This window comes from Streptomyces sp. CB01580 (assembly GCF_001905795.1).
In the GTDB taxonomy this organism is placed as follows: domain Bacteria; phylum Actinomycetota; class Actinomycetes; order Streptomycetales; family Streptomycetaceae; genus Streptomyces.
The window spans coordinates 464,910-520,907 of sequence record NZ_LIXJ01000003.1; the positions used below are offsets into that span (position 1 = coordinate 464,910).

The following is a 55,998-nucleotide window of genomic DNA, read 5'->3' on the forward strand; positions in this document are numbered from 1 at the left end:
ATCGTGCTGTCCCCGGCCACCCGCATCGGCTATGCCATCTTCCCCGTCGTCCTCTTCGCCTGGCCCCGGTTCGCGGCCCGGCTGTCGGCGGGGCAGGCCACGGAGCCCGGGAACGAGGCGGGGGAGGCCGGGACCTCGCAGGCCCGGACCGCTGTGCCGCGGCAGCAGGAAACCGGACGGAGCCTGACCGGCACCGCCGACCTGTAGACGTCGGCGCCCTCGGGACCGCCCGCTTCTGCGGACGCGCGGCCTCGAAGCCGCTCCCCGACAGCGGCACACCGACATCGAAACCGACACCGCCCCGCCGGTCGCACGCAGTGCGCGACCGGCGGGGCGGTGTCGTGGCGGGGGCGGTCCCGGCCAGGTCATGGGACCAGGGCGGTCACGGCACCCGGGCGGTCCATTCGTCGGTGGTGAACTTGGTGCGTACGAGCTCCTCGGCCCTGGCCATCTCCTCCGGGGTGACCTCGCCCGGGGTGAGGCCGTGGCGCCTGCGGAAGGACTCGATCATGTTGTCGATGACGGTCTCGCGCGGGAGACCGGTCTGCCGACGGAGGGGGTCGACGCGCTTCTTGGCGCTCTTCGTTCCCTTGTCGGACATCTTCTCCTTGCCGATGCGCAGGACGTCGAGCATCTTGTCCGCGTCGATGTCGTAGGACATGGTCACGTGGTGCAGCACGGCACCGGGACCGCCGCCGGCGCCCACGATGCGCTTCTGGGCCGCACCGGCGATCTTCCCGACCTCGGTCGCGATGTCGTTCAGCGGCTGGTACCAGGCCTTGATGCCCATGTCGCCGAGCGCCCCGAGCACCCAGTCGTCGAGATAGGCGTAACTGTCGGCGAACGACAGGCCGGAGACCAGGGATTCCGGGACGGACAGCGAGTACGTGATGGTGTTGCCGGGCTCCACGAACATGGCGCCGCCACCGGACACCCGCCGGACCACCGTGACACCGTGCCGTTCGGCACCGGCCGGATCGACCTCGTTGCGCAGGGACTGGAAGCTCCCGATGATCACGGCGGGGGAGGACCACTCCCAGACCCGCAGCGTCGGAGGGCGACGACCCGCGGCCACCTCGGCGGTGATGACCTCGTCGAGCGCCATGTGGAGGGCGGGGGACTGCGGGCCCTCGTGGATGAGCCGCCAGTCGTAGTCGCTCCACTCGGTGGCCTGCGCGAGGGCCCGGCGCACGGCGACGGCGACTCCCTCGGTGGTGAGGCCCAGCATCACCGTCGAGTCCGGGAGGACCGCGTCGATCCGAGCGGCGAGCCCGGCGGTGTCCGTGTTCGCCGGAGCGCCCTCCAGCGCCGCGTCGATCGCCAGGATCGCCTCGTCGGGTTCCAGGAAGAAGTCCCCGGCCACCCGTACGTTCCGCAGCGCCCCGCCCTCGACATCCAGATCGACGACGACGAGCTTGCCGCCGGGGATCTTGTACTCACCGTGCACAGCCATGCCTCCAGACCCGACGGCCTCTCGTGTACTCGGGCGCCGACCCGTGCGTGACGACGCCGCTGCCGTGGAGTCTAATCCGTGCGATTTGCGCACCGGACGGCCCCGCCGAGCCGAGAACGAGCGGGTCCCGACACGGTTCCCAGCGGTCCTGACGGCCCTGACAGAGCTGACGGTCCCCCGGGGCCGCTGAGTTCCGGCGGGGTGCTACGCGGGCAGTGGAGCGCGGGTCTGCTCGACGAGCAGGGCGGTGACATCGCTGATCCTGCCTTCGCGGGCGTGAGCGGCCCGCTGACGATGTGCCCCGCTGCCGCAGCGGAGCAGCCGGTCGACGAGGCCGGTGACGACGGTGGTGTCGCCGCAGGCGTCCAGACCGGGCAGCGCGGCCTTCATCATGCGGTCGAGCAGGGCGCGGGCGGGTGCCAGGGCGCCGGTCGTGGTGTCCACGCCGTTCCCCTCCAGGCCGTCGTGCGCGGCCCGCCACAGGGCGAGACGGAGAACCCGGTCGGGTACCTCGGCGGCGGGGCGGTCGTCCGCGACGGCCTGGAGCGCGGCGGTGGCCAGTCCCCGGACGAGGAGTGCGAGCAGCAGTGCCTCCTCGGCGGTGGCGGCCACGTCGGCGACGCGTATCTCCAGGGTGGGCAGGCGCGGGGCGGGCCGGATGAACCAGTACACCATCCCCGGGTCGAGGGCGGCGCCGCCGTCGAGCAACGCGTCGACGGCGTGGTGGTAGTCGTCGGGGGTGCGGTACAGCGGCGGGGGACCGGACGAGGGGAGGCGGGACCAGAGGATGTTGCGCCAGCTGGCGTGACCGGTGTCCCGCCCCTGGTAGAAGGGCGAGTTGGCGCTCAGCGCGAGCAGGGTGGGCAGATGGGGCCGCAGATGGTTGGAGACGGCGAGGGCGGTGGGCAGATCGGGCATGCCGATGTGGACGTGGCAGCCGCACACGGTGTGGGACTCCACCAGATCGCCGAACCGGTTGCTGATGTGCCGATAGCGGGGCTTGTCGGCCAGCGGGAGCGGTACGGGGGTGCCGTACGGGGCACAGCCGGCGGCGACGAGACCGAGGCCGTGCCGCTGAGCCGCCTCGGCCAGCGCGCGCCGGGCCGCCGCGAGATGGTGGTGGGCCTGGTCGGCGAAGCGACAGACCGGAGTGGCGGCCTCCAACTGGAACCGCGTGATCTCCTCGGTCAGCGTGCCGGCCGCGGGGGCGGCGGGAGCGGCGGTACGCAGGACGAGGGGCGCCTGTGCCGCCGGACGGCTCGTCTCCGGGTGCAGCAGGAGGAACTCCTCCTCGATGCCGAAGGTGAGCGGGGCGTCGTCGTGGTGCGCGTTCAGCGGGTTGGTGCGACCGTGTGCCATGTGCGACTCCGTTCCTGCGGGGCGGAGGTGCTTCCCCGCATCAGAAAGCTGGTGTCGACGTGACCGGTCGGGCAGAGGAACCGCCCCGCGGCCCGGGTCACGTTGGTGAGGGCACGTGCTGACGGTGCGTCGGGCAACGTGGGGCCGGGTCAGGGTTGCATGTTCGGGCCGGGCTGACCAGGCCGCCCCCCGAACGGGTATCGACCTCGCCCACGATTGGCGGTGGGAGAAGGAGCGGTGTCCGGGGCCTTCGAATCCGAGGCGGAGGAGGGAGTCGACGCGGAGCGTCGGCAACCGACGACAACGCCGGAGGCGGAGGCCCCGGACGCTGCGACGCCGCTGACCATCGTGGGCGGGGTCGTAAGCGCCCCGGTGCGCCACCGTGCAGAAAGCGGTCCGGGGCCGTGTGGTGGGAAGTCACCACACGGCCCCGGACCGGGACAACGGCAGGGGAGCCCGCGCTGTCAGCCCTTGCGGGCCTTGATCTCGTCGGTGAGCTGGGGCACGACCTGGAACAGGTCACCGACCACGCCGTAGTCGACGAGATCGAAGATCGGCGCCTCGGCGTCCTTGTTGATCGCGACGATCGTCTTCGAGGTCTGCATACCCNGCGAGTTCGGCGTCGACGGCGGTGAGGGAGGCGCCGATCTCCTCGCCGACCGTACCGGCGAGGCTCGTCGCCACCTGCTCCTGCTGACCCATTGCACACCCTCCACCATCAGACGGTTTCCGCTTCACGGAATCAACAATCCGGATAGCGAAGCTATAAGGCCGTCGATTCGGCGTCAATGGTGATCGGAAAAGGTCCGGGGCCGTGTGGTGGGAAGTCACCACACGGCCCCGGACCGGGACAACGGCAGGGGAGCCCGCGCTGTCAGCCCTTGCGGGCCTTGATCTCGTCGGTGAGCTGGGGCACGACCTGGAACAGGTCACCGACCACGCCGTAGTCGACGAGATCGAAGATCGGCGCCTCGGCGTCCTTGTTGATCGCGACGATCGTCTTCGAGGTCTGCATACCCGCCCGGTGCTGGATCGCCCCGGAGATCCCCGACGCGATGTACAACTGCGGCGAGACCGACTTGCCCGTCTGCCCCACCTGCGCGGAATGCGGATACCAGCCCGCGTCCACCGCCGCACGCGACGCACCCACCGCCGCACCCAGACTGTCCGCGAGCGCCTCGATCAACGCGAAGTTCTCCGCACCGTTCACACCCCGCCCGCCCGACACCACGATCGCGGCCTCGGTCAGCTCCGGACGCCCCGTCGACTCACGCGCCTCACGCCCCGTCACCCGCGTCCCCGACGCCCCCTGCGAGAACGACACCTCCAACGCCACGACCTCACCCGCCGCCGCGACCGGCTCCACCGACGCACTGTTCGGCTTGACCGTCACCACCGCACCACCCCGCACCACCCGGGACCGCGTGGTGAACGACGCCGCGAACACCGACTGCGTCACCACCACACCCCCCTCCCCGGCCTCCACATCCACCACATCGGTCAGCAGACCCGAACCCGTCCGCAACGCCAGACGCGCCGCAACCTCCTTGCCCTCCGCCGACGACACCACCAGCACCGCCACCGGCGACACCGCCTCACAAGCCGCCCGCAGCGCATCCACCTTCGGCACGACCAGGAACTCCCCGTACTCCGGAGCCTCGTCCACCAGCACCCGCACCGCACCGTGCTCACCCAGCACACCCGCCGTCGCGCCGGCCCCCGCACCCAACGCCACCGCAACCGGCTCACCCACACGACGCGCCAGCGTCAACAACTCCAGCGTGGGCTTGCGAACCACACCATCCACATGATCGACAAAGACAAGCACTTCAGCCATGGAAAACAACTCCCGCCACGATGAATTGAGGAACAGCCACGCACAGCACGCGCCGTCAGATGAACTTCCGGCCCGCGAGGAACTCGGCAACCTGCCGGCCACCCTCACCCTCGTCCGTCACGACCGTACCCACCGTCCGCGCCGGACGCTCCGCCACGGAAACGACCCGGGTGAACGCACCACCCAGACCCACCTCCCCGGCCTCCACACCCAGATCATCCAGATCCCACGACACCACCGGCTTCTTCTTCGCCGCCATGATCCCCTTGAACGACGGATACCGCGCCTCACCCGACTGGTCCGTCACCGACACCACCGCCGGCAACGACGCCTCCAGCCACTCCGAGGCCACATCGCCATCACGCCGCCCCCGCACCACACCACCCTCCACCGACACCTCCGACAACAACGTCACCTGCGCCACCCCCAACCGCTCCGCCAGCAACGCCGGAACCACACCCCCACCACCATCCGTCGACGCCATACCAGCAACCACCAGATCGAACCCGGCCTTCTCCACCGCCCTCGCCACCACCAACGACGTACCCATCACATCCGAACCATGCACAGACTCGTCCTCGACATGAACCGCCCTGTCCGCACCCATCGACAACGCCTTGCGCAACGCATCCCGCGCATCCTCCGGACCCACCGTCAACACCGTCACCTCGGCATCACCGGCACCCTCCGCGATCCGCAACGCCTGCTCCACCGCGTACTCGTCCAACTCCGACAACAGACCATCCACATCCTCACGGTCCACCGTCAGATCATCCGAGAAACGCCGGTCACCCGTCGCATCCGGCACATACTTCACACAGACAACGATCCTCAAGCTCACGCCGGCTCTCCTACTGCATCGTCTTTTCCGGGCTGCCCTGTTGCACGCAGCATAGGCGCCTGATGGTGCGGTTTCCGGTCGGGGCACCCCGCGCTCCGAAGGAAATATTACTAACCAGTACAGCCAGTGGGTGGCGTATGAGCAAGCGCTTGGAATGTGATCTGGCCGACGTACGACGGGTCGGCAGGGCACGGGGCGCCGCCCGGCGCCTCCCCGGATCCCGTCCGGGGCGCCGCCGGGGGGGCGCGTCCGCGTGCCGCCCGGACGCCTCAGTCCCGCAGCGCGTTGAACCGGCCCTGGTGGTAGAGGAGCGGACGCCCGCCACCGGCCGGATCTCCCACCACGGCCTCGGCGATCACGATCCGGTGGTCACCCGCCGGGATCCGGGCCACCACGCGGCACACCAGCCACGCCAGCACGCCGTCCAGGACCGGCACCCCCTGCGGCCCGCTGCGCCAGCCGGTGGACGGGCCGAACCGGTCGGCGCCGCTGCGGGCGAACGTGGCGGCCAGCTCCTCCTGGTGCTCCCCGAGTATGTGGACGCCGATGTGCTCCGCCTCGGAGACGACCGGCCAACTGGACGACGAGGTCCCCACGCCGAAGGAGACCAGCGGAGGTTCGGCGGCGACGGAGTTGAGGGAGGTGGCGGTGAAGCCGACGGGCCGGCCGGCCGCGGCCGTGATCACCGCCACCCCCGCGGCGTGTCGTCGGAAGACCGAGCGGAGAAGGTCGGGAGAGGCCGGGCGGGCGGTGCCGAGCCCGGGTGAAGCCGTCATGGACTCGGGTGAAGCCGTCATGGAGAAGTCCTTCTGCGAAGAGGCGTACGGGGCCGTGGGTGCTCAGGCACCCGGACAGCGCACACTGACATCGCGGGCGAGGTCCACGTGGACCCGATCGTGGAGAAGGAGTTGCGGAGGCATGGCGTCAGACTGACGATTCGCATCAGGCCTGGTCAAGTACGTTCCGCGAGGTGGGAGATGCGTCACGGTCCGTCACATCGCCTCGCCCAGTGCCGCGACGACGTCGACGGTGCGCGGCTGTCCGACGGCCCTGCGGACGATCCGCCCGCCCGCGTCGAGCACCAGCACGGTCGGTGTCCTGGTGATCCCCAGCTCACGCACGAGAGCCAGGCGCGCCTCCGCGTCGACCTCGACATGGGCGACGCCGTCGACCATGCGCGCCACCTCGGCGAGGACTCGACGCGTGGCCCGGCAGGGCTGACAGAACGCGGTGGAGAACTGCACCAGGGTCGCCCTCTCCCCCAGTTCCGCGCCGAGTCGGGCCGCGTCCAGCGCGCTCCCGTGCGTCCGCCCGTCCACCGTCGCCCTCCCGTCGTCGCCCCTCCCAAGAGGGCAGCGCCGCGTGGTACGGGAACATTCCCGACCGGCCGCACGTGACGAGAATCTCGCCTCCCGCGCCCGCGAGGACTGGCCACCGCGTCGCGCATGGGGCACGATCGGCCCGATGCCGCAAACCTACGGCTGCGTAACTTCCGCCGGGAGAACCCTCCTCAGGCGCTGAAGAAGGGTCTCCCCAGAGATGGCAGAACTCGTCTATCGACCGGTCATCGGCGCCGCTCGCACTTTGTTCAAGGCGCTGGACCTGAAGATCGACGCTCGGGGTTCGGAGCACATCCCGAAGACCGGTGGCGCCGTGCTGGTCTGCAATCACATCAGCTACCTGGACTTCATCTTCACCGGTCTCGCCGCACTGCCGCAGAAGCGTCTCGTCCGCTTCATGGCGAAGGAGTCGGTCTTCCGGCACCGCATCTCCGGACCGCTGATGCGCGGGATGAAGCACATTCCCGTGGACCGCAAGCAGGGCGAGGAAGCCTATGCCCACGCGCTCGCGTCGCTGCGCTCCGGCGAGATCGTCGGTGTCTTCCCCGAGGCCACCATCTCGGAGTCGTTCACGCTGAAGAGCTTCAAGTCGGGGGCCGCCCGGCTGGCCCAGGAGGCCGGTGTGCCCCTGATCCCGACGGCGGTGTGGGGCACGCAGCGGCTGTGGACCAAGGGACGGCCGCGCAACTTCAAGCGCGACCACCTGCCCGTGACGATCCGGGTGGGCGAGGCGGTGGAGGCGCCCGCCGACCAGTACGCGGGGGCCATCACCCGGCGGCTGCGGGAGCGGGTGCAGGAGCTTCTCGAAGCGGCCCAGCGCGCCTACCCCGTGCGTCCGAGGGACGCGAGCGACACCTGGTGGGTCCCCGCGCACCTCGGGGGCACCGCGCCGACCCCGGCCGAGGTACGCGCCCGGGGCTGACACGCATCGCCCCCGCTCCCGGCTGAAACGTCACTCCGGGCATCGGCGACGGTCGGGCCCGGAGTTCCGCGAGGAAGCTCAGAGTTCCGTGGGGAGCGTGTGCCAGAGCTGCGCGCGGTCCGCGGCGGACCTCAGGGCGCTCAGCACCGCCGGGTGCGGTGCCGCGTGGAGCGTCGGGTAGTCCGTCTCGTGGAACCCGGGCCGGACGGGCCATGCCAGCCGTTCGCCGTCGAGCGAGAACCGGGCGTCGACCCCCGGCTTGTTGCCCCGGGCGTCCTGGCGGTCCCAGCGGTCGCGGCCGGGCAGCCGGACCGCGACGAGGCCGTGCACGGGGCCGGGGGATCCGTGGGCGTCGGCGAGCCGCTGGTAGCAGAGGGCGGTGGGGATGCCGGCCGCGCGCAGGAGGGCGGCCAGGGCGTGCGCCTTGGCGTGGCAGATGCCGTGGCGCGCGGCGAGGACGTCGGAGGCGCGCCAGGTGACGTCCGCCTTCCCCGCGTCGCCGGAGTGCGCGATGGTGTCACGCACGTGGACGAAGGCGGCGGCCGCGTATGTGTATGCGTCGGAGGTGTCGCCGCAGAGTTCGGCGACCGTTTGTCGCACGAGCGGGTGCTCGTGATCGATGGCCTCGTCGGCGGCGAGATACGCGGAAAGTTTCGGCACGTGCTGAATCAGCTGCATGATCGCCGAGCGTAGGCAGGCGGCCGGCCGGGAGTCAATGACTTTCCGACCGACCGCATACCTATTCAGAACTATGACTCTCTGGACCGTGACGCGTCCTCGGACGGCGTCACCTGGCCATCTCTTCCTTCAGCGCGAGGACGAACGCGTCCACGTCCTCCTCCGTCGTGTCGAAGGCGCACATCCAGCGCACGTCCCCGGCGGCCTCGTCCCAGAAGTAGAAGCGGAAGCGCTTCTGGAGCCGTTCGCTCACCTCGTGCGGCAGCCGCGCGAAGACGGCGTTGGCCTGGACGGGATGGAGGATCTCCACGCCGTCCACCCCGCGCACGCCCTCCGCCAGGCGCTGGGCCATGGCGTTGGCGTGCCGGGCGTTGCGCAGCCAGAGGTCCCCGGCGAGCAGCGCCTCCAACTGCACGGAGACGAAACGCATCTTGGAGGCGAGCTGCATCGACAGCTTGCGCAGATGCTTCATGGCGCGCACGGCGTCCGGGTCGAGCACGACCACGGCCTCGCCGAAGATCGCCCCGTTCTTGGTGCCGCCGAACGAGAGGACGTCGACGCCGACGGTGTTGGTGAACGTGCGCATCGGCACGTCCAGCGACGCCGCGGCATTGGCTATCCGGGCCCCGTCCAGGTGGACCTTCATGCCGTGACCGTGGGCGTGGTCGCAGATGGCGCGGATCTCGTCGGGCGTGTAGACCGTGCCGAGTTCGGTGTTCTGGGTGATCGAGACGACCTGCGGCATGGCGCGGTGCTCGTCGTCCCAGCCGTACGCCTGCCGGTCGATGAGCTCGGGGGTGAGCTTGCCGTCCGGCGTGGGGACGGTGAGCAGCTTGAGGCCGCCCACGCGCTCCGGGGCGCCGCCCTCGTCGACGTTGATGTGGGCGGACTCGGCGCAGATGACGGCGCCCCAGCGGTCGGTCATCGCCTGGAGGGAGACGACGTTGGCGCCGGTTCCGTTGAAGACCGGGAAGGCTTCGGCGGTGGGGCCGAAGTGACTGTGCATGACGCGCTGGAGATGCCCGGTGTACTCGTCCTCGCCATAGGCGATCTGGTGACCGCCGTTGGCGAGGGCGATGGCCGCGAGGATCTCCGGATGCGTGCCCGCGTAGTTGTCACTGGCGAAGCCGCGTACCTGCGGGTCGTGGTGGCGTCGCGCGTCGGTCCTTACGGTTGTGGGGTCAGCCACAGGCGCTTTCCGTTCACTTCCGGGGCGGGCCGGTCCCAGACGCCGACGATGGCATCGGCCAGATCCTTGACGTCGGTGAAGCCCGCGAATTTCGCATTCGGGCGCTCGGCGCGCATCGCGTCGTGCACCAGTGCCTTGACCACCAGGATCGCAGCCGCGGACCTGGGCCCCTCCTCGCCCCCCGCCTTGCGGAACGCGTCCGCGAGGGCGAGCGTCCATGCCTCGGCGGCCGCCTTCGACGCGGAATAGGCCGCGTTTCCCGCAGTGGGCTGGCTCGCCCCGGCCGCGCTGATCAGCACGTAGCGCCCGCGGTCGCTGCGCTGCAGTCCCGCGTGGAAGGCCAGCGAGGTGTGCTGGACGGTGCGGATCAGCAGCTTCTCCAGCAGGTTCCAGTCGGCGAGGTCGGTCTCGGCGAAGCCGGCGCTGCCGCGCCAGCCGCCGACGAGGTGGACCAGACCGTCGATCCTGCCGAACTCCTTCTCCGTCTTGTCCGCCCAGTCGCGGGTGGCGGCGAGGTCCAGCAGATCGACCGTGTCACCGGTGACGGTGGCTCCGCCGTGGGCGTAGCGCGCGGCGTCGACCGCCTCGGCCAGGCGTGCCGCGTCGGCGTCGGAGGCCACGACGGTGGCGCCTGCCTCCGCGAGCCTCAGCAGCGCAGCCCGGCCCGCCGGGCCGGCGGCCCCGGCGACCGCGACCACGGCACCTTCGAGGGCACCGCTCCCGTTGCCCGTGCCGTTCCCGTTCATGGCCACCGCCTCCTCTGCCCCGGCGCTCACGCGGCTGCCCTCTCGGCACCCGCGGCGGTGATCCCCTTGGTCGAGGCGATCACGTTCTTCAGCTTCTTGGAGAGCGCCTCATAGAACATGCTCAGGGGAAACTCGTCCGGAAGCACCTCGTCGACGAGCTTACGCGGCGGCAGCGACAGGTCCAGTGCCTCGGGTCCCTTCGCCCAGCGGGAGCCCGGGTGCGGGGCGAGGTAGGTGGAGACGAGTTCGTACGCGGCGAACCAGTGCACGAGCTTGGGGCGGTCGATGCCGTCGCGGTACAGCTTCTCGATCTCGGCGCACAGCTGGTTGGTGATCCGCGGGGCGCGTTCCCAGTCGATCCGCAGCGTGTTGTCGGTCCAGCGGATCACGTCGTGCTTGTGGAGGTAGGCGAAGAGCAGCTGTCCGCCCAGGCCGTCGTAGTTGCGGACGCGCTCGCCGGTGACGGGGAAGCGGAACATCCGGTCGAACAGCACGGCGTACTGGACGTCGCGGCCCTGCGGGAAGCCGTCGGCCTCCAGCTGCACGGCCTCCTTGAAGGCGGTGAGGTCGCAGCGCAGCTCCTCCAGCCCGTACATCCAGAACGGCTGCCGCTGCTTGATCATGAAGGGGTCGAAGGGCAGGTCGCCGTGGCTGTGCGCACGGTCGTGGATCATGTCCCAGAGCACGAACGCCTGCTCGCAGCGCTGCTGGTCCGCGACCATCTCGCGGATGTCGCCGGGCAGATCGACGCCGAGGATGCCGACGGCGGCCTCGGTGACCCGGCGGAACCGGGCGGCCTCGCGGTCGCAGAAGATTCCGCCCCAGCTGAAGCGTTCGGGGGCCTCGCGCACGGCGACGGTCTCCGGGAAGAGCACCGCGGAGTTGGTGTCGTAGCCCGAGGTGAAGTCCTCGAACGTGATGCCGCAGAAGAGCGGGTTGTCGTAGCGGGTGGCCTCCAGCTCGGCGAGCCACTCGGGCCAGACCATCCGCAGCACGACGGCCTCGAGGTTGCGGTCCGGGTTGCCGTTCTGGGTGTACATCGCGAAGACGACCAGGTGCTGCACCCCGTCGGCACGCCCCTGGGCGGGCTGGAAGGCGAGCAGCGAGTCGAGGAAGTCCGGCACGCCGAAGCCGTCCGCGGCCCAGCGGCGCAGGTCGGCGACGAGGGCCCGGTGGTAGGCGGCGTCGTGCGGGAGCAGCGGGGCGAGCTCCTCGACCGCGGAGATCACGCGGTCCAGCGTCGCCTCGGCGGTCGCGCGGGACGGGGCGCCCTCCGCGTCGAAGTCGATGGAACCGTCCTTCGACTGCCAGGGACGGATCTCCTCCACGGCGTCCTTGAGGAGGGGCCAGGCAGGGTGGTCGACCACCGGCTGCTCCGCAGCAATACCTCCTGCGGCGGCGTCGTGCACAAGAATTTCCGTCATAACACTTCCTCCACAGGAGAACCTCGCGTCAAATCACCGTATCCGTGCGTGGTTACTCCAGACAAGTGGATCTCAGTAAATTATCCTGCGCGCTCGCGATGTCACCGCGATTCTTCCTGCGCAAAACTGTGGAGGGAGCACTTCCGTCGGAAGCGGAGGCTCCGGTGGCCGCAGCTCCGCTCCGTCGCACACGGGTACGCCCGAGCGGTCCCGCACGCGCCGGACGCGCGCCCGCGCACGGGTGGCACAGTCCGCCTCCCCTGTCGGCGTACGGACCGGGCCGGTTCGCCCGGACGCCGGACGGCCGTGATGACCCGGCACCCGGCGGGTAGGAGCCGCATGCGGAGGAACACCGTCTACGGAAGCGAGTCGCCTTGTCTTTTCTCACCATCGGTCATCGCGGAGTGATGGGTGTCGAGCCGGAGAACACCCTGCGGTCGTTCGTCCACGCGGAACGGGCCGGGATGGACGCGATCGAACTGGACCTGCACCTGAGCAAGGACGGCGCGCTGGCCGTCATGCACGACGCCGACGTGGACCGCACGACGGACGGCAGCGGCCCGATCGTCGGGAAGACCCTCGCCGAACTGCGCGAGCTCGACGCCGGACAGGGCGAGCGGGTGCCGGTCTTCGAGGAGGTCCTCGATGCCGTGCGGTCCCCGCTCCAGGCGGAGATCAAAGACGCGGCGGCGGCCCGCGCGCTGGCGGAGGTGATGCTGCGGCGCGGCCTCGTCGAACGGGTCGAGGTCTCGTCGTTCCACGACGGGGCGGTCGCCGAGATCGCCCGGCTGGTGCCGGGGGTGAGGACCGTTCTCATCGCGAGCCGGCGGCAGGACGATGCGGTGGAGCGGGCGAAGGCGGTGGGTGCGGCGACGCTGGCGCTGAACATCCGCCGCCTCACCCTGGAGATGGTCGAGCGGGCGCACGCCGAGGGGCTGAAGGTCATCGGCTGGGTGGTGAACACCCAGGACCATCTGCGACTGGTACGCGCCCTGCGGCTGGACGGCGCCACCACGGACCATCCGGAGATCCGCCGCGCCGTCCGCTTCACCGCCTGATCAACACTCCGGCCGGACCAGGTTCTTGATCAGGAGTTCGAACGCGAGGTCGTCGCGCTGCGGGATGCCGAAGCGCTCGTCGCCGTAGGGGAACGGGCTCGTCCTTCCCGTACGGCGATAGCCGCGGCGCTCGTACCAGGCGATCAGCTCCTCCCGCACCGAGATCACGGTCATGTGCATCTCGGCCGCCCCCCAGTCCTCCCGTACGGCGCGCTCGGCCTCGGCGATGACCACCTTGCCGAGCCCGGCGCCCTGGAGGTCGGGGCGGACCGCGAACATCCCGAAGTAGGCCGCGTCGCCCCGGCGTTCGAGCTGGCAGCAGGCGACGACCGCGCCGTCGCGCTCCACCACGAGCAGTCGGCTGCCAGGGGCCTCGACGACCTGGCGGACGCCGTCGGGGTCGGTGCGCTGCCCGTCGAGGATGTCCGCCTCGGTGGTCCACCCGACCCGGCTGGAGTCGCCCCGGTACGCCGATTCGACCAGCGCCACGAGGACGGGAACATCGGCGTCGACCGCGTCGCGGAACGTCAGCCGTCCCGAATCCTGGGTGGGGGCCATGTCCATGACGGCGATTCTCCGTTCCTCGGCTGCGGACGTGCCGCAGCAGCGTAACCCGGTGTCGCACGGCGGGCGGCGGGGTGGGGCAGGCATAGAGTCCGCCGCATGGTTCATGTGCTGAGCAGCCGGATCCTGCTGCGTCCCACCGATCCCGAACGGTCGCGCGCCTTCTACGGGGAGTCGCTCGGACTGCCCGTGTACCGGGAGTTCGGGACCGGGCCCGAGCGGGGCACGGTCTACTTCCTCGGCGGCGGCTTCCTGGAGGTGTCCGGACGCGCGGACGGGCCGCCGGTGCCGAGTCTCGCGCTGTGGCTGCAGGTCGCGGACGTGCACGCGGCGCACGAGGAGCTGTCGGCCCGCGGGGTCGAGGTGCTGAGACCACCGCTGCGCGAACCGTGGGGGCTCGTCGAGATGTGGATGCGCGACCCGGACGGGCACCGGATCGCCGTGGTGGAGGTCCCGGCGGACCATCCGCTGCGCCACCGCCCCTGAGAGCCTGTCGGGTGACCTCTGATCGGGCGGACGTGGCGTGGCACGCACGCTTCCGGCGTTGCCGAAATGCCCTAGTAGCTCCGCTACGAGGACATCCCGGCGCCTTGGGATCGCACGCACCACGCCACGTCCGCTCTCCGATCGAAGGTCACCCGACAGGCTCTGAGGGACCGGCTCGGCATCCGCCACTCGGCGGCGGCCGCACGGCGACCGGCTCCGGCGGCGCGGGCCTCGGGGCGGCCTCAGCGCGGGGCGCGGCTGCGTCCGGCGCAGTCGACCAGCACGGGCAGGGCCCGCTCCAGGGCGCCGTCGTCGTCCGCGAACGGGAGGCGCAGGTGGTGCCGGAAACCGTCCACGGCGGAGAAGGCGGGACCCGGCACGATCAGGACGCCCGCACGGCGGGCCAGTTGTGCCGTGGCCTCGGCATCGGCGCCGGGCATCTCCACCCAGAGGGCCGACCCCCCGGCAGGCCGTTCCCACCGCCATCCGGTCCCCTGCGCGCGCAGGAGACGTTCGGTCTCCGCCAGGCGTTCGCGCAGCCGGGAGCGGCGCCGGGCGCGGGCCTCGGGCAGTTGCTGGAGCAGACGCACGGCCAGCATCTGCTCGACCACCGGGCAGGACAGGTCGACGGACCTCTTGATGTCGGCCAGTCGGCGGACGACGGTCGTGGAGGAGCGGATCCAGCCCAGCCGCAGACCGCCCCAGAACAGCTTGGACAGGGTGCCGATGGTGGCGGACCCGGCGGGCGGCAGCCGGGAGGCCAGCGAGACGGGCGCCTCGTCGTGGTCCAGGGCCAGTTCCGCGTACGCGTTGTCCTCCACGGCGTACAGGCCCTGCTCGGTGAGAACGGCCGCCCAGGCCCGGCGCGTGTGCTCGTCCATGCTGCGCCCGGTGGGGTTGTGGACGGACGGCTGCAGATAGACGAGGCGTGGGCGCACGTGCCCGGACAGCCGGGCCAGGACGGCGGCGTCGCGGTGGGAGGCGTCGGCCGCCAGCGGGACCAGCCGGGCGCCGCGGGCCCGCAGGGCTTCGAGGGCGCCGCGATAGGTCGGGTCCTCGACGATCACGGTGTCCCCCGGCTCGACCAGTCCCTGGGTGATCAGCCAGACGGCCTGCTGGGACCCGGCGGTGACGAGGATCTGCTCCGGCGTGGTGGGCAGGCCGGCCGCGCGGTGGTAGCCGGCGATCGCCTCGCGCAGCTCGGGCAGCCCGTACGGCAGGTACCCGTCGTAGGCCAGCGCCGCGGTGAGGTCGCGGGCGGTCAGGGATCCGGCCGCCGACGCCACCATCGGCAGGCCGTCCAGCGCGCCGCTGGAGAGGTCGATGCCGTCGTCCCTCGTGCCGAAACTGGCCAGCCGCCCCTCGGTCGCCGGTTCGCCCACGCCTCCCGATCCCCGCAGCCGGGAGCCGCTGCCCTGCCGGCTCTCCAGCCATCCGTCGGCCTCCAGCAGCCCGTACGCGGCCGTCACCGTGGAGCGGCCGACCCCGAGCGCGGTCGCGAGGGCCCGTTGCGAGGGCAGCACGGTGCCGGGAGCGACGTCCCCGCGCTCCGCCAGCTCCCGCAGCGCCTCGGCGAGCAGCTGCGGCAACGCGCCCGCGCCGCCCTTGGACCACCCGGTCAGCAGACGCGACAGGCGGGTGGGAGGAATGCGGTCCATGCGTTCATCATCACCCGGCACAGGCCAATTGCCCTCAAGTGGTCCTGGTCGCCCTCCGGCCGCGGGCACATGATCGGGAGAACGCCGTTGCGAAGGAGCAGAACATGGCGACCGTCGTGCTCGTCGGAACACTGGACACCAAGGGAGCGGAGTACGCGTGGCTGTCGGCGCGGCTGCGCGAGTCGGGATGCGACGTCGTGCTCGTCGACGCGGGCGTGCTGCCGCCGCCGCAGGACGGCCCCGCGAGTGACGTCGACGCCGCCGCCGTGGCGCGGCGTGCCGGGCACGATCTGGACGCGCTGCGCGCCGCCGGAGACCGTGGGGCGGCCGTGACCGCCATGGCCGAGGGCGTCGAACTGGTCGTCGGCGACCTGCACCGGGAGGGGCGGCTGCACGCGGTCCTGGCGGTCGCCGGCAGCGGCGGCTCGTTCATCGCCGCCCGCGCCATGCAGGCGCTGCCCGTCGGCGTGCCGAAACTGCTGGTCTCCACCATGGCGAGCGGGGACGTGTCGCCGTACGTGGGCAGCAGCGACGTCACCATGATGTACAGCGTGGTCGACGTCGCGGGCATCAACTCGGTGTCGTCCCTGATCCTGGGGAACGCGGTGGCGGCGGCTGCCGGGATGGCCGCCCACCACGAGCGGAGCGTGAACCGGTCGCATCCGCAGGGACGGCCGCTGATCGGTGCCAGCATGTTCGGCGTGACCACGCCCGCGGTCGACGCCGCCCGGCGGCGTCTGGACGAGCTGGGTTACGAGGTGCTGGTCTTCCACGCCACGGGCGCGGGGGGACGGGCCCTGGAGAAGCTCGCCGCCGGGGGGTTCCTGGCGGGCGTCCTGGACCTGACGACCACCGAGCTCGCGGACGAACTGGTCGGCGGCGTGCTCAGCGCCGGGCCGGACCGGCTGACGGCGGCGGGCCGGGCGGGGCTGCCCCAGGTCGTGGCCCCCGGCGCCCTGGACATGGTCAACTTCGGCGCCCGCGAGACGGTTCCGGAACGCTTCGCCGAGCGCCGTCTCCTCGTCCACAACCCCACCGTGACCCTGATGCGCACCACCGCCGGCGAGATGACGGAACTCGGCACCCTCATGGGGCGGAAGCTGGCCGCGGCCCAGGGCCCGGCGGCGGTCCTGTGGCCGCTGGGAGGGGTCTCCGCGGTGGACGCGCCCGGCGGACCGTTCCGGGATCCGGAGGCCGACACGGCCGGGCTCTCGGCCCTGCGCACGGCACTGGAGGGCAGTGCCGTCGAGCTGCGCGAGGTGGACGCGCATCTGAACGACCCGGCCTTCGCCGTGGCCGCCGCCGACCGTCTTCACCAGCTGATCTGTGCCCCCGCGGACCCGGAAACGGGCGTCCGCTCCTGACCGGCGTCCGAGCCCGCACGGCGTGCCCGCGCCATGTGACCGCCCATGTCACGCGCGTCTCCTAGGCCCCGCGCGCCCGACAGAACTCGACCGCATCCGACCGATCCCGAACGATCTCACCCGAACAGGAGTCCTTCCGTGAACCGCGACCAAGCCCTGGCCCGCCTGACCGCACAGGTCGGCGCCGGCAAGCCCGTCATCGGCGCAGGCGCGGGCACCGGCCTGTCCGCCAAGTGTGCGGAGGCCGGCGGCGTCGACCTGCTGATCATCTACAACTCCGGTCGCTACCGGATGGCCGGCCGCGGCTCGCTGGCGGGCCTGCTGCCCTACGGCGACGCCAACGCCATCGTCCTGGACATGGCGGGCGAGGTCCTCCCCGTGGTGCGGGACGTGCCCGTGCTCGCCGGGGTGTGCGGCACCGACCCGTTCCGGATCATGGGCAATTTCCTCGACCAGCTGAAGGCCGTCGGCTTCACCGGCGTGCAGAATTTCCCCACGGTCGGCCTGTACGACGGGAAGTTCCGCGAGAACCTGGAGGAGACCGGCATGGGCTTCGGCCTGGAGATCGACATGATCCGCCAGGCCCACGAGCGCGATCTGCTCACCGCGCCCTACGTCTTCGACCCCGAGCAGGCCGCCGAGATGGCGCGGGCCGGCGCGGACGTCCTGGTCCCCCACGTCGGACTCACCACCAAGGGGTCCATCGGCGCCGCCACCGCCCTCACGCTCGATCAGGCCGCCACGGCCGTGCAGGAGATGCACGACGCCGCCAAGCGTGTCAACCCCGACATCATCGTGCTCTGTCACGGCGGGCCCATCGCCGAGCCCGAGGACGCGCGCTACGTCCTGGAGCACACCACGGGCATCGCCGGGTTCTTCGGCGCCTCCTCCATGGAGCGGCTCCCCACCGAACGCGCCATCACGGAACAGGCGCGCGCCTTCAAGTCGCTCACGATCGGCTGATCGAACGGGGAAGCACGGGGCCGGCCCGGACCGGGACGGCGGGGCGCGCGACGGGGAATGCTCCGCCGCGCGCTCCCCGTGTACTCCCGTGCGCCGCGTAGGACGTACCGTGCCCGGGCATCGACCCAGGGGACCGACTCGTGCGTCCAGGGGGGTGCGCTGTGCACGGACCGGCGATGTCCGGCTGGCTGCTGATGGCGTTGTGCGCGATGACGGGCGCATACTGCCTGCTGCGTACGCGCGGCGAGACCGGTGAGGGGCGCAGGGCCGCGCGCGCGGAGGCGCTGATGGGATTCGCCATGGCCGCCATGGCGGTGCCGACGGCCGTCATGACACCGCCCGCGTGGGGGTGGGCGGTGTACGCCGTGCTGTTCGGCACGGCCTCGGTGCGCGCTTTGTGGTTCTCCCGGCGCGGCGGGCACCATCTGCACCATCTGGTCGGGTCGTCGGCGATGGTCTACATGGCGTTGACGATGGCACCGGGCGGCGGGGGCGCGGACGGTCACGGCGGGCACGCGGATCACGCCACGGCCGCCTCGGCCGGGGGCATACCCCTGCTGACCGGGCTGTTGCTGGCCTACTTCGCGGCCTATGTACTGCGTGCGGGGGCCCGGTTGATACCGGTGACCGCGGGCGGCGGACCGGCCGGGAACGGAATCGGCGGACCGACCGGGGTCGGCTGGGCGGCACGGCCGGAGCTCGCTCTCGCCTGCCGGATGACGATGGGGATCGCCATGTTCGCGATGCTGCTCACCGTATGAGGAGCGCGGGGGCAAACCGTGGCGTGCGTCACTTGCCGTGCCCGGGCATACCGCGGGCCCCTCGACGCTCATAGGCTGACGCCATGTTGGTCTCCCTCGCACTGCTGTCGCTCGGTGCACTGGCCGCTGTCGTGACCCCGCGCCTGATGGCGCGGGCCCGGTGGCCGGAGCGGGAGCCGGTGGTCGCGCTGTGGGTGTGGCAGTGCGTGGTGGCCGGGGTGCTGTTGTCCTTCGCGCTGTCCATGACGTTCAGCGCGGCCGCGGCCTGGCAGGCGGTGCGCGGGCACGTGTTCGCGCCCGCGCCGCGGGCCGTGGTGGAGGCGTACGCGCTGGGCGACCACGACCGGTGGCCCGCGGCCATGGCCGTGCTGCTGGCGCTGGGCGGCGTATGGACGGCGGCGATGCTGGCCCGCGAGGTGCGCCGGGCCCGCGTGCGCCGGCGTCGGCGCAGGGCCGAACTGCTGGTGCGCTCCCCGCTGTTGCCCGGGGAGAAGCCCGGCAGCGGGCGGCTCGTCGTGCTGGAGGGCGAGCGTCCCGGTGCCTGGTGGCTTCCGGGCGCGGCGCCGCAGCTCGTCATCACCACGGGGGCGCTCGGCCGCCTGAAGGGGCGTCAGCTTGATGCGGTGCTGGCCCATGAGCAGGGACACGCGAAGGCCCGGCACGACTGGCTGCTGCATTGTTCCGACGCACTGGCCACCGGATTCCCGCAGGTCCCGGTGTTCGCCGCCTTCCGCGACGAGATGCACCGGCTGGTCGAACTGGCCGCGGACGACGTGGCGTCGAAGCGGTTCGGACGGCTGACGATCGCCCTGGCGCTGGTGGAACTCAACGAGGACCGGGGGGTGTTCGGCCCGTCCCCCGCCGCCGACGCCCAGCTGCCGCTGCGCGTGAACCGGTTGCTGACTCCGGTGGAACGGCTCACCGCGGGCCGTCGGCTGCAACTGACCGCGGCGGCCGCCCTGGTGCCGGTGATTCCGCTCCTGGTGGCTTTCCTCCCGGGGCTCAGCGCGCTGCGATAGCCGGGGCGGGGGGCTTTCCGCGAAGATCGCCTCATGCCCCCACCACCCCCCGCTCCGCAGCCCCGAGCGCGTCGCTTCGTCACACCGTTCTGCGCGGCCGCGGTCTGCGCCGCAGTCGCCGTGGTCCTGCTGGTTCTGGTCGCCGTGCGCTGGTCGCCGCTGATGGCCGCGGACCTCTCGGTCGCGCGGGCCCTGCACCGCAGGGCGGTGACGGAACCCGGTCTCGTCCATGTGAACCGGATCCTGACCGACTGGGTGTGGGATCCGTGGACCATGCGCGCGCTGATCGCGGTGGCCGTGGTGGTGCTGTGGTGGCGCGGCGCGCGCGTGCTCGCGGGGTGGGTCGCCGTGACGAGCGTGCTGTGCACCGTCCTGCAGCAGGGGCTGAAGTCCGCGGTCGGACGTCAGCGCCCCCGATGGCCGGATCCGGTGGATTCCGCCCACTACGCGGCGTTCCCCTCCGGCCACGCGATGACCGCGATGGTGAGCTGCGCCCTGCTGCTGTGGCTGCTGCGCCGAAGCGGTCCGGGCCGGCCGGTGTGGCGGGCGGCACTGGCCGTGGCGGTGGTCTCGGTCGCCGGGGTCGGCGTCACCCGGCTCTACCTGGGGGTGCACTGGATGAGCGATGTGCTGGGCGGCTGGCTGCTGGGGGCGGCCCTGGCCGGGTTCTGCGTCGCCGGGTACGACCGGTACGAGCGGCGGGGCCGGTACGAGCGGTGCGGAAGGGCGGCCTTGCCCCGGCGTTCCTGAACCGGAAAGGATCGCCCTCATGCGAATCAAGGGTGTGCTCTTCGACTTCTCCGGGACCCTCTTCCGTATCGAACCGGTCCGGTCCTGGCTGCGCGCCGCCCTCGCCGAGCGCCGGGTGCCGATGGGCGAGGACGAGTTCGAGCGGTGCGCGCGGGAGCTGGAGGCGGCCGGGGCGCTGCCGGGCGGTCCGCCTCCCCTGCGGGTTCCCGACGAGCTGGCCGGACTGTGGGCCGCCCGCGACGAGAGCGCGGAGCTCCACCGGCGGGCGTACACCGCCCTGGCCCGGCAGGTGGAGCTGCCGGACCCCGGGCTGTACGACGCGCTGTACGAGCGGCAGAGGAATCCCGCCGCCTGGCGGCCGTACCCGGACGCGACGGAGGTGCTCGGCGCGCTGCGCGAGAGCGGCACCCGCGTCGGTGTGGTCAGCAACATCGGCTGGGACCTGCGACCGGTCTTCCGGGCGCACGGCCTGGGCCCCCTGATCGACGCCTATGTGCTGTCGTACGAGCACGGCGTCCAGAAGCCGGACGCACGTCTCTTCCACACGGCCTGCACACTTCTGGGGCTGGATCCGGCGGATGTGGTGATGGTCGGTGACGACCTTCACGCGGACGGCGGGGCGGCGGCGCTGGGCTGTGACGTGCGGTTCGTGCGCCATCTGCCGGTGGAGGAGCGGCCGGACGGGCTGCGGGCGCTCCGACTGGTGCCGGGCGCCGGCTGAAGAACATGTGAGGGATGTCCCTGACGCACAATGGGTCGGATTTTCACACCAGGGCCTTAGCCTGTATGCATGTCCCGTTCTCCGTGCCCCTCCGATTCCACGCGTACCGCCGCCGTGGTGAACAAAGAGATTCGTGACCTGTGGCAGCGTTCGGGCGGCCGACTGTCCCCGGAGGACGAGGAGCAGTACCAGCGGCTGCTGGTGGAGTGGGCGGCGGTGACGGGCGGGAGTTCCAGGCCCGCCGCGTGACGCAGCCGTGCGCCCCGGCCCGGCCGCGGTGACCGGGTGGGCGCGTGGTGGCTACCGGCCCTCGCCGACGCGCCGGGCCTGACGGTTCGCGCCGTCGAGGACGCTGTCGAGGAGCCCGGGGAACAGCGCATCCAGGTCGTCGCGGCGCAGCCCGTTCATCTTGGCCGTGCCTCGGTAGAACTGCCGCACGACGCCGCTCTCGCGCAGCACGCGGAAGTGGTGCGTGGACGTGGACTTGGACACCGGCAGGTCGATGCGCGAGCAGGGCAGCTCGATCCGTGCGGCAGCCAGTTCACGGACCACGCGCAGCCGCATCGGATCGGCGAGCGCGTGGAGCACTCCCTCGATCCGGATCTCGTCCCGCGCCGGGTGGTCGAGCACACGGCCACCGGCCGCGGCGCTCACCGCGGGGGCGCTCGCTGGGGTCACCACGACGTCACTTCCTGGCTCCTTGGTCCGGGTCAGCCATGATACGAGACCCGTCGTAGTTCGACGTTCCACGTACGAACGGCTCCGGCCGGGCGCCACGACGGGTGCCGGGCTCGGCGTCACCGCCGAGCAGGTCCGGCCCGTCGGCGAGCGAGGCGAGGTGTCCGGCCGGGATCGGCGATCGGCCCGCGGGTGGTCGGATCGGGCATCCCCGCCACGCCGGTGATCCGCGCCGCGACCGTGCCGTCCTCCTCGACGACCTCCTGCACGACCTCGAACGTCTTGCCCTCGCCGTACACGAACCGGCAGGTCACGCGCACGCGATCGCCGCCGCGGAGCTCCCGCAGGCGACTCGCCCTCGTTTCGAGGGCCACCGGTCCGACGCCGCCGACCAGCGACTTGTCCCGCGGGAGGCCTGCCGCGCCAGGGAGTTCCCACCGCGCGTGCTCGGCGTACTGCGGCTGGACGGCCTGGTTCGGACAACCCTGGAGGCGAGCTCGTAACCCCGCACGGTCACATCCACGGAAAAAGTCATGGCGCCCCCGCGCCATTCGGTGTTCGATCGTCCCTCACGCCCCCGCACCCACCCCGCGCCCTTCACAACGTCCGACGCCCCCTCCCAACGTCCGGGAGAGAATCCTCATGACGGCATCGTCACCCACGACTCCCCCGCGCCTGGTTCCACTGCTGGAGCAGTTCGACTTCGCACGGGGGCGACTCGTCGACCGCCTGGCCGGCCCCTGTGTGGACAGCGGGAACGGCACGGCCGTCGCGGTCGAGCCGATGACCGACGAGGAATACCTCTGGGAGCCGGTGCCGGGCTGCTGGTCGTTGCGCCGCCGCTCGGACGGACCGGGGCCGACGGCCACCCTCCTGGCCGGCGCGGGCGAGTGGGGACGCGACTCCGCGGACTTCCCGCATCCCTCTCCGCCGCCCTTCACCACTCTGGCCTGGCGGCTGAGCCACCTCGGCGAGATGCTGACGCTGCGCGCCGACCACACGAACGGCACCCATACCCTGGCCCGGGACGACTACCGGATCGTGGCGGACGCCGCCACCGCGATCACCGATCTCGACTCCGCCGCCACGGCCTGGCGGGAGGCGCTGCTCGGCGCCGACGACGCGGCGCTGGACACGGTGGGGCACAGCACGTACCCGTACGGCAGCGATCCGGAGGACCCGTTCCTGGAGACCGTCTGGTGGGTCAATCAGGAACTCCTGCACCACGGGGCCGAGATCGCGCTGCTGCGCGACCTCTACCGCGCCCGGCGGCACTGAACCGGATGCGCGCCGCCCGGCCCCGCCGCGGCGCGGGAACGGCCAGGACGCAGGGGCGGCGCCCCGATCCCGTCAGACGGCGCGCAAATACTGGTCCGGCACGCGCGGTCCGGCGCCCAGTTCACGGGCCGCGTGCTGGGCCCACGACGGATTGCGCAGCAGCTCGCGGCCGAGCAGGACGGCATCCGCCCGGCCCTCGGCGACGATCTTCTCGGCCTGGTGCGGCTCGGTGATCAGACCGACGGCCGCCACGGGCAGGGAGGTCTCCGCCCGGACACGTTCGGCGAAGGGCACCTGGTATCCGGGACCGGTCTCGATCCGGACGCCCGGCGCGTTCCCGCCGCTGGAGACGTCCAACAGGTCGACGCCGTAGTCGCGGAGCTCACGGGCGAGCCGCACGGTGTCGTCGACGGTCCAGCCCTCGCGCTCGTCCTCCTCGTTCTCCGTGAGCCAGTCCGTCGCGGAGATCCGGAAGAGGACGGGCAGGTCGTCCGGCCAGACCTCCCGCACCGCGTCCACGACCTGGAGGGCGAAGCGCGCACGGTTCTCGAATCCGCCGCCGTACTCGTCCGTGCGGCGGTTGGTGTACGGCGAGAGGAACTGCCCGACGAGGTAGCCGTGGGCTCCGTGCACCTCGGCGACCTCGAAGCCCGCGTCGAGTGCGCGGCGGGCGGCCTCGCGGAACCGGTCGACGACATCCCGGATCCCGTCCGCGGTCAGCTCGTGCGGCACTGGACGGCCCTCGTCGAACGGCAGGGGGCTGGGGGCCACCGGCGTCCAGCCGTGCGCGTCGGGGCCCACGGGACCGCCGCCCAGCCAGGGCGCCGCTGTCGACGCCTTGCGCCCAGCATGGGAGAGCTGGATTCCCGGCACCGTTCCGCGCGCCTTGAGGAAGTCCGTGATCCTGCGGAAGGCGTTCACCTGGGCGTCGTTCCAGATGCCGAGGTCCGCCGGGCTGATCCGGCCCTCGGGAGCGACGGCCGTCGCCTCGGTGAGGACGAGTCCGGTCCCGCCGATGGCACGCGCCGCGAGGTGCGCGAAGTGCCAGTCGGTCGCGACGCCCGCGTCCGGGCCCGTGGGCTCGGCGCTGTACTGGCACATGGGTGCCATCCACACCCTGTTGGGGATGACGAGCGATCGCAGGGTGAAGGGCTCGAAGAGGGCGCTCATGCGCAACTCCGTTCCGGTGGGTGTTCCCGGTGGACAGGGGAAGGGCGGCAGCTAGTACGATAATGGCCGTACTACGATACTCGTCAAATTACGACGGCTCTCGTACGACAACGCGGGCGCACGGCCCATTCCCGCCGGGGACCGACCAGGAACGGCCTCCCGCGCACCCCGACCGGACCGCCCCCTGTTCGTCGACGGAGCGGGGCCGCCGCCCCGCCCGTCCCGGCCGACGCGACGGTCAGCCGCGCCGCCGGAGCACGATGGCGGCGTCCGCGTCGTACCCCTGGGTCCAACTGCGCCCGGCGTCCGACGTCCAGGTGACGTGGACGGTCTCCCCGGCGGCCCTGACGGCCTCCACCGTCATGACCCGGTCGCCGTCCCTCACGTCCCCCCGGCGCAGCTCCCGCGCGCGGACGGCCACGGGTTCCGACGCTGCCGCGGCCTCGGCCCGGTCCGCCGCGAGGACGAGGGCCGCCGCCAGTTCCCGGGCGCGGGCGGGGGTGCAGACCAGGGACAGCTCCCCCGACGGCGCCGCGGCACGGATGCCGACCCCCGTCCCGGCCGGGGCCACCTCCAGGGTCGCGACGCGCCCCTCACGGTCCTCGACACCACTCGTCATCGCTCCGCACTCCTCCCGCACGACCTGCTCGCCCGTCCCGTGTCGGGCGAACCTTCCCGCCGGTCCGCCCGTAGAGCAATTGCGTTGCCGGCCGGTCCGCGCCCGCATACCGTCCCACACATGGCAACACCCACTCTGAACACCGAACGGCTGCTTCTGGAGCCGTACTCCCCCGCCGACGAAGAGGCCTTCGTCGGGCTCTTCCAGGACACCCGGGTCTCCCGATGGATGGGCGACGGGACGAAATCCGAGGCCGAGGACCGCGCCATGTTCCAGCGCGTCTTCAGCAAGGTGTACGCGCAGGAGCTCTTCGACGTATGGGCGGTGCGGCACGACGGCCGCCTGATAGGACACGCGGAGATCAAGCCGACCGAGGAGGTGTCCGGTCACGAGCTCGTGTACGCCCTGGAGCCGGGCGCGTGGGGACGCGGTTTCGGCACCGAGATCGCCCGGGCGCTGATCGCGTACGGGCACGATGCCCTCGGGCTCACCGAGGTGCATGCCACGGTGGCCGCCGAGAACACCGCGTCCCTGGTGCTGCTGGACCGGCTCGGGTTCCGGTACGTCCGGGACATCACGGAGGACGACGGCAGCACGACCCGGGTGCTGGCCCGGTCCGCCGCCGCGGACACCGCCGACGAGGCGCCGCAAGCGGCGTCCGGTCAGCCGCTGTAGACGTCCAGTCGGCCGCACATACCGAACCTGCCGTGGGCAATGGGCCGTTCGGCGTGCACGGCGGCGGCGGCGAGATGTCCGCCGTCGCCACGCGCCAGGGCGTCGAGCCGGTCACCGGTCGCCGCCGCGGCGGCCGCGGCCCCCTCGCGCCAGCGCCGCCGCCACTCCCCGGCCATCGGCCGCACGAGCGCGGCGGCGGCCCGGTGGAAGGCGGCGAGGGGACCGGGGTCACCGGCCTCGGTGGCCCGGCGCAGCGCCAGGAAGCCCTCGACGGCGAGGTCCCGGCGGGCGAACGCGGCCCGCTCCCGCTGCGCTTCGGACCCTTCGACGGGAAGTGCGGCCGCCGATCGGTAGCGAGCGGGGTCCGCCAGGTGGTGGGGCGGCAGGGTGAGGACGGCGTCCCCCGCCTCGGGCAGTCCGCCGTTCTCCATGAGGACGACGACCCTCAGCTCGTCCTCGTCGACGATGCGATGGATCGTGCCCGGCGTGAACCGGACCAGGGCGCCCGGAGCCAGCGGCGTCTGCCGGAAGCCCGAGGTGGTGAGCGTCTGCACCGATCCCGTGCCCCCGACCACCACGTACGCCTCCGTGCAGGCCAGATGGAGATGGGGCGTCCCGCCGCGCAGCCCGTCGATGGCGGGACGATCGTAGACCCGCAGATGAGAGACGGCGACGGCGCCGGGAAGCCCTTCGAAGGTCGACACGCGTACTCCTTTTCGGTGTGTCGGTCGCAGCGCTGGGAAAGCGCTTTCCGCATGTCCCGCACCGTAGCGGCACCGGCCGGGAAGCGACAGGGGCGGATCGCCGGGAATCGCCCTGCGGGGTTGCGCCGGGGACGAGGTGCAGACTTGCGCGTATCCGGCAAAACGGCGTTTCGGGAGGTTCGGTCATGGCCGACGTACTGCTCACCGTGGGCACCCGCAAGGGACTCTTCATCGGCCGCGGGCGCGGTGGCGCGTGGGAGTTCGACGGTCCGCATTTCAACGCCCAGGCGATCTCCTCGATCGCGATCGACACGCGCGGCCGGGTGCCCCGGCTGCTGGTCGGCGGGGACAGCGCGCACTGGGGTCCGTCCGTCTTCCACTCCGACGACCTGGGCCGCAGCTGGATCGAACCCGAGCAACCGGCCGTGAAATTCCCGCAGTTCACCGGCACCTCACTGGAGCGGGTCTGGCAGCTGCAGCCGGCGGGGGCCGAGGCGCCGGACGTCGTGTACGCGGGGACGGAGCCGGCCGCACTCTTCCGTTCCCGGGACGGCGGGGTGTCCTTCGAACTGATCCGCCCACTGTGGGAGCATCCGACGCGCTCCGCGTGGGTGCCGGGCGGGGGCGGCGAGGGGCTGCACACCGTGCTCACGGATCCGAGGGACGCCGGGGCCGTGACGGTCGCGGTGTCCGCGGCCGGGGTCTTCCGCACCGGGGACGGCGGGGCGAGCTGGGCCCCGGCCAACAAGGGGGTGTCGGCGTCCTTCCTCCCCGGGCCGGATCCGGTGTTCGGGCAGTGCGTGCACAAGGTCGCCCGGGACGCGGTCGATCTCGACCGGCTCTATCTCCAGAACCACTGGGGCGTGTTCCGGAGCGACGACTCCGGGGACCGCTGGACGGACATCGGCGGCTCCCTGCCCTCCGACTTCGGTTTCGCCATGGCGGCGCACCCGCATCGTGCGGACACCGCCTACGTCTTCCCGATCAGCGCCGACGTCGACCGGGTGCCGGCCGAGCACCGTTGCCGGGTGTTCCGCACCGGGGACGCGGGCGGAACCTGGGAGCCGCTGTCGGCGGGGCTGCCCGAGGAGGCGCACTACGGCACGGTGCTGCGCGACGCGCTCTGCACCGACGACGCCGACCCGGCCGGGGTGTACTTCGGCAACCGCAACGGCGAGGTGTACGCGAGCGCGGACGACGGGGACAGCTGGCGGCAGCTCGCCTCCCACCTGCCGGACGTGCTCTGCGTCCGGGCGGCGGTGGTCGGCCCGTGACGGCCGCCGGAGGGAGCCGGCCGCCCGCGGTGACGCGCGGTTCTCACCGGGAGGGCCAAACGCTCGCCGGGGTCGTGCGCAACGCCCGTCGGCGCCGGGAGGCCCGCCGCCGGAAGAGCTCCGACGGCGGGCGTCCGGTCACGGCAGTTGCCAGTCCACCGGCTGGGCACCCTGGCGGAGCAGCAGCTCGTTGGTGCGGCTGAAGGGGCGCGATCCGAAGAAGCCGCGGTCCGCGGACATGGGCGAGGGGTGCGCGGACTCGATCGCCGGGAAGTCGCCGAGGGACGGCCGCAGATTGCGGGCGTCGCGCCCCCACAGCACGGACACCAGGGGCTTGCCGCGGGCGGCAAGGGCACGGATGGCCTGCTCGGTCACTTCCTCCCAGCCCTTGCCGCGGTGCGCGGCCGGCTTGCGGGGCGCCGTGGTGAGTGCCCTGTTCAGCAGCAGCACGCCCTGACGCGTCCAGGGCGTGAGGTCGCCGTTGGACGGGCGCGCCAGTCCCAGGTCCGTGTGGAGTTCCCGGAAGATGTTCTCCAGGCTGCCGGGCAGTTGGCGGACCTCGGGGGCCACCGAGAAGCTCAGCCCCATGGCCATTCCCGGTGTGGGGTAGGGGTCCTGACCGACGATCAGGACCCGTACCTCGTCGAAGGGCTGCTGGAAGGCGCGCAGGACGTTCGCGCCGGCGGGCAGATAGGTGCGACCGGCCGCGATCTCCGCACGGAGGAAATCACCCATCGCGGCGATGCGTCCGGCCACGGGGGCCAGGGCCTCGGCCCAGCCGGGCTCGACTACTTCATTCAAGGGTCGTGGTGCCACGGAACATCACTCTACCGGCGTAGCCGACACTCCCCCGCTCCCTGTCGACAGCTCCGACCTCCGGACTCCCGTTCCCGGTCTCCCGCCTCCCGGCTCCCGGCTCCGGGTTCACCGGCTCCGCATTCCCCTTCCTCGGGGCTTCCGCCCCTCCCTCCTGTCGAACTCCCGGCCCCACCGCCCGGCACGGGGAGATCCGCCGTACAACCGGTTCCGCCTCGGGCGACCCGCGACGGTCGGGATAGGCTGCCGCCGTCATTCCTCGTTCCTCCTCGCACTGGAGCCGGTCCATGAGGTCACACAGGCGTCCGCCGGTGAGCGGCGATGCGCGTCACACCCCGTGGAGGCGATCGTGACGACGGGGACGGACACGCCCTCCAAAGCGACGGAGGCACAGGGAGCGACCAGGGCGAAGGCGACCACGGGGGCGGGTGCGCCGGGCCCCTTCGTGCTCGGCGTGGACTCCGGCGGCTCCGGGCTGCGGGTGGCGCTGGGCAGCGTGGACGCGTCCGGCGCCCTGGACACCGCGGTCTGCGGCGAGCCGGTGCGGACCGGTCCGGAGGGGATCGACGCGGGCCACCTTCTGGAGCAACTGCTGCCCGCCGCCCGTCACTTGCTGGAGGGGCAGGGCGCCCGCCACGACTCCGGGATCGCCGCGGTGGCGATCGGCGCCGCCGGAATGGCCACCCTCGGCGGGCAGTTGCGCGCCGAACTGCCCGCTGCCCTGGAACGCGCGCTCGGGGTGCGGCTGCTGGCTCTCGCCGCCGACGCGGTGACCGCGTACGCCGGCGCGGTGGAACAGCGTCCCGGCGCGGTCGTGGCGGCGGGCACGGGACTGATCGCGCTGGGCACGGACCTGACGCGTTGGCGCCGGGTCGACGGCTGGGGTCATCTGCTGGGCGACAGCGGCGGCGGCGCCTGGATCGGGCGGGCCGGTCTCGACGCCGCCATGCGCGCGTACGACGGCCGCCGCGGCGGGTCCGCCGCACTGCTGGCCCGGCTGGAGGCGGTGTTCGGGCCCGCGCCGGAGCTCCCGGGGCGGCTGTATCCGCGCACCGACCGGCCCGCCGTGCTGGCCTCGTTCGCGCCCGAGGTCGCCGCCTGTGCCGGTCACGACCCGGTCGCGGCGGGCATTCTGCGGGAGGCCGCCGCGCACATCGCGGCGGCGGCCGCGGCCGTGTGCCCGGAGACCGGAGCCGACGGCGGACCGTGCGAAGTGGCCCTGACGGGCGGCCTGTTCCGGATGGGCGATCCACTGCTCGTACCGCTGCGCGAGGAGCTGTCCCGGCAGGTTCCACGGGCCCGGGCGGTCCCCGGTTCGGGTGATCCGCTGACCGGCGCCCTGTCCATCGCACGGGCGGCGGCCGACGGGGATCTGCGGCTGCCCCGCCATCCGACGCTGTTGTACGTACACGGCGACGGGCCTCGCAATGACCCGGACAGGCGCCGACAGAACGGGACGGTCAGCCGGTAAGCCTCTCATCGGATAAAAGCGGACAGATGGCGCCTGGCTGGGCCCTCCCCGAACGGGGAGGCACTCGAAGCCAGTAGCATGCGGCGCCATGAGCACCCCCACTGGGCCCGCTTCCGGCCTGCCTGTACGAATGCCGCGACCTCGCCAGTCCGGACGGCACCGCCGCCCGGAGCCCGTGGTCGCACCCGAGGGCGCCGCGGCGCTCGTTCTCGCCGTCCCCGGTGCCCCTTCCTCGGCCACGCGCAGCCTGGCCGAGGAAGTGATCAGCATCGCCCGTTCCGAGCTGCCCGGTCTGAACGCCCTGATCGGCTACCTCGACGGCGACGACGCCGAGTTCCCCACGCTCGCGTCCGTCCTCGCCCAGAACGCCGCCGAGCGCGTCGCGCGCGTCGAGCAGGCGCGGGCCGCGGGTCGCGAGGTCGCCGACCCCGAGGGCCCGTCGGCCGTGGTGGTGCCGCTGCTCGCGGGGCCGGACAGCGCGCTGATCAGGCAGATACGGCAGGCCGTGATGGACAGCGGCACGCAGGTGGAGCTGACGGACGTGCTCGGCCCGCACCCGCTGCTCGCGGAGGCGCTCCACGTCCGTCTGTCCGAGGCCGGCCTGGCCCGCGCCGACCGCGCGCGGCTGTTCACCGTGGCGACGGCGGCCGACGGCATCGTGCTGGCCACGGTGGGCGGAGAGGAGGCCGTGCAGGCGGCCGGGATCACCGGCATGCTGCTCGCCGCCCGACTGGCGGTTCCGGTGATGGCCGCGGCGCTCGACGTGGACGGGTCCGTCGCGTCGGTGGCCGAGCAGCTGACGAGCTCGGGCTCGGCGCAGCTGGCGCTGGCCCCGTACCTCGTCGGCCCCGAGGTGCCCGAGGGTCTGCTCGACATCGCCGCGAAGGAGGCGGGCTGCGCGGCGGCGGAGCCGCTCGGCGCCTACCCGGCGATCGGCAAGCTCGTGCTGTCGATGTACATGTCCGCGCTCGGCATCACGCCGGCCGTGCCGCAGGGCGCCCCGGCGCACTGAGCCGGGGCCGGGCGCGCCGCCCGGTGGGGTCGCCGTTCGTTCCCGACGGCCGGCCGGGTCCGGAGGAACCGGACCGGGCCGACCGTCGTGGTGCTCGGGACGTGTCGGCGGCCGTCAGGCGAAGACCACGCAGGAGGCGGCGGGGACGTCCAGCGAGCCCGCACGACGCGGGATGCCGGTCGTCGCGTCGACGGCGAACCAACTGACGTTCCCCGACCGCTCGTTGGCCGCGTACAGCCACCGCCCGGTGGGGTCGAGCGCGAGATCGCGCGGCCAGTGACCGCCGCAGGCCACGGTCGTGACCGTCCTCGCCCTCTCACCGGCCGGGTCGAGGGCGAGGACGGAGATGCTGTCGTGACCCCGGTTCGCGGTCCAGAGGAACCGGCCGTCGTGCGAGACGACCACCTCCGACGGGTAGGTCACCAGATCCTCGGCCCCCTCCTCCCCCTCGGGCAGCACGGCCGTCTCGGCGACCGGTTCCAGAACGCCCGCGGCGGCGTCCCACCTGCACACGGTGACGGTCGGTTCGAGTTCGTTGAGGACGTAGGCGTGGCCGCCGTCGGGGTGGAAGGCGAGGTGGCGCGGGCCCGTGCCCGGCCGCAGGCGCGTCTCGCCGTGCAGACGCAGCGCGCCGGTCGCGGTGTCGAGGGCGCAGATCCGCACGGAGTCGGTTCCGAGGTCCACGCTGAGCACCCAGGCGCCCGAAGGGTCGGGCAGCACCTGGTGCGCGTGCGGGGCCCGTTGGCGCTCGGAGTCCGGACCGCTGCCCTCGTGGCGGAGCACGGAGCCGACGGGGCCGACGGAGCCGTCCGGCCGCAGCGGCAGGGCGGTCACGCTGCCGGAGCCGTAGTTGGCGGTGAGCAGTTGACCGGCCGCGAGGGTCAGATGGGTCGGGCCCTCGCCCTCCACGGGCCAAAGTTCGCCGATCGGTCGCGGCACGTCGCCGGTGATGTCGAGGGCGGCCACCGCGCCGTGCTCGGTCTCGCTGACCGCGTAGAGCACCCCGCCGCCCGACCCCGGCCCGTCGCCGACGGCCAGGTAGGAGGGATCGGGGACGGCGTCCGTCGCGCCGAGGAAGCTCAGTTGCCCGGTCCCGGCCTCCACGGCGACGGCGGTGATTCCCCGTCCGCCCGCCGAGGTGAAGGATCCGATGTAGGCCCGCCCCGTGCCGTCGCCCGTCGCACCGCTTGTCACCGCACAGCCCCTCTCCGCCGACGGACCGCAGCCGTGCGTGCCGCCGCGGTCTCTCCGGAGCGACGGTAGCAGTCGGCCGGTCAAGGTCTGGACCAGGGCCACGGCGGGTGGTACGGGCCCGGCCCCGCCGTGTCACGCGCCGATCAGCGGCGCCCCCGGCGCACTGCGCAGCGGCGCGGCGAGTTCGGCCAGGGCCCGCTCCAGGCCGTGCAGATGGGCGAGTGCGGGCTCGGCGACGGTGACGGGCGGCGGCATGCCGGGCACGTCCGCCCGCCGCGCCGGGTCCGGGGCGGTCAGTGCCTCGACGGACGCCTCGACACGCCAGCACGCGGCGGCGAGACGGGCGTCGTGGGACGCCTCCGGGTCGGCGGCGACGGAGGCCAGTCCGCGTACTTCCCAGGCGCACGCGTCCAGGAGCGCGAGCACCTGCCGGGCCCTGACCCGGCGGGCGCGCAGCGGGCTCAGCGGGTGCACCAGCGGCGCCAGTGAGAGCCGGACCCGGCCGAGGAGCGCATCCAGTTCGGCGATGCGCGGCGCGGGGTCGGCGGTCGCCGAGCCCGCCAGCCGCGCCGCGGCCTCCGCGGTGCAGGCGTGCACGCAGCGCAGGGCCCGCTGGATCCACGCGTCGGTGGTGGCGTGGGTGGTGACGGGCAGCACGAGGAGCACCGCGAGGGCGGCGGCGAGCGCCCCGGCGGCGGTCTCCGCGACCCGCAGCAGGAGCAGGGCGGGGTCGAGCACGCCGAGGAGTCCGTAGAGCGCCCCGGCCAGCACGGTCACGGACAGCATCATCCAGGTGTAGGAGACCGCGGCGGTGTAGAAGATCCCGAAGATGCCGAGCGCGACGAGGAGGGCGCTGGGCACGGGCGTCCCGTGCAGCGGCACGACGACGGCCAGTCCGACGGGAACGCCGATCAGGGTGCCGAGGACCCGGCGGAAGCCGCGCACCAGGGTCTCGCCGCGCGAGGTGGTGTTGACGAAGACCCACCAGGTGGCGCCGACGGCCCAGTACCAGCGCTGTTCGGACAGGAGCAGGCCCGCCGCGAGCGCGACCGCGCCGCCGGCCACGGCCTGGACGGCCTGCCGGGTGGTCACCCTGGCCAGTCCCGTGCCGGTCGACGGGACGGGTACGGGGACGGCCGGCAGCCGTCGTTCGTAGCACCACAGGCCGAAGCGGACGGTCGAGGAGGCGAGGAGGGAGAGGGCGACGGCGGAGTACAGCTCGGGGAGCTGCTCCGGCAGTGTGTGGAGGAACTGCGTGGTGAAGAAGGCCATGAACGCGAAGACGCCCAGTGAGTGGCCGCGCGGCCCCCACCTGCGCGCGTACACCCCGAGGCCCATGACGGCGAGGAACGCCGCGCCCCGCGCGGTCGGGTGGTCGTGGAGCACGGCGGCGAGCGCGAGCACGGGGAAGCCCGCGACGGGCAGCAGCGCGGTGGTGAGGGCCTGGTCCCTGACCGTGGTGTCCAGCACGGTGAACAGCGCGAGCAGCGCGGCGAGTCCGCCCGTGACCGCCGCGACGAGCGAATGTCCCGCCAGTCCGCAGAGGGTGACGGCCAGGCCGATGCCGAGGACGGCCCTGAGCGCGCCGCGCAGCCGCAGCCGGCCCGGGTCCGGGGAAACGAACATCCTCTTCAGCACGTGGCTCCCGTTTCGTGCACCGGTTCCGCGCACCGGCATGAAAAAGGCGCCGCGGAGATCCGCAGCGCCATCGACGGGTACATCACAACACCCCTGAGGACCGTGGCTCAACCGAAGGCCGATCCACTGGGCCATTGGTCCAGTCGATGGCTGTCAGGCCGGGCCAGGGGTGGGCCAACGGACCGGGGGCGACATGCAGTCCGCGGGCGATCCGGTTCCGCTCCTCCAGGAGGGTGCGCCGCGCGCGTTCCTCCGCGGTGCGTTCCTCCTGGACGACCAGCCGGGTGCGGGCCACCCCGAGTCCGCCCGGCGCGGCGCCGACCACGACGGTGGTGACGAGGACCAGGAGCGCGAGGCGGAGGTCGCCGCCGCCGGGGCGTGGGATGCCCGCGACGCAGCCGAGTCCCGCGAGCACCGTGATCGTGAGCGCCTCGACGGCGATCCGGGGCCGTACCGGCAGGGCCGGCAGGAACGGCGACCCGGCCTGCTGGGCGACGGAGGCCCCGTCCCGGGGGAAGGCCGGGCCGCCGGGGACGGCCGGCCATGGGCACGCTGTTCGAGGGGAACACGTCGCCCTGGTGGGCGTTCGCGGCGAACGGGGTGACCGCGACCATGACGAGCAGGGACGTCCACCAGGCCGGGACTGGGCGGTAGAGCGCGACGACGAGCGACACGGACCGGGCCCCGTCGAAGAGGATGCCGAGCAGGATGCCCGTCCGGCAGTGGAAGGCGTACTGGTTCGTGGCGAGGACGAGCATGCCCACCGCGAGCAGCGTCGGCGGCACGGCGATCACCGGCCGCCATTCCAGCCAACGCGGCGCTCCCGCCCGTCCGTCCGGTTCCGCCCCGGACGTCAGGAGGTCCGCGCGCAGGGTGCCCGGCAGCGCCCGCAGCGTCCGCAGCGTCCGCGGCAGCCCTCGCACGGCCCGTTCCCACGGCCTTCGCCCCGGGCGCCGCGTCGTCCGTCCCCGTCCCCCCGTGTCCCCCCGATCCACGACGCGCACCCTACGGCCCGGGGACCCGGCAGGAGTCGTCGCGGCTCGGCCGGGCGGGGCGCCCTTCCCGTACGGCGGTGCTCCCGGCCCGCGACCGGCCCGTCTCATAGCTGCGGAACGCCGCCCGGCAGATCAGTAGGGCCACGGCGAACGCGGGCAGCCAGGCCAGGCGGGCGAGCACCCAGCCGGGGGTGTCGGGCGGGGTGTGCAGGCCGGGCAGGGGGACGTCCAGCAGCAGACCGGTGACGGTGACCGCGATCATCGCCGTCTGGTGCCACAGGAATATCGTCATCGCGGAGAGGTTCGTCACCGCCACCGCCGCCCAGACCGCCGGGCGGCGCAGCACCCTGCGCAACGGCGCGAGGAGCAGCAGGGCCGCTCCGCACTGGGCGAGGCCGAAGCAGACCGCGGCCAGGGTCGGCGGGTCGAGGTTGGAGACCTCCTCGCCGGGCACGCCCACCATGGTCGGCGGATAGCCGGCCCACAGCACGAGCGCGACGGCGGCAGCGGCTCCGCCGAGCAGCAGGGCCCATCCGGTCCTGCGTCCGCGCAGTTCGCCCCGGGACCAGGCCGCGCCCAGGCAGTACGGCACCAGCCAGCCCGCCGCCACGTTGCCCCAGGCGTACGCGCCGGGCGCGTCCGAACCGAACCGGTGGACGTCGGTGATCAGGACGACGGCGAAGGGCCAGAGCGGGTGCAGTCGCGTCACCAGCGGGGTCACCGCCGTCAGCAGCGCGAAGACCGCCACGAACCAGAGCGGGGACCAGACGAGCCGGCAGAGTGTGAGCACGGTGTCCTGGTCGGCGCCGAGGGCGAGCATCGCCGCCACCGCCACGGCCCACACGACCAGCACGACGACGACCGGCCGCAGCAGCCGGGCCAGCCGCCCGCGCAGCCACTGCCCGTGGCTCTCGCCGCGGGCGCGTGCACAGGCGTGGCTCCGTGCGCCGACCAGCCCGCCGACCACGAAGAAGACGGCGAGGGTCTGGAACACCCAGGACAGCGGGGCGAGTCCGGGCATGGCGCGCAGGGGGCTCGCGCCGTGCAGGGTGCCGCTGTCGGCGACCAGCGCGGTCACCAGCCAGTGGCCGAGGACCACGCCGAGGATGGCGAGGGCGCGCAGGGCGTCGACGGCACGGTCGCGGTCGACGGGGGTGGCGGCGTCGATCCGCCGGACGAGGTCACGCACGGCGGTCTCCCACGGGTGCCGCGGCCGGGGCCGCCGCGGCCACGATCCCGGCGATGTTCCTCAGCGGTACGGAGCCGGGGCTCAGGTAGTCGCTGTGTCCGCCGTCGCCCGCTTCGAAGATCCGGGCGCCGAACGCGGGCGAGACCGGGTCGGTGCCGAATCCGATGTCCGTGAAGGGGAGCCGGAGCCTCAGATGGGGCACGCCCGCGATCCAGTCGTCGTCGCCGCGGCCCGCCCAGACGGTGGCCGTGGTACGCAGGTCGGCGGCCGTCGCGTAGCCGGTTCCGGGGCTTCCGTACAGGACGATGTCCTGGACGGGCAGTCCGTGCGCGGCCCTGGCGCAGACGACGGAGCCGTAGGAGTGGCACAGGAGGGTCGTCGCGGCCCCGGGCCTGAGTGCGCGCATTTCGCGCACGAAGTCCCGGAGCGCGGGCGCCGCTTCGCCGGCCCGGCCCGGGGTGAGCGCGGCCGGGCTCACCGTCGCGGGGGTCCGGTAGCCGAGCCAGACGACGACGGCCGTCCCGTCGCCGAGTTCCTCGTGGAGGGCCGTTCCGCCGCCGCGCAGCCGCCCGTAGTGGTCAAGGTCCATCCCCGCGCCGGGGACCAGTACGGCGATCCGCTCCGCGTGCGCCAGGTCGCCGAAGACCTCGGCGCCGCGGCCGCCGTCGCGGCCGTCGAAGGAGAGGAAGCGGCGTCCGGGCTGCGCCATGACGCGCAGCGCGGCGGCCCGTCCGCGGTCGCCGTGGGCGGCGGCGGCCCGCTCGGCCGCCCGGATGTCCGCGCGGGTCGCGGCGTAGCGTTCGGCCAGTGCCCCGGGGGTGGCGGTGCGCAACGGGTCCTGTGCGGCCGGGGCGGGTGCCGGTACGGCCGCGGGTCCGGCGGCTCCCGCGACGGGCACCGAGACCGAGGCGGCCACCAGTGCGGCGAGCAGGCCGCGACGCAGGCGGGAGGTGCGCGTTGGGGACGGCATGACGGTGTTTCCTTCCGTACCGGACGGCCGGGTCGCCATCGGGTACCGAAGCTAGGGACGCGGCCCCGTAGTCGGCGTCACGCCGGGGCGTGAAGCTCTCCCGTAGCTCCGGAGGACTAGGGGTACGAGGGGGCTGCCCGGCCTCTCCCGGTCTGTCCGGCAAGGGCATTGACGGGTCATTGGTACAGTCGCAACCGGATCGTCCCGTACAGGAGGCCGACGGAGCATGGCGGTGGACGCCCTCGACACCCGCATCCTGCGGCTGCTCATCGAGCAGCCGCGGACCAGCCTCCGCGAGTACGCGCGCATCCTCTCCGTCGCCCGGGGCACCCTCCAGGCTCGTATCGACCGGCTGGAGCGGACCGGTGTGATCACCGGAACGGGGCCGGTCCTCTCCCCCGCCGCGCTGGGCCACCCGGTGCTGGCCTTCGTCCATCTGGAGGTCACCCAGGGGCATCTGGACGAGGTCGGCGAGGCGCTGGCCTCGGTGCCGGAGATCGTCGAGGCGTTCTCGACCACGGGCGGCGGCGATCTGCTGGCCCGGGTGGTGGCCCGCGACAACGAGCATCTGGAGGACGTGATCCAGCGGTTGATCCGGTTGCCCGGGGTGGTGCGGACGCGGACCGAGGTGGCCCTGCGGGAGCGGGTGCCGCACCGGCTGCTGCCGCTGGTCGAATCGGTGGGCCGCACGGCCGCGGCGGGGCCGGACGTGTCGGCGGGCCGGTCGCCCGGCAGTCGCTGACGCCGTATCGGGGGATCGTGGGGCATCCCCGACGGCGCCGCCGGGTCCTGGAGCCACCCGGGTTCCGCAGGCCCGGTCGACCGGCGGGCCGGAGGTCCACCGGGTCCGGGCCGGGGCCCGGACCGGGGCGCGGTCGGAGGGCGTCGCAGGGCCGCCGTCGGCACGACCACCGGCACCTCACGAGCCGAAACCCCCTGAAACACGACGAATCCCCATGGGTCCGCGCGGACCGTACGGGCGGGAGCGGGGCGTGCCGTCGCGGTCCGGCAGCCCGATATCCTGATCACGCCGCGCGCCCCCCACCTCGCCCCGATCACGGTCGGGGCGCGCCGTGGCAGTCGGAGCGGCCCACAATTCGAGAATGGTGCACAGGTGCTGGTAGCTGGTCGGTACCGCTTGACGTCCCCCATCGGCCGTGGCGGCATGGGTGAGGTGTGGCGCGCCGAAGACGAAGTGCTCGGCCGCGCGGTGGCCGTGAAGCTGCTGCTGGGCGATCACGCGGACGAGTCCGCCACCGCCCGGTTCCGCCTGGAGGCCCAGACGGCGGCCCGCCTGAGCCACCCTCATCTGGTGGCGGTCTTCGACTTCGGGGCCTGGGAGGGCCGCTTCTTCCTCGTGATGGAGCTCGTCGAGGGCATAAGCCTGGGCGGTCTGCTCACGGCCGAGGAGCGGCTCGACGCCGAGCGCGTCGCCCGGATCGCCGGCCAGGCGGCCGCGGGGCTGGCCGCGGCCCACCGACAGGGCATCGTGCACCGCGACATCAAGCCCGGGAACCTGATGCTGGACGCCGAAGGCTCCGTCAAGATCGGCGACTTCGGCATCGCCCAGTTCGTCGACGACCCGTCGGCCGCCCTGACCACCACGGGGCAGATCGTCGGCACCAGCCTCTATCTCGCCCCCGAGCGGGCCCTGGGACGTACCGCGGAAGCGGCGTCCGACATGTACTCCCTCGGCTGCGTGATCTACCAACTGCTGCTGGGCGAACCGCCGTTCCGCTCGGACACGGCGACCGCCACGCTTTACCAGCACGTCGACACGGCGCCCGTGCCGCTCAGGCAGCGGGGCGTCGACGTGCCCCCGGCCTTCGACTCCTACCTGCTGGGGCTGCTCGCCAAGCAGCCCGAGGACCGGCCCACCGCCCAGCAGGTCGCCGACTGGTTCCAGAGCGACGCGTGGCGGGGCCGGCCGGAGCCCATGCCGTCGTACGGTGCGCCACCCGCCGCGGCGCCGGGCGGCGTCCCGTACGCCTCGGCTCCCGCGCCCCGGTTCGACCCCGCCCCGGCGACGGGCGGCGCACCTCAGGCCCCGGGCCCGACGACGTACCGCATGCCGCAGGCCGGGGGGCACCGGCGCCGCCAGCCGGCCCCGCCCGCGCCCGCCCTGCGGCTCACCACCGCCCGGGCGGCGATCAGGCGTCGGCCCAGGGTGGCCAGTGCCATCGCCGGTACGGTCGCCTTCATCGCGGCCGTGTACCTGGGGATGAGCCTGTTCGCCCCCGACTCGGGCCCGGCGGACACCCCGGACAGCGGTCCCACCGCGAACACCGGTCCCGCCGCGAACACCGGGGACTCCGAGACCCCGGCGCCACCGGCCAGGGACGGCGGGAACGACGAGGGCGACGAGGGCGACGAACAGGACTGAGGGGCGCACCGCCGTGACGCCGCCAGGACCGGCGATCCGGCCGGACCCGCCCTGACGCCTTGTCGGGGCACGGCGGACCAGGGCGAACTGTGCATATTCCCGGGACCGTTGCGCGAATCGGCCACGCGGCTTGACCAAACTTGCCAAGTCGCCCGGGGGCCTCCGCGATTTATTGACGCGGCCATGGCGACATGTGAGTGTTCGGTCGCTCGATCACGGACGACGGCGACGCGGGCGGCCGAGGCCGTGCCTTCGAACCGACTTCTGCAGCCCGGCCTTCGGCCGAACACCGCCGGTTCGAAGACATGGCCGAACCGGATTCGACACCGCGCGCCGCTGCCCGTGATCGGGGCCCCCACCGACCCGAGGAGCCTCGATGAAACGCAGACCGTTGACGGCCGGGACCACCCTGGCCGTCCTCGCCGGAATGCTGGTCGTCAGCGGCGGCCAGTCGGCCTCCGCCGAACCCTCCCCGCCCGCCCCCACCGCCCGCGCCGCGATCCAGGCCGCGGTGTCGGCGGCCGACCGTGCCGCCGCCAGCGGTCTCGACACGCTGGCAAAGGGGCCGGACGAGCGGTACGAACGCCAGATGGTGACCCCCTGGGTCGAGGGCATGTACTCCGTCGCCTACCAGCGCACCTACCGCGGTCTGCCGGTCGTCGGCGGGGACGCCGTCGTGATGGCCGACTCCGAGGGCCGGGTGCGCGGCACGCAGTCGGCGCTCCCCCGGCGGATCGACGTACCGACCACGCCGACCGTCTCGGCCGCCGCGGCCGAGAGCGTCTCGCGGGGGCGGCTCGCCGCCGTGGACCGGGTGGAATCGCACCGCCTGGTGGTGCGCGCCGCGGGCAGGACCCCTCGCCTGGCCTGGGAGACGGTTCTCACCGGACGCACGGCCAAGGCACCGAGCCGCCTGCACGTCTTCGTCGACGCGGGCAACGGCAAGGTGCTCGACAGCTACGACGACGTCAAGGCCGGCACCGGCAACAGCCAGTGGAACGGCCCCGGCCCGCTGACCATCGACACCACCGCTTCGGGCGGGAGCTACTCGCTGCGCGATCCGAACCGGACCGGGCTGAGCTGCGCCGACTACAGCACCGGCAGCGTCTTCAGCAAGTCGAGCGACTCCTGGGGCACCGGCAACGCCTCCAGCAAGGAGACCGGCTGCGTCGACGTCATGTGGGCGGCCCAGCACGAGTGGAACATGCTGCGGGACTGGCTCGGCCGCAACGGGCACGACGGCAACGGCCGCAGCTGGCCTGTGAAGGTCGGCCTGAACGACGTCAACGCCTACTGGGACGGCTCGTCGGTCTCCATCGGGCACAACAACGCCAACCAGTGGATCGGCGCGATGGACGTGGTGGGCCACGAGTTCGGCCACGGCATCGACCAGTACACGCCCGGCGGCGCCAACAACGAGTCCGGTCTCGGCGAGGCCACCGGCGACATCATGGGCGCCCTGACCGAGGCGTACACCAACGAGCCGGCGCCGTACGACGATCCCGACTACACCGTCGGCGAGAAGATCAACCTGGTCGGCAACGGTCCGATCCGGATCATGTACAACCCCTCGCAGACCGGCGACCCGAACTGCTACAGCTCCTCGATACCCAACACCGAGGAGCACGCGGCGGCCGGTCCGCTGAACCACTGGTTCTACCTGCTGGCCGAGGGCTCCGCCCCGGGCGGCGGCAAGCCCGCCAGCCCGACGTGCAACGGCTCCTCGGTCACCGGTGTCGGCATCCAGAGCGCCGGCAAGGTCTTCTACGGCGGCATGCTGCTCAAGACGAGCGGGATGACCTACAAGCGCTACCGCACGGCCACCCTCACCGCCGCGAAGAACCTCGACGCGAGCTGTGTCCTGTTCGACCGCGCCAAGGCGGCGTGGGACGCCGTCAGCGTGCCCGCCCAGAGCGGCGACCCGACCTGCACCTCCAACGGCAACAACGACTTCACGCTGTCCCTGGACCCGTCGTCCGGCTCCGTGAAGCCGGGCGCTTCGGTGACCGCCGCGGTGCGGACCACGGCCGGCTCGGGCAACGCGCAGACGGTGCAGCTGTCGGCGAGCGGTCTGCCGAGCGGCGTCACCGCCTCCTTCAGCCCGTCCTCGGTGCAGTCCGGGGCGTCCTCCACGATGACCGTCTCCGCGTCGTCGTCCGCCGCGCCGGGCGCGTACACGTTCACGGTGAAGGGTGACGGCTCCCAGAGCCACACCGCCCAGTACACCCTCACGGTCGACAACGGCGGCGGCAACCCGGGCGGCGGGGTGCCCGACATCGGCGTCGCGGCCGTGCAGGCGCACCTGACGCAGCTGAACACCATCGCCACTCAGAACGGCGGCAACCGCCGGGCGGGCAGCGCCGGTCACACCGCGTCGGTGGCCTATGTGAAGGGCAAGCTGGAGGCGGCCGGATACGCCGTCACCGAGCAGACCTGCACCAGCTGCACCTACCGCGGCAACAACCTGATCGCCGACTGGCCGGGCGGCCCGTCCGACCAGACCGTCATGTTCGGCGCCCACCTGGACGGCGTCTCGGCCGGGCCCGGCATCAACGACAACGGTTCGGGCTCCGCCGCCCTGCTGGAGAACGCCCTCGCCCTGGCCAAGGCGAGCCCGACGATGACCAAGCACGTCCGCTTCGCCTGGTGGAACGGTGAGGAACAGGGGCTGCAGGGTTCGAAGTTCTACGTCGGACAGCTCACCTCCGCCCAGCGCGCCGCCATCAAGGCGTACTACAACTTCGACATGGTCGCCTCGACCAACGGCGGCTACTTCATCAACAACCTCGCCTCCGCCGCGTCCGCCCCGATGAAGGAGTACTGGGACTCGCTGAACCTCGCCCCCGAGGAGAACGTCGAGGGCCAGGGCCGGTCCGACGACTACTCCTTCCAGCAGGGCGGCATCCCCACCTCGGGCTACGCCACGGGCGCGAGCGACACCAAGACCTCGGCGCAGGCCGCCAAGTGGGGCGGCGCGGCGGGCCGTTCCTACGACCCCTGCTACCACCAGTCCTGCGACACCACCGCCAACATCAACGCGACCGCGCTCGACCGCAGCGCCGACGGGATCGCCTACACGGTGTGGAAGACCTCCGTCGGCAGCACGGCGCCCGTCGACGACTTCTCCGTCGCGGTGCAGCCGGCCTCCGGCAGCGTCCAGCCGGGCGGATCCGTCACCGCGACCGTGAAGGCCGCGACCACCAGCGGCTCCGCCCAGACGGTGAAGCTGACCGCCTCGGGCGCCCCGAGCGGGGTCACCGTCTCGTTCGACCCGGCCTCCGTGCAGTCGGGTTCCTCGTCCACGATGACCGTCTCCGCCGGGTCCCGGACCGCGCCCGGCACCTACACCCTCACCGTGACCGGTACCGGCACGGCCACCCACACCACCACCTACTCGCTCGTCGTCGGCGGTGGCAGCGGCAGCTGCCAGGCGGCCCAGGCCGTCACCAACGGCGGCTTCGAGAGCGGGGTCGCGCCGTGGAGCCAGACGGACGGTGTGATCAACAACCGGACGTCGGAGAAGCCCGCGCACAGCGGCTCGTACATGGCGTGGCTCGGCGGCTGGGGCTCCACGCACACCGACACCCTCACCCAGCCCCTGACGGTCCCGGCCGGCTGCTCGACGTACCAGCTGTCGTTCCACCTGCGCACCGACACCGCCGAGTCGGCGGGCTCCCCCGCCTACGACACGCTCACCGTCAAACTGGGCACCAGGACGCTCGCCACGTACTCCAACGCGGACGCCACGAACTCCTACGTCCAGAAGACCTTCGACGTCGGCGCGTTCGCCGGACAAACGGTCACCCTCGGGTTCACCAGCAGTGAGGACGCCTACCTGCAGACCAGTTTCGTCGTCGACGACGTGACACTGAACGCGAGCTGACGAAGCCCGCACGGCACACCGGGCGGGGCGCGTGCGTACGCGCCCCGCCCTCACCGTTCAGCGGACGACGGCCGCCAGCCGGCGGGTGAAGTCGTCGTTCTCCGCACGGCCGGCGCGTGCGACGGCCAACCTGCCGAGCAGACCCCGCAGTTCGTGCCCGAGCAGCGCCGATGCCGTGACCTCCGCGGTGTCCAGCACGGGCCGGGCGATGGCGATCGCCGCCTGCGGGTCGTGGGCGCAGGCATGGGCGTCGGCCATCCGCACCAGGAGCAGTGCCCGCGCCGAGCGCATACCCGGCGGGAGCAGTTCCAGGGCGGCGCGGCTCGCCTCGACCGCGCGCAGCGCCAGCCGCCGCTCCCCGGTCGTGACGGCCAGGTCCCGCAGCGCACCGGCGGCCCCGGACTCCACCCTCAGACGCACGGAGGCGACGGACAGCCAGGGCGCCTCCCCCTCGTCCCGCTCACCGACCCGGTCCAACTGCGCCCGGGAGCGGTCGATGTGCCCCAGGGCCTGCCGGACGTCGCCCCGCACCGCGTGCCCGCGCGCCAGGTAGACGTCGCTCATGGCAGCGGCCCAGTCCCGCCCAACGGCGGCCTGCCGGACGGCGCCTCCGTAGGAGAGCGCGGAGGGCGCGTCACCCTCCAGCCGCGCCAGGGTGCTCATGTCGCTGAGCGCGGCCACCTCCGTCCCGACATGACCGGCCAGGTCCGCCCAGACCAGCGACCGGTCGAGCCAGGCCATCGCCGTCGCGCTGCGGCCGCGCAGCAGCCGCAGGCACCCGGCCGACTGCGCGTACTCTGCGGCCAGCGGCGCCAGTTGACGCTGGTACGGGGCGGCGGGCAGTGCCATCCAGCGGAGCATGGCGTGCAGGGTGCGTTCGACCACGGCGGTCGCCCCGGGCCAGGCCCGTTCCTCGTCGGCGCGCAGACAGACCGCGAGCAGCGCCGTCAGGGCGTGCACGGTGTCGGCGTCCAGCGGCGGGCGCGCGACGGCGGCCGGACCCAGCTCGCAGAAGGCCGAATGCAGCGCGACGGTGTCGGCCAGCGCGGGCACGGCGCAGCCGTCGCGGCCGTGCAGCGGGCACACCAGCCCGTAGGTGGGCAGTCGCGCGGGCAGGACGACGTCCGGCGGCAGCATCGAGAGCAGGTCGCCGCCCGCCGGTTCGCCGGGCAGCGGACCCGTGCGGGCGCCGGTCGTCGGCCGGCGCGCCGAGTGCCCGTCCTCCGGGACGCTTCCCGGCCCCTCCGCCTCCGCGGCCTCGCAGGCGCCGAGGAGGTCGCCGCCCGCGGTCAGCAGGTCGTCCAGCCTGCGGGCGAGCGGCAGCGGCGTCTTGCGGGTGCCGTGCTCCAGTTTACTGATGGCGGTGTGGTCGTATCCGACGCGGGCGCCGACCTGGGCCTGGGTGAGCCCGGCGCGCCTGCGCCACTGGCGCAGCCGGGTCCCGAAGACCAGCCACGCCTCGGCGGTGCGGGCATCCGGCGAGGGGCCCACGTACTCGGTCACCCGGTGCTCCGCGGAGCCGTGCGGGACGCCCCTCCCATGCCATGTCCATGGCTCATGGCGGGAGAATAGCGAGCACGTGTGCGTGCTGTCCCCGGTGCGTCGGGAAGACGGCGCCGCCCCGCACGCCGCCCGGACATCCGTCCCGGCTGTGCACAACACCCGTGCCTCCCCCGTCGGTTGGACCGGGCGGGGTTGCATGAACAAGTGGCTCGCCGGGCATAGGACCGGTAGTCCGAGTGGAGGTGGTGGCCGTGGGCCGCATCAGGATCGTCCGACGTCCGCAGCCGCCGTCACGGCCGCGCCCCCTCGACCTCCGGACCCCGTCCGGCCGCCCGTTGCCGTACTGAGTCCGCGCGGCGCGGTGCGCGGCTTCTTCCGCGGGACCGCCGCACGACCTGGCCGGTGAGGAAGAGCCGCAGGGTGATGTGTGCGCAGGACCGGAGCCCTTCCGGTGGTGTTCCGCGTACCGGCCCCGGCCGGCGCTTCCTGGCGTCGGTGGTGGGACGCGACGGACTTCTCGCGCCCGTCCACCACCGGTCGGGAGTCGGTTCATGGAGTACGCAGTGCTGGGGCTCGTTCGGGAGCCTGTGAGTGGTGTCGCGGGCCGAGCGGCCGATCTCGTCGACACGATGGGAGGCCCGGGGGCCGGTCCCGCCATCGCCCTGGAGAACCTCTTCCCACCGCTGCCCGGCGAGGTCGTCCTGCCGCTGACCGGCTCCGCGGCGGGCCCGGTTCCGCGGCGGCCCTCCCTGATCGATGATGGGGCCCAGGGCCGCCGTCCTCGGTACGGCACCGGCCGACGCGGAATCAGGAAGAAGGGGTCCCATGCGGGAAGCGACACCGGACCGGTCTCCGTCGGACGAGGGGCCCGTTCACGGTCCGGACGAGGAGGCCCAGGTCATCGTGGTCGGGGCGGGGCCCGCGGGCTCGTCGGCGGCCTTCCATCTCGCGCGGGCGGGGGTCGACGTCCTGCTCCTGGAGAAGTCCGGTTTTCCCCGGGAGAAGGTGTGCGGGGACGGTCTGACGCCGCGCGCGGTGCACCAGCTCATCCGGATGGGCGTCGACATCAAGGCTCCGGGGTGGACGCGTTCGCGCGGGATGCGCTGGGTGGCCGGGGACCACCGTGTGCACATCGACTGGCCGTCGCTCGGGCGCTACCCGGATTTCGGGCTGACCCGCAGCCGGCACGACTTCGACGACATCCTGGCCCGGCACGCCGTCGCCGCGGGGGCCCGGCTGCGCGCCGGGGTGAAGGTGACCGGGCCGTCGACCGACCGGGCCGGGCGCGTCACGGGCGTCACGGCCACCACGACCGCGACCAAGGAACCGCTGACGTTCCGCGCGCCGATCGTGGTCGCCGCCGACGGCGCATCGGCCCGCCTCGCAATCGCCCTGGGGCTGCAACGGGACGCGCGCAGGCAGATCGCGACGGCCGCCCGCCGCTACTACCGCAGCCCGGAGCGCTCCCGCGAGGACTACCTGGAGCTGTGGGCCGATCTGCGCTTCCCGGACAGCGACGCCCACCTCCCGGGCTACGGCTGGATCTTCCCCATGGGCGACGGCCGGGTCAACGTCGGTCTGGGTGCGCTGCCCCACCGCAAGCACGGCTCGGCCGATCTGCGCGCGGCGCTGGACCGGTGGCTTGACCGTACCCCGAGCGCGTGGGGGCTGAGCGAGGAGAACGCCGAGGGCCCCGTGCGGAGCGCGGCTCTTCCGCTGGGCTTCAACCGTCATCCCCTGTACACCCGCGGACTCCTCCTCGTCGGCGATTCCGGGGGCATGATCAGCCCCTGGAACGGTGAGGGCATCGGGCAGGCCATGGAGGCGGGGGAGGTCGCGGCCGAGACCGCCGCGCTCGCGCTCGCCCTCCCCCCCGGGACCCGGGAGGGAGCGGGTGCTGCGCGGCTATCCCGTGGAGATGAACCGCCGCTGGGGGCGCTACTACCGCCTCGGCAACGCGGCCGCCGACCTCGTCTTCAGCCGGTCGGGGTTCCAGCCGGTCCTCAACCGGTACGTGATGGGGTCGCCGTTCCTGCTGAACACCCTCGCCCGGCTGCTGACCAACCTCACGGACCGGCCCTCGCGCGATCTCGTCGACCACCTGCTGAACGGTGTCGTACGCGTCGTGCCGGAACCGAGGACGCGGACCGGACGCTGAGCCGGGGCGTGCGTCGCCGGGTGTCGCGCTGCCGCCCGCCGACCGGAGTCGGGTCCCGGTGCCGTCGCCCGCGACGGCTGCCGTAGGACGTCGGCCGGGGACGAGGGACAGCCCTCAGGACCGGCGGCGGGGCCTTCCGCGCCTGCTGCCGCCCTTGGTGCCGCCGCCGGAGGTGCCGCGTCGGCCCTTCCCGGCCGTTTGGCCGGCCGACCTGCCGGTCGCCCTGCCCGCGCCGCCGGCCGAGGACTTGCGGCGTGCGTCGCCCGTGCGGGGGCGCTCGTCCTTCGGCTGCGCCGGGGTCCTGGGACGGCCCCGCGTGCTGTTGACGGTCCGGCCTCGGACGATGCCGATGAAGTCGTCCACCAGGTCCGTCGTCTCGTCCTCCGGCCACGACAGCGCGACCCGCGACTGAGGGGCGTCGGTCACCGTCCGGTAGGTGAGGTCCTTGCGGTGGTGGAGGCGGGCGAGCGACTGCGGGACGACGAGGAGACCCACTCCGGCCGCCACCAGTTCGACGGCGTCCCCGGTCGTGGCGGGGCGCTCGATCGCGGGACGTCCCGGCGGGCACTCCCAGTCGAGGGTGTCGTCGAGCGGGTGCAGCACGATGTCGTCGGCGAGGTCCTCCGTGGAGACCTCATCGGCCGCCGCGACGACGTGGTCCTTCGGCACCACCACGACGGTCGTCTCCGTGTAGAGCGGGATCGCGCTGAGGCCCGTCCGGTCGGTCGGCAGCCGCAGCAGCCCGGCGTCGGCGCCGCCGTCCCGCAGCAGGCCGGCCGCCTCGGCGGCCGGCACCGCGACGAGCTCCAGCGGGACGTCGGGCAGCCGTTCGCGCCAGATCCGCACCCACTTGGCGGGCGTCACCCCCGGGGCATGGGCGAGCCGGAACACGGGGGCTTCTTCGGAGCTGGTCACCCCGCAAGGTTACCGGCCCTGGTCAGAGGCGGTGCGCACGCTCGATACCCTGGACACCATGACGTCGCACAAGACCGCCCAGACGATGAAGCCCGCGACCGCGGCGAAGAAGCTGGGCGTGTACCTCGAGGCCACCCCCGCCGCGTTCCGGGAGGGTGTCGTCTCGCGCACCGAACTGAACGCGCTGCAGTCCGATCCGCCCGAGTGGCTGCGCGAGCTGCGACGCAACGGCCCGCACCCCCGTCCCGTGGTCGCGGCGAAGCTGGGGGTCTCCATCTCGGGTCTCGCCCGCGGCGGGATCACGGACGCGCTCACCACGGAGCAGATCGAGGAACTGAAGAAGGAGAACCCCGACTGGCTCCAGCGGGAGCGCACCACCCAGGCGGAGGTCCGGAAGGAAACGGTCCGCATCAAGGAGAAGCAGGCGCAGAAGGAGAAGCGCGCAAAGGACTCCGGACAAAGCGTCGACCCGCGCGACTGACTCCCGCGCCTCGCGGCGGCCCCCGGGCCGTCGCGAGGGAGCTTGCCACCCCTCAAGGGCCCATTTGGCATACCATCCCTCCATGGCCCTTGCGACTCTGGTGAACGTCCGCCCCTGGGGCGCCGAACCCGTGGACATCGTGATGTCCGGGGCCGCGATCGAGGCCGTGGTGCCCGCGGGCCGGGCGAGCGTCGGCGGCGAACGCATCGACGGCGGCGGGCTCCTGGCACTGCCCGGCTTCATCAACGCACACGCCCATGTGGACAAGAGCTGGTGGGGGCAGCCCTGGGTCCCGTACGGCGGCGAGGCCACGACGCAGGGACGCATCGCTCACGAACGCGCGACGCGTGACGGACTTGGTATCCCGAACGCGGCCTCGGCCACGGCGGTGCTCCGCGAGTTCCTCCGGCACGGCACGACGGCGGTACGCAGCCACGTGGACGTCGACCTCGGTGTCGGGCTGCGCGGGATCGAGACCGTTCGCGAGGCGGTGGACTCCCTCGGCGGTGCCATCGAGGTGGAGATCGTCGCGTTCCCGCAGGACGGCGTGGTCCGCCGTCCCGGGGTGCTGGATCTGCTCGACCGCGCGGCCTCGGCCGGAGCGACGAGCATCGGCGGCATCGACCCCGCGTCCGTCGACCGTGATCCCGTGGCACAGCTCGACGGACTGTTCGCGGTCGCGGAGCGGCGTGACGTGGGCCTCGACATCCATCTGCACGACGGCGGGGAGCTCGGCGCGTTCCAGTTCGAGCTCATCATCGACCGCACCCGGCGCTCCGGGCTCCACGGCAGGGTGACGATCTCCCACGGCTTCGCCCTCGGGGAGCTCCCGGCGGAGCGCCGGCAGGACCTGCTCGACGGCTGCGCGGAGACCGGCATCGCCTGGACGACCGTGGCCCCGCCCCGCACCGCGCCGCTCCCCTGGCTCGGGATGCGGGAACGCGGCATCCCGCTCGGTCTCGGCACCGACGGAATCCGCGATCTGTGGTCGCCCTACGGCGACGGCGACCTGCTGCGCGTCGCGCTCGGCTTCGCACGGCTCCACGGCCTGCGCACCGACGAGGACCTCGTCCACGCGGTGGAGCTGGCCTCCACCCGCGCGGCCGGGTTCGTCCATCGAGCGGTCCACGACCTCGTCGCGGGGGCACGCGCGGACATCGTCCTGGTCGACGCCGAGAACACGCAGGACGCCCTCGTCCGCGCGCCGCGCCGACAGCTCGTGATCTCCGGCGGCCGAGTGGTCGTGCGCGACGGCGAGCTGCGGGTCTGACGTTCCCGGAAGGGCGCGGGTGCCGACGCCCGGGCGAGGCGCCCTTGAGCAGAAAGCCGGACGCTCCGGCGCGCAGCGCCTCGTACACGTACTCGTCGAGGTCGAAGGTGGTCAGGACGAGCACCCGGTGGCGGACGACGACGCGGTGACGCGTCGGGTCGCCTCGATGCCGCGGACCCCGGGCATCCGTATGTCCATCAGTACGACGTCGGGGGCCAGTTCAGCGGCCTTGGCGACGGCGTCGGCACCGTCCACGGCCTGCCCGACGAGCTACGCGTACGCTCCCGGTCCTGCGCCCCCGAGGGGTACCGGACCGGGAGCGAGGACCGCGGTGCCCGGAGCGGGCCACCGGGGAGGTCAGGGCTTGCGCGCCACTCCGGCGTACATGTTCGTCGTGGTGGCGGGCGGTTCCTCGCCTGCCGGAGGCCGCCACGAGGTCATCGGCACGACACCGGGATCCACCAGGTCCAATCCGGTGAACAGCCCCTCGACCTCCGCCCGGTCGCGCAGGTGCATGGGGATGCCGCGCTCGGTGTACTCGCGCGCGAGGGCCTCCGAACCCGGCGCGAGATCGGCCGTGGCGAGCGTGATCGCCAGATGGCTTCCGGGTGCGAGCGGTTCCATCAGCGTCTCGACCAGGCCCTGTGCGTCCGCGACGAACTGGAGCATCGCGATGACCGTCACCGCGACCGGCCGCGTCAGGTCGAGGGTCCGGTGGAGGACCTGATCGGCCAGGAGGGCGCCGGGGGCGTTCATGTCGCTCTGGATGTACGCGGTCCGGCCCTCGGGGGTGCTGCGCATCAGTGCGTCGGCGTGCGCGAGGACGACCGGGTCGTTGTCGACGTAGACGATCCGCGCCTCGGGGGCCACGCCCTGCACGACCTGGTGCAGGTTGGGTTCGGTCGGGATGCCGGTGCCGATGTCGAGGAACTGGCGCATCCCGGCCTCCGTCGCCAGCCAGTGCGCCATGCGGCGCATCGCCGCCCGGTTCGCCAGCATGCTCGTGCGCAGACCGGGCCAGGCCCTCAACGAGGCCTCGGCCGCCAGGCGGTCCACCTCGTAGTGGTCCTTGCCGCCCAGAATGCAGTCGTACACCCGTGCCGAATGGGCCCGGCCGCCGACCCGTTCGGTCTCCCGCTGGTTCATGCTCCACCGCCTGGTTCGTCGTCGTTCTCCGCGCCCGAGTCGGCGCGGCGGGCGCGGCCCGCTCGGGTGCGGGCCGTGCTCACGTGTCGGTCGCAACCCGTGACTCAGGAATAGAAGTTGCGCTGCCACCGGTGCCGGGACAGCACGGCGAGCTGCGCCGCGGTGAGCGAACGCCCGTCGCTGACGGCCGTGTTGCGCTCGACGTTGCGCACGCTGCGCATGCCGGGGATGACGGTGGAGACCTCGGGCGAACTCAGCACGAACCGCAGGGCGCACTCGGCGATCCCGTCCGTCGCGACACCGAGGTCGGCGGCGATCGCGGCCACGCGCCGTTCGACCTGTGCCGGGCGGTCGTCGCGGAAGTACCGCCCGCGCCAGTCCCCTTCGGGGAACGTCGTGCCCGCGGTGATGCGACCGGTCAGACCGCCCTCGTCGAGCGGCACCCGGACGATCACGCCGACGCCGTGTTCCGCGCAGGCCGGCAGCAGCTCGTCGGCCGGTGCCTGGTCGAAGACGTTGTAGATGACCTGCACACTGTCCACGGCGCCGCTGCGTACGAGCGCGAGCGCGCTGTCGGGCCGGTGGTCGTTGACGGAGACGCCGAACAGGCGGATCTTTCCCTCCTGTTTGAGCGTGGTGATCGTCTCCAGCCAGTCGCCGCGGCCGACCCAGTCGTCGCTCCAGACGTGGAACTGCAGCACGTCGAAGTGGTCCAGCCCGGATACGCGCAGACTGGTCTCCAGGCTCTCGCGGATGTGCTCGCCCGGGAACGTCTCGGCCGGATCGACGCCCTCGGGGGCCGGCCACATCTGGTTCTTCGGCGGCACCTTGGTGGCGACGAGCACCTCGTCGCCGGACCGTTCACGCACGACCCGGCCCACGATCCGTTCGCTCTCGCCGTAACCCCGGGCGGTGTCCACGAAATTGACGCCGAGTTCGACGGCGCGGTGCAGGGCGCGCACGGACTCGCTCTCCGTGGCCCCCACCCAGGCGGACTCGCCGATGCCCCAGGCGCCGTAACCGATCTCGGACACCGACAGCCCACTGCGTCCCAGCGCGCGACAGCGCACAGTCGTCCTCCTCGTCGTCGTCCCCGTCCCGGCGGCGCCGTCGCGCTCGCCGGTCAATCCCACCAGACGATAAGCGACTTGGGGCGGATGTGACGGGTGGGTTTCGCGAAGACCGCCACCGCGGCGCGCCGCACGACGGACGCGCCGCGGTGGTGCACCGCTTCGTCGTTCCGTTCGTCCGTCGTCTCGATCATGACGATCGCCTCCGGGCCCGATGCCGCGTCTTCCGTCGACGCGACGGCAGACCGCGTTGCGGTTTCCGGGAAAGGGCGGGTGGAAGGGGGCCATGGACGAGCACTCCCCGATCGCCGCCACGCCGGCCCGGGCGGGCCCCCGCCTCAGGCGCATCCGCCGCCGCGTGCGAAAGCGGTCTCCCCGGCGCCGCGCCCCGTTCAGCCGCCGGCTCGACGGCCGGCGAGCTCCCGACCGATCCGCGCGATGTGGGTGCGGGAGATGCCAGCCGCGTCGAGCAGTTCGGCGCTGGTCCCGGAACCCGGCAGGTCGCGTACGGCGAGATGGGCGAACACCGGGGTCAGCCGCTGCGCGGCGAGCGCGGACAGCACGGCCTCGCCGATGCCCCCCTCGGGGTGGTGGTCCTCCGCGACGACCAGTGCTCCGGTGTCCCGGGCGGCGCGGGCGAGCGTGTCGAGGTCGACCGGCTTGACGGAGTACAGGTCGACGACGCGCGCGGGGACACCGTCGGCGGCCAGCGCGTCCGCCGCGGCGAGGCATTCGTGGAGGGTGACGCCCGCGCCGACGAGGGTGACCCGGTCGGCGGGGCCGGAACGCAGGGTCTTGGAACCGCCGACGGGGAACGTCTCGTCGGGTGCGTAGAGGACGGGGTAGGCGCCCCGGGTGGTGCGCAGGTAGGAGATGCCGTCCAGGTAGGCCATGGCGGCGGTCAGGGCGGCGGTGGACGTGGCGTCGGAGGGGTAGAGCACGGTGGAGCCGTGGACGGCGCGCATCATGGCGAGATCCTCCAGACCCATCTGGGAGGGCCCGTCGGCACCGATCTCGACCCCGCAGTGGGTTCCGCACAGGCTCATCGAGATCCCGGAGACGGCCGCCATGCGGATGAAGTCGTGGGCCCGGGTGAGGAAGGCGGCGAAGGTGGTGGCGTAGGGACGGTAGCCGCGCGCGGCCATGCCGACCGCGGAGGCGATCATCTGCTGTTCGGCGATGTAGGTCTGAAAGTACCGTTCGGGGTGGGCCTTGCCGAAGTCCTCCGCGTGGGTGGAGTTGCCCACCTCGGCGTCCAGGGCCACGATGTCGGGCCGGTCGCCGACCGCGGCGAGCGCCTTGCCGAAGGCCACGCGGGTCGCGACGGTCTCGCCGGTCCGGAACTGCGGCAGCACGACCCGCACCGGGGCGGGCGGGGCGACCGTGGGGGCCGCGGGCGGCCGGTGGCCGCGCGCGGTGAGGTGGCGTACGCCGCCGAGTTCGGCGACGGCACGGGCGGCGAGGTCGTCGGGCAGCGCCTTGCCGTGCCAGCCCTCCGCGTCCGCGATCTCGAAGACGCCCTGGCCCTTGACGGTGCGGGCGACGACGACGGTGGGGGCCTGCCCGTCGCGCGCGGTGGTCAGGGCCTCGTCGACGGCCGCGAGATCGTGGCCGTCGACGACGAGGGCGCGGCAGCCGAACGCCTCGGCGCGGCGGGCGTAGGCGCCGGTGTCCCATCCCAGCTCCGTGGGACCGCGCTGGCCGAGCCGGTTGACGTCGATGATCGCGACGAAGTTGGCCAGACGGTGGCGGCCCGCCTTGTCCAGGGCCTCCCACACCGAGCCCTCGGTCATCTCGCTGTCGCCGCACAGGACCCACACGTGGTACGGCTCGTGCTCCAGGTCGCGTCCGGCGAGCGCGATGCCGACCCCGTACGCGATGCCCTGGCCCAGCGATCCGGTGGCCGCGTCCACCCAGGGCAGCACCGGAGTGGGATGCCCCTGGAGGCGGGAGCCGGCGCGGCGGTAGGTGGTCATCAGCTCCTCCTCGCCGATCGCGCCGACGGCGAGGAACATCGCGTACAGCAGGGGCGAGGCGTGCCCCTTGGAGAAGATCAGGTGGTCGTTGGCGGGATTGTGCGGGTGCTGCCAGTCGTAGCGCAGATGGCGGGTCATGAGGACGGCCATCAGGTCGGCGGCGGACAGGCTGGAGGTCGGGTGCCCGGAACCGGCGAAGGTGCTGGAGCGGACGGAGTCCACGCGCAGTTGCTGGGCCAGTTCGAAGACCTCGTCCAGGCCGCTGTCGGGTCCGAGGGCGGTGCGGGTGTTCTCGGCCGTCATCACGGCCTCCTCTCGTCCGGTCCTCCGCTTCCCGTCCGCCGCCTCCCGACGGTCCGGTTCCGCGTTCCGGGCGTTCCACGGCCGTCGGCGCGCGGCCACGGGGCGGCGCGCCCGGGAGCGGCGCGGCACAGCGGGGCACGCACCGTGCCCCGTGCCGACCGTATGTCCCGGGCGCGCGGGCCGCGATTCAGAACCTGCCGGGTGCCCTCGGGCCGGAAACCGGACGCGGCACGGCGCATGCGGTGCCAAGGCGCCGGAAACGTGCGTGCCGGGGTGTGGCCGCACCGGTCACAGGTCCCCCGACAGGCTCTCAGGCGCGGGACGGTCCGACGGTGCGGTCCAGGAGGGCCAGCAGCGCGGTCCAGTGGCGTTCGTCCGCGTCGCGGTCGTACGCGGCGGTGTCCGCCTGGGTGAATCCGTGCCGTGCCCCGGCGTAGATCTCGCCTCGATGGCGCACGCCCGCCGCGGTGAGGGCCTCGTCGAGGCGGGCGACCTGCTCGGGCGGCAGCGCGGGGTCCTCGTCGGCGTGGCCGAAGTACAGCTCCGCGGTGATCCGGTCGGCGAGCAGATGGGGGCTGTCGGCGGACTCGGTGGCCAGCTGCGCGCCGTGGAAGCCGGCCGCGGCCGCGATCCGGTCCGGGTAGGTGCCCGCGGTGCGCAGGGCGAGGCCGGCGCCCATGCAGTACCCCGTGACGGCGACGGGCCCGTCGGCGGCCGCGGGGCAGTCCGCCAGCCGGCTCAGGTAGGCGTCCGCGTCGCGCATCGCCAGGTCGGGGGTGAGCGAGCGCAGGATCGGCCCGAGGCGCTCGAAGATCTCCGGACGTGCGGCCGGATCGATGAAGTCGGGCAGCTCGACGACCGGGGCCCGGCCGTGGCGGTAGAAGACGTTGGGGACCAGGACGGTGTATCCGGCTCCGGCGAGACGGTCGGCCATGCTCCTGAGCCGGGGCCGGAGTCCGAAGGCGTCCATGTAGAGGAGGACCGCGGGATGCGGCACTCCGTCGTCCGGGTGGACCAGATAGGCGTCGGCGATGCCGTCCGGTGCGGCGATGTCCACGGATGTCCCGTGCACGGCGGTCATGGGCGGTTCCCTTCACTTCTCGCTTGCGGCGGTTCTTCGTGCTCTCGGCGGTGCTTCCCGCTGGTGGCGGTTCTTCCCGGCCGTGGCGCCGGCCGGCGCGCGGGGACGGCCGGGCGGTAGGTGACCGGCGCCCCGGCGGGAGGGGACGGCACCGACCATGTCATGAGCACAGTTCCTGTCCCCCGACTCGGTATCGTCGAGCGGCAGCCTCGGTCGAAGAACAGTACTCGGGCGGACAGCAGGTGCGGTTTCCGGCAGGGAACCAGGACGGTGAAGGATGCGGAACCCCGATGACAGACAACTCCGACATGATCGAATTCGTTCGGGCGCGTCTCGCCGAGGAGGAGCGGATCGCCCAGGCGGCCGGCGGGGACACCTGGCGCTGCCCGTCCGGCATGTCCGGCGAGGTCCACGACCGGACCGGTGCCATCACGTTCAGCCTGCGCGGTCACGGTTTCGATCAGCACATCGCCCTCCAGGACCCCGCGCGCACCCGTCGTCGCATCGAGACGAGCAGGGTTCTCCTCAACGAGTACGCGGAGGTCGCCGACCAGGACACCGACCGTCCCGACCACGACTTCTCGTCCGGTCGCGCGGTCGGTCTCGGTTTCGCCGTGCGGCAGCTGGCCGCGGAACACGCGGGCCACCCCGACTACCGGGCGAAGTGGCTGCCGCGGTTCATCCACTAGGGCGTCAGCGAGGCCCCCGGGGGCGGCCGTCGTGTCCGGCGGCGGCCGTCCGCCGACCGGAACCACCGCTTCGCCGGGCAGTCGACCGGCGCCGCCGCGGGTATACGTCCCCTGTCATCACCGGCCCGGGGACTGCACCGGAGGGAGCGGCGGCCATGGAACGGACCACATGCTGTGTGGTGGGCGGCGGGCCCGCCGGAATGGTCCTCGGGCTGCTGCTGGCCCGGGCGGGGGTGGCGGTCACGGTCCTGGAGAAGCACGGCGACTTCCTGCGCGACTTCCGCGGCGACACCGTGCATCCGTCCACCCTGGGGCTGCTGGACG

The 55,998-nt window shown here is 73.0% G+C and carries 51 protein-coding genes and 6 pseudogenes (1 of these 57 cut by a window edge); 25 read left to right on the forward strand and 32 right to left on the reverse strand.

The features are described 5' to 3' along the window. Positions 1 to 207, forward strand: a pseudogene (locus tag AMK22_RS40620) (hypothetical protein); the annotation flags it as partial. Positions 208 to 382: 175 nt separating this feature from the next. Here AMK22_RS40620 and AMK22_RS07095 read toward each other — a convergent pair. The 7 genes and pseudogenes from AMK22_RS07095 to AMK22_RS07125 form a co-directional block, all read right to left on the reverse strand. Then, complete coding sequence (locus tag AMK22_RS07095) at positions 383 to 1,447, reverse strand: lipoate--protein ligase family protein (RefSeq protein ID WP_073782416.1); 1,065 nt, start codon at positions 1,445 to 1,447, stop codon at positions 383 to 385. Between the two features lie 210 nt (positions 1,448 to 1,657). Continuing rightward, a complete protein-coding gene (locus AMK22_RS07100; protein WP_073782418.1) occupies positions 1,658 to 2,812 on the reverse strand; it encodes a carboxylate-amine ligase in 1,155 nt (384 codons plus the stop codon). Positions 2,813 to 3,276: 464 nt separating this feature from the next. Beyond that, positions 3,277 to 3,421, reverse strand: a pseudogene (locus AMK22_RS38155) (electron transfer flavoprotein subunit alpha/FixB family protein); the annotation flags it as partial. A gap of 265 nt (positions 3,422 to 3,686) precedes the next feature. Next, on the reverse strand, positions 3,687 to 4,649 hold the full coding sequence (locus AMK22_RS07110; RefSeq protein ID WP_073782422.1) for an electron transfer flavoprotein subunit alpha/FixB family protein: 963 nt from the start codon (positions 4,647 to 4,649) through the stop codon (positions 3,687 to 3,689). 55 nt (positions 4,650 to 4,704) lie between these two features. Next, a complete protein-coding gene (locus tag AMK22_RS07115) occupies positions 4,705 to 5,490 on the reverse strand; it encodes an electron transfer flavoprotein subunit beta/FixA family protein (RefSeq protein ID WP_073782424.1) in 786 nt (261 codons plus the stop codon). Between the two features lie 269 nt (positions 5,491 to 5,759). After that, positions 5,760 to 6,266 (reverse strand): flavin reductase family protein, encoded by a 507-nt coding sequence (locus AMK22_RS07120; RefSeq protein ID WP_073782426.1) that lies wholly within the window; start codon positions 6,264 to 6,266, stop codon positions 5,760 to 5,762. 216 nt (positions 6,267 to 6,482) lie between these two features. Next, positions 6,483 to 6,809 (reverse strand): TlpA family protein disulfide reductase, encoded by a 327-nt coding sequence (locus AMK22_RS07125; RefSeq protein WP_073782428.1) that lies wholly within the window; start codon positions 6,807 to 6,809, stop codon positions 6,483 to 6,485. A 220-nt stretch (positions 6,810 to 7,029) separates the two neighbouring features. On the opposite strand from AMK22_RS07125, the gene AMK22_RS07130 reads away from it, so the two are divergent. Beyond that, positions 7,030 to 7,752: a lysophospholipid acyltransferase family protein gene (locus AMK22_RS07130; RefSeq protein ID WP_073782430.1), complete on the forward strand. Its 723-nt coding sequence runs from the start codon at positions 7,030 to 7,032 to the stop codon at positions 7,750 to 7,752. A 78-nt stretch (positions 7,753 to 7,830) separates the two neighbouring features. Here AMK22_RS07130 and AMK22_RS07135 read toward each other — a convergent pair whose 3' ends face one another. The 4 genes from AMK22_RS07135 to AMK22_RS07150 form a co-directional block, all read right to left on the reverse strand. After that, positions 7,831 to 8,430, reverse strand: a complete 600-nt coding sequence (locus AMK22_RS07135) for a transglutaminase domain-containing protein (RefSeq protein WP_073782432.1) — start codon at positions 8,428 to 8,430, stop codon at positions 7,831 to 7,833. A gap of 109 nt (positions 8,431 to 8,539) precedes the next feature. Next, positions 8,540 to 9,619, reverse strand: a complete 1,080-nt coding sequence (locus AMK22_RS07140; RefSeq protein WP_073782434.1) for a threonine aldolase family protein — start codon at positions 9,617 to 9,619, stop codon at positions 8,540 to 8,542. After that, positions 9,598 to 10,365 (reverse strand): SDR family NAD(P)-dependent oxidoreductase, encoded by a 768-nt coding sequence (locus AMK22_RS07145; RefSeq protein WP_073782436.1) that lies wholly within the window; start codon positions 10,363 to 10,365, stop codon positions 9,598 to 9,600. Before AMK22_RS07145 ends, AMK22_RS07140 begins: the two co-directional genes overlap by 22 nt. A 26-nt stretch (positions 10,366 to 10,391) precedes the next feature. Beyond that, entirely contained in the window at positions 10,392 to 11,789 is a 1,398-nt protein-coding gene (locus AMK22_RS07150) for a DUF6421 family protein (RefSeq protein ID WP_073782438.1), read from the reverse strand. Positions 11,790 to 12,163: 374 nt separating this feature from the next. On the opposite strand from AMK22_RS07150, the gene AMK22_RS07155 reads away from it, so the two are divergent. After that, positions 12,164 to 12,847, forward strand: coding sequence for a glycerophosphodiester phosphodiesterase (locus AMK22_RS07155; protein WP_073782440.1), 684 nt, complete (start codon positions 12,164 to 12,166; stop codon positions 12,845 to 12,847). Here the strand turns inward: AMK22_RS07155 and AMK22_RS07160 are convergent, their stop codons facing one another. Continuing rightward, positions 12,848 to 13,411, reverse strand: a complete 564-nt coding sequence (locus AMK22_RS07160; protein ID WP_073782442.1) for a GNAT family N-acetyltransferase — start codon at positions 13,409 to 13,411, stop codon at positions 12,848 to 12,850. A 99-nt stretch (positions 13,412 to 13,510) separates the two neighbouring features. Here AMK22_RS07160 and AMK22_RS07165 point away from each other — a divergent pair, with 99 nt between their 5' ends. Then, positions 13,511 to 13,897 carry a VOC family protein gene (locus AMK22_RS07165; protein ID WP_073782444.1) on the forward strand — a complete coding sequence of 129 codons (387 nt, stop codon included), beginning with the start codon at positions 13,511 to 13,513 and terminating at the stop codon, positions 13,895 to 13,897. Positions 13,898 to 14,139: 242 nt separating this feature from the next. On the opposite strand, the gene yczR is transcribed toward AMK22_RS07165, so the two are convergent. Next, complete coding sequence (gene yczR / locus AMK22_RS07170; protein ID WP_073782446.1) at positions 14,140 to 15,555, reverse strand: aminotransferase-like domain-containing protein; 1,416 nt, start codon at positions 15,553 to 15,555, stop codon at positions 14,140 to 14,142. Between the two features lie 104 nt (positions 15,556 to 15,659). On the opposite strand from yczR, the gene AMK22_RS07175 reads away from it, so the two are divergent. The 7 genes from AMK22_RS07175 to AMK22_RS39090 all read left to right on the forward strand — a co-directional run bounded on the left by AMK22_RS07175 (position 15,660) and on the right by AMK22_RS39090 (position 21,382). Next, the gene (locus AMK22_RS07175; protein ID WP_073782448.1) at positions 15,660 to 16,919 is read left to right on the forward strand and encodes a Tm-1-like ATP-binding domain-containing protein; all 1,260 of its coding nucleotides are present in this window, start codon (positions 15,660 to 15,662) and stop codon (positions 16,917 to 16,919) included. A 138-nt stretch (positions 16,920 to 17,057) separates the two neighbouring features. Further along, positions 17,058 to 17,882, forward strand: coding sequence for a phosphoenolpyruvate hydrolase family protein (locus tag AMK22_RS07180; RefSeq protein WP_073782450.1), 825 nt, complete (start codon positions 17,058 to 17,060; stop codon positions 17,880 to 17,882). Between the two features lie 161 nt (positions 17,883 to 18,043). Then, positions 18,044 to 18,643 carry a DUF5134 domain-containing protein gene (locus AMK22_RS07185; protein ID WP_073782452.1) on the forward strand — a complete coding sequence of 200 codons (600 nt, stop codon included), beginning with the start codon at positions 18,044 to 18,046 and terminating at the stop codon, positions 18,641 to 18,643. An 83-nt stretch (positions 18,644 to 18,726) separates the two neighbouring features. Further along, complete coding sequence (locus AMK22_RS07190) at positions 18,727 to 19,662, forward strand: M56 family metallopeptidase (protein ID WP_073782454.1); 936 nt, start codon at positions 18,727 to 18,729, stop codon at positions 19,660 to 19,662. Positions 19,663 to 19,695: 33 nt separating this feature from the next. After that, positions 19,696 to 20,412: a phosphatase PAP2 family protein gene (locus AMK22_RS07195; protein WP_073782456.1), complete on the forward strand. Its 717-nt coding sequence runs from the start codon at positions 19,696 to 19,698 to the stop codon at positions 20,410 to 20,412. 19 nt (positions 20,413 to 20,431) lie between these two features. After that, positions 20,432 to 21,133 carry an HAD family hydrolase gene (locus AMK22_RS07200; protein ID WP_073782458.1) on the forward strand — a complete coding sequence of 234 codons (702 nt, stop codon included), beginning with the start codon at positions 20,432 to 20,434 and terminating at the stop codon, positions 21,131 to 21,133. A 69-nt stretch (positions 21,134 to 21,202) separates the two neighbouring features. After that, on the forward strand, positions 21,203 to 21,382 hold the full coding sequence (locus AMK22_RS39090; protein ID WP_073782460.1) for a hypothetical protein: 180 nt from the start codon (positions 21,203 to 21,205) through the stop codon (positions 21,380 to 21,382). A 51-nt stretch (positions 21,383 to 21,433) separates the two neighbouring features. On the opposite strand, the gene AMK22_RS07210 is transcribed toward AMK22_RS39090, so the two are convergent. Continuing rightward, positions 21,434 to 21,811, reverse strand: coding sequence for an ArsR/SmtB family transcription factor (locus tag AMK22_RS07210; protein ID WP_073782851.1), 378 nt, complete (start codon positions 21,809 to 21,811; stop codon positions 21,434 to 21,436). A gap of 121 nt (positions 21,812 to 21,932) precedes the next feature. Next, positions 21,933 to 22,346, reverse strand: a pseudogene (locus AMK22_RS07215) (acyl-CoA thioesterase); the annotation flags it as partial. 107 nt (positions 22,347 to 22,453) lie between these two features. On the opposite strand from AMK22_RS07215, the gene AMK22_RS07220 reads away from it, so the two are divergent. Next, positions 22,454 to 23,089 (forward strand): DinB family protein, encoded by a 636-nt coding sequence (locus AMK22_RS07220; RefSeq protein WP_073782462.1) that lies wholly within the window; start codon positions 22,454 to 22,456, stop codon positions 23,087 to 23,089. Positions 23,090 to 23,161: 72 nt separating this feature from the next. Here AMK22_RS07220 and AMK22_RS07225 read toward each other — a convergent pair whose 3' ends face one another. Together AMK22_RS07225 and AMK22_RS07230 are read right to left on the reverse strand one after the other, a co-directional pair. Beyond that, positions 23,162 to 24,259, reverse strand: coding sequence for an NADH:flavin oxidoreductase/NADH oxidase (locus AMK22_RS07225; protein ID WP_073782464.1), 1,098 nt, complete (start codon positions 24,257 to 24,259; stop codon positions 23,162 to 23,164). Positions 24,260 to 24,497: 238 nt separating this feature from the next. Then, complete coding sequence (locus AMK22_RS07230) at positions 24,498 to 24,878, reverse strand: hypothetical protein (RefSeq protein ID WP_073782466.1); 381 nt, start codon at positions 24,876 to 24,878, stop codon at positions 24,498 to 24,500. Positions 24,879 to 24,998: 120 nt separating this feature from the next. Here AMK22_RS07230 and AMK22_RS07235 point away from each other — a divergent pair, with 120 nt between their 5' ends. Further along, positions 24,999 to 25,553, forward strand: a complete 555-nt coding sequence (locus tag AMK22_RS07235) for a GNAT family N-acetyltransferase (RefSeq protein WP_073782468.1) — start codon at positions 24,999 to 25,001, stop codon at positions 25,551 to 25,553. Here the strand turns inward: AMK22_RS07235 and AMK22_RS07240 are convergent. After that, the gene (locus AMK22_RS07240) at positions 25,541 to 26,257 is read right to left on the reverse strand and encodes a cupin domain-containing protein (RefSeq protein WP_073782470.1); all 717 of its coding nucleotides are present in this window, start codon (positions 26,255 to 26,257) and stop codon (positions 25,541 to 25,543) included. The genes AMK22_RS07235 and AMK22_RS07240 overlap by 13 nt on opposite strands. Positions 26,258 to 26,442: 185 nt before the next feature. On the opposite strand from AMK22_RS07240, the gene AMK22_RS07245 reads away from it, so the two are divergent. Further along, the gene (locus AMK22_RS07245; RefSeq protein WP_073782472.1) at positions 26,443 to 27,531 is read left to right on the forward strand and encodes a WD40/YVTN/BNR-like repeat-containing protein; all 1,089 of its coding nucleotides are present in this window, start codon (positions 26,443 to 26,445) and stop codon (positions 27,529 to 27,531) included. Between the two features lie 138 nt (positions 27,532 to 27,669). On the opposite strand, the gene AMK22_RS07250 is transcribed toward AMK22_RS07245, so the two are convergent. After that, positions 27,670 to 28,347: a uracil-DNA glycosylase gene (locus tag AMK22_RS07250; protein ID WP_073782474.1), complete on the reverse strand. Its 678-nt coding sequence runs from the start codon at positions 28,345 to 28,347 to the stop codon at positions 27,670 to 27,672. Positions 28,348 to 28,792: 445 nt separating this feature from the next. Between AMK22_RS07250 and AMK22_RS07255 the strand changes: the two genes are divergently transcribed. After that, the gene (locus AMK22_RS07255; protein ID WP_242433877.1) at positions 28,793 to 29,818 is read left to right on the forward strand and encodes an N-acetylglucosamine kinase; all 1,026 of its coding nucleotides are present in this window, start codon (positions 28,793 to 28,795) and stop codon (positions 29,816 to 29,818) included. 88 nt (positions 29,819 to 29,906) lie between these two features. Continuing rightward, positions 29,907 to 30,830, forward strand: coding sequence for a sirohydrochlorin chelatase (locus AMK22_RS07260; protein WP_073782476.1), 924 nt, complete (start codon positions 29,907 to 29,909; stop codon positions 30,828 to 30,830). 114 nt (positions 30,831 to 30,944) lie between these two features. Here the strand turns inward: AMK22_RS07260 and AMK22_RS07265 are convergent, their stop codons facing one another. The 5 genes from AMK22_RS07265 to AMK22_RS07285 all read right to left on the reverse strand — a co-directional run bounded on the left by AMK22_RS07265 (position 30,945) and on the right by AMK22_RS07285 (position 36,816). Further along, a complete protein-coding gene (locus tag AMK22_RS07265; RefSeq protein ID WP_073782478.1) occupies positions 30,945 to 32,024 on the reverse strand; it encodes a lactonase family protein in 1,080 nt (359 codons plus the stop codon). Positions 32,025 to 32,156: 132 nt separating this feature from the next. Further along, positions 32,157 to 33,662 (reverse strand): FUSC family protein, encoded by a 1,506-nt coding sequence (locus tag AMK22_RS07270; protein ID WP_073782479.1) that lies wholly within the window; start codon positions 33,660 to 33,662, stop codon positions 32,157 to 32,159. Between the two features lie 82 nt (positions 33,663 to 33,744). Continuing rightward, positions 33,745 to 34,077, reverse strand: a complete 333-nt coding sequence (locus AMK22_RS07275; protein ID WP_073782481.1) for a hypothetical protein — start codon at positions 34,075 to 34,077, stop codon at positions 33,745 to 33,747. A 590-nt stretch (positions 34,078 to 34,667) separates the two neighbouring features. After that, a complete protein-coding gene (locus AMK22_RS07280) occupies positions 34,668 to 35,846 on the reverse strand; it encodes an acyltransferase family protein (RefSeq protein WP_073782483.1) in 1,179 nt (392 codons plus the stop codon). Continuing rightward, positions 35,839 to 36,816 (reverse strand): alpha/beta hydrolase, encoded by a 978-nt coding sequence (locus AMK22_RS07285; RefSeq protein ID WP_073782485.1) that lies wholly within the window; start codon positions 36,814 to 36,816, stop codon positions 35,839 to 35,841. Before AMK22_RS07285 ends, AMK22_RS07280 begins: the two co-directional genes overlap by 8 nt. A 226-nt stretch (positions 36,817 to 37,042) precedes the next feature. Between AMK22_RS07285 and AMK22_RS07290 the strand changes: the two genes are divergently transcribed. From AMK22_RS07290 to AMK22_RS07300, 3 genes are all read left to right on the forward strand, one after another. After that, positions 37,043 to 37,558, forward strand: a complete 516-nt coding sequence (locus AMK22_RS07290; protein ID WP_073782487.1) for an Lrp/AsnC family transcriptional regulator — start codon at positions 37,043 to 37,045, stop codon at positions 37,556 to 37,558. A gap of 423 nt (positions 37,559 to 37,981) precedes the next feature. Continuing rightward, positions 37,982 to 39,199 carry a serine/threonine-protein kinase gene (locus tag AMK22_RS07295; protein ID WP_242433878.1) on the forward strand — a complete coding sequence of 406 codons (1,218 nt, stop codon included), beginning with the start codon at positions 37,982 to 37,984 and terminating at the stop codon, positions 39,197 to 39,199. Between the two features lie 376 nt (positions 39,200 to 39,575). After that, positions 39,576 to 43,082, forward strand: coding sequence for a M28 family peptidase (locus AMK22_RS07300; RefSeq protein WP_199883146.1), 3,507 nt, complete (start codon positions 39,576 to 39,578; stop codon positions 43,080 to 43,082). 57 nt (positions 43,083 to 43,139) lie between these two features. Here AMK22_RS07300 and AMK22_RS07305 read toward each other — a convergent pair whose 3' ends face one another. Beyond that, entirely contained in the window at positions 43,140 to 44,585 is a 1,446-nt protein-coding gene (locus AMK22_RS07305; protein ID WP_073782493.1) for a helix-turn-helix domain-containing protein, read from the reverse strand. Between the two features lie 551 nt (positions 44,586 to 45,136). Here AMK22_RS07305 and AMK22_RS40625 point away from each other — a divergent pair. Then, positions 45,137 to 45,313: pseudogene (locus AMK22_RS40625) on the forward strand (DedA family protein); the annotation flags it as partial. A 97-nt stretch (positions 45,314 to 45,410) separates the two neighbouring features. Further along, positions 45,411 to 46,743: pseudogene (locus AMK22_RS07310) on the forward strand (geranylgeranyl reductase family protein). 114 nt (positions 46,744 to 46,857) lie between these two features. On the opposite strand, the gene AMK22_RS07315 reads toward AMK22_RS07310, so the two are convergent. Next, positions 46,858 to 47,658 (reverse strand): LysR substrate-binding domain-containing protein, encoded by an 801-nt coding sequence (locus tag AMK22_RS07315; protein ID WP_073782495.1) that lies wholly within the window; start codon positions 47,656 to 47,658, stop codon positions 46,858 to 46,860. 58 nt (positions 47,659 to 47,716) lie between these two features. Between AMK22_RS07315 and AMK22_RS07320 the strand changes: the two genes are divergently transcribed. Both AMK22_RS07320 and AMK22_RS07325 read left to right on the forward strand, forming a co-directional pair. Further along, positions 47,717 to 48,139 (forward strand): DUF5997 family protein, encoded by a 423-nt coding sequence (locus AMK22_RS07320; protein WP_073782855.1) that lies wholly within the window; start codon positions 47,717 to 47,719, stop codon positions 48,137 to 48,139. An 82-nt stretch (positions 48,140 to 48,221) separates the two neighbouring features. Continuing rightward, positions 48,222 to 49,409 (forward strand): amidohydrolase, encoded by a 1,188-nt coding sequence (locus tag AMK22_RS07325; protein ID WP_073782857.1) that lies wholly within the window; start codon positions 48,222 to 48,224, stop codon positions 49,407 to 49,409. 34 nt (positions 49,410 to 49,443) lie between these two features. On the opposite strand, the pseudogene AMK22_RS07330 reads toward AMK22_RS07325, so the two are convergent. The 6 genes and pseudogenes from AMK22_RS07330 to AMK22_RS07350 form a co-directional block, all read right to left on the reverse strand. After that, a pseudogene (locus tag AMK22_RS07330) lies at positions 49,444 to 49,679 on the reverse strand (response regulator); the annotation flags it as partial. Positions 49,680 to 49,766: 87 nt separating this feature from the next. Continuing rightward, the gene (locus AMK22_RS07335) at positions 49,767 to 50,555 is read right to left on the reverse strand and encodes an SAM-dependent methyltransferase (RefSeq protein ID WP_073782497.1); all 789 of its coding nucleotides are present in this window, start codon (positions 50,553 to 50,555) and stop codon (positions 49,767 to 49,769) included. A gap of 104 nt (positions 50,556 to 50,659) precedes the next feature. Beyond that, positions 50,660 to 51,625, reverse strand: a complete 966-nt coding sequence (locus AMK22_RS07340; protein WP_073782499.1) for an aldo/keto reductase — start codon at positions 51,623 to 51,625, stop codon at positions 50,660 to 50,662. 53 nt (positions 51,626 to 51,678) lie between these two features. Then, positions 51,679 to 51,819, reverse strand: coding sequence for a hypothetical protein (locus AMK22_RS39425; RefSeq protein ID WP_158072027.1), 141 nt, complete (start codon positions 51,817 to 51,819; stop codon positions 51,679 to 51,681). A 198-nt stretch (positions 51,820 to 52,017) separates the two neighbouring features. Then, complete coding sequence (locus AMK22_RS07345) at positions 52,018 to 53,904, reverse strand: transketolase (protein WP_073782501.1); 1,887 nt, start codon at positions 53,902 to 53,904, stop codon at positions 52,018 to 52,020. A gap of 310 nt (positions 53,905 to 54,214) precedes the next feature. Continuing rightward, positions 54,215 to 54,985, reverse strand: a complete 771-nt coding sequence (locus tag AMK22_RS07350; protein WP_073782503.1) for a dienelactone hydrolase family protein — start codon at positions 54,983 to 54,985, stop codon at positions 54,215 to 54,217. A 290-nt stretch (positions 54,986 to 55,275) separates the two neighbouring features. Here AMK22_RS07350 and AMK22_RS07355 point away from each other — a divergent pair, with 290 nt between their 5' ends. After that, positions 55,276 to 55,674, forward strand: a complete 399-nt coding sequence (locus AMK22_RS07355; protein WP_073782505.1) for a DUF6221 family protein — start codon at positions 55,276 to 55,278, stop codon at positions 55,672 to 55,674. A 155-nt stretch (positions 55,675 to 55,829) separates the two neighbouring features. Next, a protein-coding gene (locus AMK22_RS07360; protein ID WP_073782507.1) for an FAD-dependent oxidoreductase crosses the window boundary here: on the forward strand, positions 55,830 to 55,998 show its 5' end (the start). The gene runs 1,103 nt beyond the window's last position; the window shows 169 of its 1,272 coding nt (coding positions 1-169); the start codon lies at positions 55,830 to 55,832; the stop codon falls past the right edge of the window.

What these genes read in the sequence shown, in the direction of transcription:
- AMK22_RS07100 (WP_073782418.1), bottom strand. Translation starts at nt 2,812, where the DNA reads ATGGCACACGGTCGCACCAACCCGCTGAACGCGCACCACGACGACGCC.
- AMK22_RS07110 (WP_073782422.1), bottom strand. Translation starts at nt 4,649, where the DNA reads ATGGCTGAAGTGCTTGTCTTTGTCGATCATGTGGATGGTGTGGTTCGC.
- AMK22_RS07120 (WP_073782426.1), bottom strand. Translation starts at nt 6,266, where the DNA reads ATGACGGCTTCACCCGGGCTCGGCACCGCCCGCCCGGCCTCTCCCGAC.
- AMK22_RS07130 (WP_073782430.1), top strand. Translation starts at nt 7,030, where the DNA reads ATGGCAGAACTCGTCTATCGACCGGTCATCGGCGCCGCTCGCACTTTG.
- AMK22_RS07135 (WP_073782432.1), bottom strand. Translation starts at nt 8,430, where the DNA reads ATGCAGCTGATTCAGCACGTGCCGAAACTTTCCGCGTATCTCGCCGCC.
- AMK22_RS07145 (WP_073782436.1), bottom strand. Translation starts at nt 10,365, where the DNA reads ATGAACGGGAACGGCACGGGCAACGGGAGCGGTGCCCTCGAAGGTGCC.
- AMK22_RS07150 (WP_073782438.1), bottom strand. Translation starts at nt 11,789, where the DNA reads ATGACGGAAATTCTTGTGCACGACGCCGCCGCAGGAGGTATTGCTGCG.
- AMK22_RS07160 (WP_073782442.1), bottom strand. Translation starts at nt 13,411, where the DNA reads ATGGACATGGCCCCCACCCAGGATTCGGGACGGCTGACGTTCCGCGAC.
- AMK22_RS07165 (WP_073782444.1), top strand. Translation starts at nt 13,511, where the DNA reads ATGGTTCATGTGCTGAGCAGCCGGATCCTGCTGCGTCCCACCGATCCC.
- yczR (WP_073782446.1), bottom strand. Translation starts at nt 15,555, where the DNA reads ATGGACCGCATTCCTCCCACCCGCCTGTCGCGTCTGCTGACCGGGTGG.
- AMK22_RS07175 (WP_073782448.1), top strand. Translation starts at nt 15,660, where the DNA reads ATGGCGACCGTCGTGCTCGTCGGAACACTGGACACCAAGGGAGCGGAG.
- AMK22_RS07190 (WP_073782454.1), top strand. Translation starts at nt 18,727, where the DNA reads ATGTTGGTCTCCCTCGCACTGCTGTCGCTCGGTGCACTGGCCGCTGTC.
- AMK22_RS07195 (WP_073782456.1), top strand. Translation starts at nt 19,696, where the DNA reads ATGCCCCCACCACCCCCCGCTCCGCAGCCCCGAGCGCGTCGCTTCGTC.
- AMK22_RS07200 (WP_073782458.1), top strand. Translation starts at nt 20,432, where the DNA reads ATGCGAATCAAGGGTGTGCTCTTCGACTTCTCCGGGACCCTCTTCCGT.
- AMK22_RS39090 (WP_073782460.1), top strand. Translation starts at nt 21,203, where the DNA reads ATGTCCCGTTCTCCGTGCCCCTCCGATTCCACGCGTACCGCCGCCGTG.
- AMK22_RS07220 (WP_073782462.1), top strand. Translation starts at nt 22,454, where the DNA reads ATGACGGCATCGTCACCCACGACTCCCCCGCGCCTGGTTCCACTGCTG.
- AMK22_RS07225 (WP_073782464.1), bottom strand. Translation starts at nt 24,259, where the DNA reads ATGAGCGCCCTCTTCGAGCCCTTCACCCTGCGATCGCTCGTCATCCCC.
- AMK22_RS07230 (WP_073782466.1), bottom strand. Translation starts at nt 24,878, where the DNA reads ATGACGAGTGGTGTCGAGGACCGTGAGGGGCGCGTCGCGACCCTGGAG.
- AMK22_RS07235 (WP_073782468.1), top strand. Translation starts at nt 24,999, where the DNA reads ATGGCAACACCCACTCTGAACACCGAACGGCTGCTTCTGGAGCCGTAC.
- AMK22_RS07245 (WP_073782472.1), top strand. Translation starts at nt 26,443, where the DNA reads ATGGCCGACGTACTGCTCACCGTGGGCACCCGCAAGGGACTCTTCATC.
- AMK22_RS07260 (WP_073782476.1), top strand. Translation starts at nt 29,907, where the DNA reads ATGAGCACCCCCACTGGGCCCGCTTCCGGCCTGCCTGTACGAATGCCG.
- AMK22_RS07285 (WP_073782485.1), bottom strand. Translation starts at nt 36,816, where the DNA reads ATGCCGTCCCCAACGCGCACCTCCCGCCTGCGTCGCGGCCTGCTCGCC.
- AMK22_RS07290 (WP_073782487.1), top strand. Translation starts at nt 37,043, where the DNA reads ATGGCGGTGGACGCCCTCGACACCCGCATCCTGCGGCTGCTCATCGAG.
- AMK22_RS07295 (WP_242433878.1), top strand. Translation starts at nt 37,982, where the DNA reads ATGGGTGAGGTGTGGCGCGCCGAAGACGAAGTGCTCGGCCGCGCGGTG.
- AMK22_RS07300 (WP_199883146.1), top strand. Translation starts at nt 39,576, where the DNA reads ATGAAACGCAGACCGTTGACGGCCGGGACCACCCTGGCCGTCCTCGCC.
- AMK22_RS07320 (WP_073782855.1), top strand. Translation starts at nt 47,717, where the DNA reads ATGACGTCGCACAAGACCGCCCAGACGATGAAGCCCGCGACCGCGGCG.
- AMK22_RS07325 (WP_073782857.1), top strand. Translation starts at nt 48,222, where the DNA reads ATGGCCCTTGCGACTCTGGTGAACGTCCGCCCCTGGGGCGCCGAACCC.
- AMK22_RS07335 (WP_073782497.1), bottom strand. Translation starts at nt 50,555, where the DNA reads ATGAACCAGCGGGAGACCGAACGGGTCGGCGGCCGGGCCCATTCGGCA.
- AMK22_RS39425 (WP_158072027.1), bottom strand. Translation starts at nt 51,819, where the DNA reads ATGATCGAGACGACGGACGAACGGAACGACGAAGCGGTGCACCACCGC.
- AMK22_RS07345 (WP_073782501.1), bottom strand. Translation starts at nt 53,904, where the DNA reads ATGACGGCCGAGAACACCCGCACCGCCCTCGGACCCGACAGCGGCCTG.
- AMK22_RS07350 (WP_073782503.1), bottom strand. Translation starts at nt 54,985, where the DNA reads ATGACCGCCGTGCACGGGACATCCGTGGACATCGCCGCACCGGACGGC.
- AMK22_RS07355 (WP_073782505.1), top strand. Translation starts at nt 55,276, where the DNA reads ATGACAGACAACTCCGACATGATCGAATTCGTTCGGGCGCGTCTCGCC.